The organism is Gordonia sp. CPCC 206044, from assembly GCF_048537895.1.
GTDB lineage: Bacteria > Actinomycetota > Actinomycetes > Mycobacteriales > Mycobacteriaceae > Gordonia.
The window spans coordinates 115,343-173,013 of sequence record NZ_JBCLVL010000008.1; the positions used below are offsets into that span (position 1 = coordinate 115,343).

Annotated in this window: 50 protein-coding genes and 2 pseudogenes (2 of these 52 running past the window's edge); 34 read left to right on the top strand and 18 right to left on the bottom strand. The window is 65.6% G+C overall.

Going from position 1 to position 57,671, the window contains the following annotated elements:
* The 5 genes from cobN to AAFP35_RS14620 all read left to right on the top strand — a co-directional run.
* A protein-coding gene (gene cobN, locus AAFP35_RS14600) for a cobaltochelatase subunit CobN (RefSeq protein WP_419222355.1) crosses the window boundary here: on the top strand, nt 1-2,517 show its 3' portion. 1,107 nt of this gene lie to the left of the window's left edge; the window shows 2,517 of its 3,624 coding nt (coding positions 1,108-3,624); the start codon falls outside the window, past its left edge; it ends in the stop codon at nt 2,515-2,517.
* A 136-nt stretch (nt 2,518-2,653) separates the two neighbouring features.
* Nucleotides 2,654-3,157, top strand: a complete 504-nt coding sequence (locus AAFP35_RS14605) for an FxsA family protein (RefSeq protein WP_419222503.1) — start codon at nt 2,654-2,656, stop codon at nt 3,155-3,157.
* Nucleotides 3,158-3,192: 35 nt separating this feature from the next.
* Nucleotides 3,193-4,818: an amidohydrolase gene (locus AAFP35_RS14610; RefSeq protein ID WP_419222356.1), complete on the top strand. Its 1,626-nt coding sequence runs from the start codon at nt 3,193-3,195 to the stop codon at nt 4,816-4,818.
* A gap of 68 nt (nt 4,819-4,886) precedes the next feature.
* Nucleotides 4,887-6,500, top strand: a complete 1,614-nt coding sequence (lnt, locus tag AAFP35_RS14615; protein ID WP_419222504.1) for an apolipoprotein N-acyltransferase — start codon at nt 4,887-4,889, stop codon at nt 6,498-6,500.
* A complete protein-coding gene (locus AAFP35_RS14620) occupies nt 6,487-7,293 on the top strand; it encodes a polyprenol monophosphomannose synthase (protein WP_419222357.1) in 807 nt (268 codons plus the stop codon). Before lnt ends, AAFP35_RS14620 begins: the two co-directional genes overlap by 14 nt.
* 117 nt (nt 7,294-7,410) lie before the next feature.
* Here the strand turns inward: AAFP35_RS14620 and AAFP35_RS14625 are convergent, their stop codons facing one another.
* Entirely contained in the window at nt 7,411-7,755 is a 345-nt protein-coding gene (locus AAFP35_RS14625) for an RNA polymerase-binding protein RbpA (RefSeq protein WP_419222358.1), read from the bottom strand.
* Nucleotides 7,756-7,933: 178 nt separating this feature from the next.
* Between AAFP35_RS14625 and AAFP35_RS14630 the strand changes: the two genes are divergently transcribed.
* Genes AAFP35_RS14630 through AAFP35_RS14640 form a run of 3 tightly spaced genes read left to right on the top strand, consistent with a single transcriptional unit; the run spans nt 7,934 to nt 10,258 of the window.
* Nucleotides 7,934-8,272, top strand: coding sequence for a hypothetical protein (locus AAFP35_RS14630; protein WP_419222505.1), 339 nt, complete (start codon nt 7,934-7,936; stop codon nt 8,270-8,272).
* Nucleotides 8,269-9,414 (top strand): DUF475 domain-containing protein, encoded by a 1,146-nt coding sequence (locus tag AAFP35_RS14635; RefSeq protein ID WP_419222359.1) that lies wholly within the window; start codon nt 8,269-8,271, stop codon nt 9,412-9,414. The genes AAFP35_RS14630 and AAFP35_RS14635 overlap by 4 nt, the downstream gene beginning before the upstream one ends.
* 34 nt (nt 9,415-9,448) lie before the next feature.
* Complete coding sequence (locus tag AAFP35_RS14640; protein ID WP_419222506.1) at nt 9,449-10,258, top strand: adenylate/guanylate cyclase domain-containing protein; 810 nt, start codon at nt 9,449-9,451, stop codon at nt 10,256-10,258.
* Nucleotides 10,259-10,493: 235 nt separating this feature from the next.
* On the opposite strand, the gene AAFP35_RS14645 is transcribed toward AAFP35_RS14640, so the two are convergent.
* A complete protein-coding gene (locus AAFP35_RS14645) occupies nt 10,494-11,153 on the bottom strand; it encodes a TetR/AcrR family transcriptional regulator (RefSeq protein ID WP_419222360.1) in 660 nt (219 codons plus the stop codon).
* A 173-nt stretch (nt 11,154-11,326) separates the two neighbouring features.
* Here AAFP35_RS14645 and AAFP35_RS14650 point away from each other — a divergent pair.
* A pseudogene (locus AAFP35_RS14650) lies at nt 11,327-12,130 on the top strand (cytochrome P450); the annotation flags it as partial.
* Between the two features lie 65 nt (nt 12,131-12,195).
* Nucleotides 12,196-12,678 carry a nuclear transport factor 2 family protein gene (locus tag AAFP35_RS14655; RefSeq protein WP_419222361.1) on the top strand — a complete coding sequence of 161 codons (483 nt, stop codon included), beginning with the start codon at nt 12,196-12,198 and terminating at the stop codon, nt 12,676-12,678.
* A gap of 54 nt (nt 12,679-12,732) precedes the next feature.
* Here the strand turns inward: AAFP35_RS14655 and AAFP35_RS14660 are convergent, their stop codons facing one another.
* Nucleotides 12,733-13,659, bottom strand: a complete 927-nt coding sequence (locus AAFP35_RS14660) for an LLM class F420-dependent oxidoreductase (protein WP_419222362.1) — start codon at nt 13,657-13,659, stop codon at nt 12,733-12,735.
* A 196-nt stretch (nt 13,660-13,855) separates the two neighbouring features.
* Between AAFP35_RS14660 and AAFP35_RS14665 the strand changes: the two are divergent.
* A pseudogene (locus AAFP35_RS14665) lies at nt 13,856-14,998 on the top strand (phosphotransferase family protein).
* 60 nt (nt 14,999-15,058) lie between these two features.
* Here AAFP35_RS14665 and AAFP35_RS14670 read toward each other — a convergent pair.
* Nucleotides 15,059-15,880 (bottom strand): mycofactocin-coupled SDR family oxidoreductase, encoded by an 822-nt coding sequence (locus tag AAFP35_RS14670; protein ID WP_419222363.1) that lies wholly within the window; start codon nt 15,878-15,880, stop codon nt 15,059-15,061.
* Between the two features lie 157 nt (nt 15,881-16,037).
* Here AAFP35_RS14670 and AAFP35_RS14675 point away from each other — a divergent pair, with 157 nt between their 5' ends.
* Genes AAFP35_RS14675 through AAFP35_RS14690 form a run of 4 tightly spaced genes read left to right on the top strand, consistent with a single transcriptional unit; the run spans nt 16,038 to nt 20,477 of the window.
* Nucleotides 16,038-17,234 (top strand): acyl-CoA dehydrogenase family protein, encoded by a 1,197-nt coding sequence (locus tag AAFP35_RS14675; RefSeq protein WP_419222364.1) that lies wholly within the window; start codon nt 16,038-16,040, stop codon nt 17,232-17,234.
* Between the two features lie 33 nt (nt 17,235-17,267).
* Nucleotides 17,268-18,008 carry a 3-oxoacyl-ACP reductase FabG gene (gene fabG, locus AAFP35_RS14680; RefSeq protein ID WP_419222365.1) on the top strand — a complete coding sequence of 247 codons (741 nt, stop codon included), beginning with the start codon at nt 17,268-17,270 and terminating at the stop codon, nt 18,006-18,008.
* 44 nt (nt 18,009-18,052) lie between these two features.
* Nucleotides 18,053-19,264, top strand: a complete 1,212-nt coding sequence (locus AAFP35_RS14685) for an acetyl-CoA C-acetyltransferase (RefSeq protein ID WP_419222366.1) — start codon at nt 18,053-18,055, stop codon at nt 19,262-19,264.
* A gap of 19 nt (nt 19,265-19,283) precedes the next feature.
* The gene (locus AAFP35_RS14690; protein ID WP_419222367.1) at nt 19,284-20,477 is read left to right on the top strand and encodes an acyl-CoA dehydrogenase family protein; all 1,194 of its coding nucleotides are present in this window, start codon (nt 19,284-19,286) and stop codon (nt 20,475-20,477) included.
* On the opposite strand, the gene AAFP35_RS14695 is transcribed toward AAFP35_RS14690, so the two are convergent.
* The 7 genes from AAFP35_RS14695 to AAFP35_RS14725 form a co-directional block, all read right to left on the bottom strand.
* Complete coding sequence (locus AAFP35_RS14695; RefSeq protein WP_419222368.1) at nt 20,478-20,927, bottom strand: PaaI family thioesterase; 450 nt, start codon at nt 20,925-20,927, stop codon at nt 20,478-20,480.
* A gap of 5 nt (nt 20,928-20,932) precedes the next feature.
* On the bottom strand, nt 20,933-22,060 hold the full coding sequence (locus tag AAFP35_RS14700; RefSeq protein ID WP_419222369.1) for an NDMA-dependent alcohol dehydrogenase: 1,128 nt from the start codon (nt 22,058-22,060) through the stop codon (nt 20,933-20,935).
* Nucleotides 22,060-23,682 carry a class I adenylate-forming enzyme family protein gene (locus tag AAFP35_RS14705; protein ID WP_419222370.1) on the bottom strand — a complete coding sequence of 541 codons (1,623 nt, stop codon included), beginning with the start codon at nt 23,680-23,682 and terminating at the stop codon, nt 22,060-22,062. The genes AAFP35_RS14700 and AAFP35_RS14705 overlap by 1 nt, the downstream gene beginning before the upstream one ends.
* Nucleotides 23,675-25,195: a class I adenylate-forming enzyme family protein gene (locus AAFP35_RS14710; RefSeq protein ID WP_419222371.1), complete on the bottom strand. Its 1,521-nt coding sequence runs from the start codon at nt 25,193-25,195 to the stop codon at nt 23,675-23,677. The genes AAFP35_RS14705 and AAFP35_RS14710 overlap by 8 nt, the downstream gene beginning before the upstream one ends.
* Nucleotides 25,195-26,016 carry an enoyl-CoA hydratase/isomerase family protein gene (locus AAFP35_RS14715; RefSeq protein ID WP_419222372.1) on the bottom strand — a complete coding sequence of 274 codons (822 nt, stop codon included), beginning with the start codon at nt 26,014-26,016 and terminating at the stop codon, nt 25,195-25,197. The genes AAFP35_RS14710 and AAFP35_RS14715 overlap by 1 nt, the downstream gene beginning before the upstream one ends.
* Entirely contained in the window at nt 26,013-26,816 is an 804-nt protein-coding gene (locus AAFP35_RS14720) for an enoyl-CoA hydratase/isomerase family protein (protein ID WP_419222373.1), read from the bottom strand. The genes AAFP35_RS14715 and AAFP35_RS14720 overlap by 4 nt, the downstream gene beginning before the upstream one ends.
* 71 nt (nt 26,817-26,887) lie before the next feature.
* A complete protein-coding gene (locus tag AAFP35_RS14725) occupies nt 26,888-27,709 on the bottom strand; it encodes an enoyl-CoA hydratase/isomerase family protein (RefSeq protein WP_419222374.1) in 822 nt (273 codons plus the stop codon).
* 123 nt (nt 27,710-27,832) lie between these two features.
* Here AAFP35_RS14725 and AAFP35_RS14730 point away from each other — a divergent pair, with 123 nt between their 5' ends.
* From AAFP35_RS14730 to AAFP35_RS14760, 7 genes are all read left to right on the top strand, one after another.
* Nucleotides 27,833-28,531, top strand: coding sequence for a hypothetical protein (locus AAFP35_RS14730; protein WP_419222375.1), 699 nt, complete (start codon nt 27,833-27,835; stop codon nt 28,529-28,531).
* A complete protein-coding gene (locus AAFP35_RS14735; protein ID WP_419222376.1) occupies nt 28,528-29,757 on the top strand; it encodes a CaiB/BaiF CoA transferase family protein in 1,230 nt (409 codons plus the stop codon). Before AAFP35_RS14730 ends, AAFP35_RS14735 begins: the two co-directional genes overlap by 4 nt.
* A 47-nt stretch (nt 29,758-29,804) precedes the next feature.
* Entirely contained in the window at nt 29,805-30,713 is a 909-nt protein-coding gene (locus AAFP35_RS14740; protein WP_419222377.1) for an enoyl-CoA hydratase/isomerase family protein, read from the top strand.
* A gap of 145 nt (nt 30,714-30,858) precedes the next feature.
* Nucleotides 30,859-32,046, top strand: a complete 1,188-nt coding sequence (locus AAFP35_RS14745; RefSeq protein WP_419222378.1) for a thiolase family protein — start codon at nt 30,859-30,861, stop codon at nt 32,044-32,046.
* Between the two features lie 10 nt (nt 32,047-32,056).
* Nucleotides 32,057-32,818 (top strand): crotonase/enoyl-CoA hydratase family protein, encoded by a 762-nt coding sequence (locus AAFP35_RS14750; protein WP_419222379.1) that lies wholly within the window; start codon nt 32,057-32,059, stop codon nt 32,816-32,818.
* 57 nt (nt 32,819-32,875) lie between these two features.
* On the top strand, nt 32,876-33,646 hold the full coding sequence (locus AAFP35_RS14755; protein ID WP_419222380.1) for an SDR family oxidoreductase: 771 nt from the start codon (nt 32,876-32,878) through the stop codon (nt 33,644-33,646).
* A 17-nt stretch (nt 33,647-33,663) separates the two neighbouring features.
* Complete coding sequence (locus tag AAFP35_RS14760; RefSeq protein ID WP_419222381.1) at nt 33,664-34,458, top strand: SDR family NAD(P)-dependent oxidoreductase; 795 nt, start codon at nt 33,664-33,666, stop codon at nt 34,456-34,458.
* 71 nt (nt 34,459-34,529) lie between these two features.
* Here AAFP35_RS14760 and AAFP35_RS14765 read toward each other — a convergent pair whose 3' ends face one another.
* The gene (locus AAFP35_RS14765) at nt 34,530-35,315 is read right to left on the bottom strand and encodes a coniferyl-alcohol dehydrogenase (RefSeq protein ID WP_419222382.1); all 786 of its coding nucleotides are present in this window, start codon (nt 35,313-35,315) and stop codon (nt 34,530-34,532) included.
* Nucleotides 35,316-35,567: 252 nt separating this feature from the next.
* Here AAFP35_RS14765 and AAFP35_RS14770 point away from each other — a divergent pair, with 252 nt between their 5' ends.
* A complete protein-coding gene (locus AAFP35_RS14770) occupies nt 35,568-36,773 on the top strand; it encodes a cytochrome P450 (RefSeq protein ID WP_419222383.1) in 1,206 nt (401 codons plus the stop codon).
* A gap of 139 nt (nt 36,774-36,912) precedes the next feature.
* Here the strand turns inward: AAFP35_RS14770 and AAFP35_RS14775 are convergent, their stop codons facing one another.
* The 5 genes from AAFP35_RS14775 to AAFP35_RS14795 form a co-directional block, all read right to left on the bottom strand.
* Entirely contained in the window at nt 36,913-38,055 is a 1,143-nt protein-coding gene (locus tag AAFP35_RS14775; RefSeq protein ID WP_419222384.1) for a thiolase family protein, read from the bottom strand.
* 15 nt (nt 38,056-38,070) lie between these two features.
* Entirely contained in the window at nt 38,071-38,487 is a 417-nt protein-coding gene (locus AAFP35_RS14780) for a Zn-ribbon domain-containing OB-fold protein (RefSeq protein WP_419222385.1), read from the bottom strand.
* 49 nt (nt 38,488-38,536) lie between these two features.
* A complete protein-coding gene (locus tag AAFP35_RS14785; protein WP_419222386.1) occupies nt 38,537-40,210 on the bottom strand; it encodes an acyl-CoA synthetase in 1,674 nt (557 codons plus the stop codon).
* A gap of 136 nt (nt 40,211-40,346) precedes the next feature.
* The gene (locus AAFP35_RS14790) at nt 40,347-41,111 is read right to left on the bottom strand and encodes an enoyl-CoA hydratase/isomerase family protein (protein WP_419222387.1); all 765 of its coding nucleotides are present in this window, start codon (nt 41,109-41,111) and stop codon (nt 40,347-40,349) included.
* A gap of 72 nt (nt 41,112-41,183) precedes the next feature.
* Nucleotides 41,184-41,915, bottom strand: a complete 732-nt coding sequence (locus AAFP35_RS14795; RefSeq protein ID WP_419222388.1) for a TetR/AcrR family transcriptional regulator — start codon at nt 41,913-41,915, stop codon at nt 41,184-41,186.
* 282 nt (nt 41,916-42,197) lie between these two features.
* On the opposite strand from AAFP35_RS14795, the gene AAFP35_RS14800 reads away from it, so the two are divergent.
* The 8 genes from AAFP35_RS14800 (at nt 42,198) to AAFP35_RS14835 (ending at nt 52,797) form a co-directional block, all read left to right on the top strand.
* Complete coding sequence (locus tag AAFP35_RS14800; protein ID WP_419222507.1) at nt 42,198-43,070, top strand: enoyl-CoA hydratase; 873 nt, start codon at nt 42,198-42,200, stop codon at nt 43,068-43,070.
* Between the two features lie 33 nt (nt 43,071-43,103).
* On the top strand, nt 43,104-44,309 hold the full coding sequence (locus AAFP35_RS14805; protein ID WP_419222389.1) for an amidohydrolase family protein: 1,206 nt from the start codon (nt 43,104-43,106) through the stop codon (nt 44,307-44,309).
* Between the two features lie 97 nt (nt 44,310-44,406).
* Nucleotides 44,407-45,249: an amidohydrolase family protein gene (locus AAFP35_RS14810; RefSeq protein ID WP_419222390.1), complete on the top strand. Its 843-nt coding sequence runs from the start codon at nt 44,407-44,409 to the stop codon at nt 45,247-45,249.
* A 53-nt stretch (nt 45,250-45,302) separates the two neighbouring features.
* Entirely contained in the window at nt 45,303-46,388 is a 1,086-nt protein-coding gene (locus AAFP35_RS14815; protein WP_419222391.1) for an acyl-CoA dehydrogenase family protein, read from the top strand.
* An 11-nt stretch (nt 46,389-46,399) separates the two neighbouring features.
* Nucleotides 46,400-47,593 (top strand): acyl-CoA dehydrogenase family protein, encoded by a 1,194-nt coding sequence (locus AAFP35_RS14820; protein ID WP_419222392.1) that lies wholly within the window; start codon nt 46,400-46,402, stop codon nt 47,591-47,593.
* Between the two features lie 329 nt (nt 47,594-47,922).
* Complete coding sequence (locus AAFP35_RS14825) at nt 47,923-50,739, top strand: ABC transporter permease subunit (protein ID WP_419222393.1); 2,817 nt, start codon at nt 47,923-47,925, stop codon at nt 50,737-50,739.
* Entirely contained in the window at nt 50,736-51,452 is a 717-nt protein-coding gene (locus tag AAFP35_RS14830) for an ABC transporter ATP-binding protein (protein ID WP_419222394.1), read from the top strand. Before AAFP35_RS14825 ends, AAFP35_RS14830 begins: the two co-directional genes overlap by 4 nt.
* Before the next feature lie 91 nt (nt 51,453-51,543).
* Entirely contained in the window at nt 51,544-52,797 is a 1,254-nt protein-coding gene (locus AAFP35_RS14835; protein WP_419222395.1) for an ABC transporter substrate-binding protein, read from the top strand.
* A 151-nt stretch (nt 52,798-52,948) separates the two neighbouring features.
* On the opposite strand, the gene AAFP35_RS14840 is transcribed toward AAFP35_RS14835, so the two are convergent.
* On the bottom strand, nt 52,949-54,169 hold the full coding sequence (locus AAFP35_RS14840; protein ID WP_419222396.1) for a CaiB/BaiF CoA transferase family protein: 1,221 nt from the start codon (nt 54,167-54,169) through the stop codon (nt 52,949-52,951).
* 186 nt (nt 54,170-54,355) lie between these two features.
* Between AAFP35_RS14840 and AAFP35_RS14845 the strand changes: the two genes are divergently transcribed.
* The 3 genes from AAFP35_RS14845 to AAFP35_RS14855 all read left to right on the top strand — a co-directional run.
* Nucleotides 54,356-55,900 (top strand): aldehyde dehydrogenase family protein, encoded by a 1,545-nt coding sequence (locus AAFP35_RS14845; protein ID WP_419222397.1) that lies wholly within the window; start codon nt 54,356-54,358, stop codon nt 55,898-55,900.
* A 51-nt stretch (nt 55,901-55,951) separates the two neighbouring features.
* Nucleotides 55,952-56,800 (top strand): mycofactocin-coupled SDR family oxidoreductase, encoded by an 849-nt coding sequence (locus tag AAFP35_RS14850; protein ID WP_419222398.1) that lies wholly within the window; start codon nt 55,952-55,954, stop codon nt 56,798-56,800.
* 181 nt (nt 56,801-56,981) lie between these two features.
* Nucleotides 56,982-57,671, top strand: the 5' portion of a protein-coding gene (locus AAFP35_RS14855) for an NAD(P)-dependent oxidoreductase (protein WP_419222399.1). It continues 120 nt past the right edge of the window; only the first 690 of its 810 coding nucleotides appear in the window; its start codon is at nt 56,982-56,984; the stop codon falls past the right edge of the window.

The following is a 57,671-nucleotide window of genomic DNA, read 5'->3' on the forward strand; positions in this document are numbered from 1 at the left end:
ATCGGTCCCGCATCCGGACCCGACGCGATTCCCGGCCTGGCCGAACGGGATTCGGATGCCCTCATCCATTCGATCGTGGAGACCGGCGGCCAGGATCCGGACTGGCTCACCGAGGAGGCGCTGGCGGCCAACCCGATCCGGGTGTCCGCTGCGGACTATCGCCGGTGGTTCGCCGGTCTGCCCGAGGCGCTGCGGACCGCGGTGGAGGACCACTGGGGACCGGCCCCCGGTGACCTGTTCGTGGACCGATCGTCCGATCCCGACGGTGAGATCGTCGTAGCGGCCATGCAGTTCGGCAACGTCGCGTTGATGGTGCAGCCGCCCCGCGGATTCGGTGAGAAGCCGGTCGCGATCTACCACGATCCCGACCTCCCGCCGTCGCACCACTACCTCGCCTCCTACCGGTGGATCGCAGGCCGCGGCGACAGCCCCTCGGACATCGACGGATTCGGCGCCGACGCGGTTGTGCACCTCGGCAAACACGGCAATCTGGAGTGGCTGCCCGGCAAGACACTCGGCATGTCCGCCGAGTGCGGCACCGACGCCGCGCTCGGCGATCTGCCGCTGATCTATCCGTTCCTCGTGAACGATCCGGGGGAGGGCACCCAGGCCAAACGCCGCGCTCACGCGGTGCTGGTCGATCACCTGATCCCGCCGATGGCGCGCGCCGAGTCCTACGGTGACATCGCGCGACTCGAACAACTCCTCGACGAGCACGCCAACATCTCCGCGCTCGACCCGGCCAAGCTGCCCGCCATCCGCCAGCAGATCTGGACGTTGCTGACCGCGGCCAAGATGGACCACGACCTGGGACTCACCGAGCGTCCCGACGAAGAGGTCTTCGACGACATGCTGTTGCACGTCGACGGCTGGCTCTGCGAGATCAAGGACGTTCAGATCCGCGACGGATTGCATGTGCTGGGTCACGCCCCCGACGGCGACAGCGAGGTCGACCTGGTGCTGGCGATGCTGCGCGCCCGGCAGTTGTGGGGTGGTGGCCACGCGCTGCCCGGGCTGCGCGAGGCACTCGGCCTCGCCGAGGACGGTTCGGCCGCCCGGGATGCCGTCGACGACGTCGAACTCACCGCACGCACGTTGATCGCCGCGTGCGCGAAGGGAGACTGGACCGCCCAGGCCGTCGTGGACGCCGCGGCCGGTCATCCGCAGGCGGTCGCCGATGTTCTCGACTTCGCCGCCACCGAGGTGGTTCCGCGGTTGCGCCGAACCGATCGAGAGATCACCCAGGTGCTGCATGCGCTCGACGGTGGATTCGTCGAGAGCGGCCCCAGTGGTTCGCCGTTGCGCGGGCTGATCAACGTGCTGCCCACCGGTCGGAACTTCTATTCCGTCGATCCCAAGGCGGTCCCGTCGCGGCTGGCCTGGGAAACCGGTCGGGCGCTTGCTGATTCGCTGCTTGAACGCTACCGGTCCGATCACGGGGACTATCCGGCGTCGGTCGGTCTCTCGGTCTGGGGAACCAGTGCGATGCGGACCTCCGGCGACGACATCGCCGAGGTGCTGGCGCTGCTCGGTGTGTTGCCGGTGTGGGACGAGGCCTCGCGGCGAGTGGTCGACCTGGAGCTGATCGACCTCGCGGAACTCGGCCGCCCCCGCATCGATGTCACCGTGCGCATCTCCGGGTTCTTCCGCGACGCGTTCCCGCACGTGGTCACCATGCTCGACGACGCCGTCGCCCTCGCCGCTGCCGCCGACGAACCCGACGAACAGAACTTCGTCGCCGCCCATGTGCGCGCTGCCGAAGCCGAGCACGGCGACCGACGCCGCGCCACCACACGCGTCTTCGGTTCGCGGCCGGGCACCTATGGGGCCGGGCTGCTGCAGCTGATCGACTCACGCGAATGGCGCAGCGACGCCGATCTCGCACAGGTCTACACCGAGTGGGGCGGATACGCGTACGGTCGCGACCTCGCAGGTGTGCCGGCCGTCGACGACATGCGGGCGGCCTATCGTCGGATCTCGGTGGCGGCCAAGAACACCGACACCCGGGAACACGACATCGCCGATTCGGACGACTACTTCCAGTATCACGGCGGCATGGTCGCCACCGTCCGAGCGCTCACCGGCAAGGACCCGGACGCCTACATCGGCGACTCCACCCGCCCCGATTCGGTCCGCACGCGCACACTGTCCGAGGAGACCAGCCGTGTGTTCCGTGCCCGCGTGGTCAACCCACGCTGGATCTCGGCCATGCAGCGGCACGGCTACAAGGGTGCCTTCGAGATGGCCGCCACCGTCGACTACCTGTTCGGCTACGACGCCACCACCAACGTGGTCGCCGACTGGATGTACGAGAAGTTGACCGAGGCGTACGTGCTCGACGAGGACAATCAACGCTTCATGCAGCAATCCAATCCGTGGGCTCTGCACGGGATCACCGAGCGTCTCCTCGAGGCCGTCGAACGTGACCTCTGGGAACAGCCGCCCGCAGAGATGCTCGACCAGCTGCGTCGGGTCTATCTCGACACCGAGGGCGACATCGAGGGTCGCGGCGAATGAGCCCGCGCGTGGCCTGCGGCGTGCGCTGAGGCAACTGCCCGCAGATGCCTGCGACGATTCGGGAGAAAAACGACACCGTCGTGCGTTGGATCCAGCAGAGACCGGTGTGCACCTGGTCAGAAAGGCGGAGTCCGACATGCGGATGCTCTATGTGATCGCCTACCTCGCGATCGAGATCGGCGCGTTCGTGGCGATGGCGCATTTCCTCGGGTTCGCGTGGGCGGTGCTGATCACGTTGTTCGCGGTGTTCGCTGGATTCGTCCTGCTGCAGCGTCAGGGTCGCAAGGTGTTCGGCGAACTCCAGAAGGCCTCGCGCAACGAGGTCGACCCGCGCGGGCCGCTCACCGACACCGCGTTGTTGGCTGCATCCAGCCTGCTCATGGTGATCCCCGGCGTCGTGTCCACGGTCCTCGGCCTCGTGTTGCTGGCCCCGCCGGTGCGTCGCGTGCTGCGTCCGGTGGTCGTGGCCGCAGGCGCCAAGCGGTTCGCCGCCAGCATGGACCGCGTCGGTGTCTACGCGACACGCGGCATGTACGGGCGCGGCACGGTCATCGACGGGACGGTCGTCGACACCGACGACACCGTGGTCACCACCCCGGCGAGCGACCTCGGCTATCGCGGATTGCCGCGGGGCCACTGACCCGACCGGCCCCGCACAGGGCACACTGGAGCATCGTGACAACCGAACTGCTCCTCGGCGGAGTCGTCTATTCACCGGCCGCACCCGACGCCACGGCCATGGCCGTCACCGACGGCACGGTCGTCTGGGTGGGCAGCGACGAGGTCGGACGGGCACTGCACCCGGACGCCCGGATCACCGACCTCGGCGGACGGTTCGTCGCGCCCGGCTTCGTCGACTCGCACGTTCATCTCACCTCCACCGGGCTCGCGCTGTCGGGCCTGACACTGCACGACACGGTGAGTCGTTCGGACTGCCTGCGCCGGATCTCGGCGTGTGTGTCCGAGACCGAACCCGGTGAACTGATCTGGGGTCTGGGCTGGGACGACTCGGCGTGGCACGGTACCGACCCGGACGAACGCCGTTTCCCGACGACCGCTGAGCTCGACGAGGTCGTCGGCACGCTGCCGGTGTATCTCGCCCGCATCGACGAGCACTCGGCGGTGGCCTCGACCGCGCTGCGGCGCCTCGTCCCCGACCTGGAGTCGGCAACCGGTCACCATCCCGACGAACCGTTGGTCGCCGACGCCCATCACCTCGTCCGCGGTGCGGCTCGGCAACTCGTCGGTGCCGCCCAGCGCACCCGCGCGCAACGTCGTGCCCTCGACCAGGCGGCCGCCCGCGGCGTGGTGATGGTCCACGAGAACGGCGGGCCCGACATCAGCGGACTCGACGACTTCCTCGCACTCGCGGATCTCGAGCATCCGGTCGAGGTGCGCCGTTACTGGGGGCAGGCGGTCCAGAGCGCCGAGCACGCGCGTGAGTTGCTCGACATCAGCCGGGCCGACGCGCTTGCGGGCGACCTGTTCGTCGACGGCGCCATCGGTTCGCACACGGCGTGGCTGAGCGAGCCGTATCACGACGATCCCGGACAGACCGGCATCGCCTACCTCGACCACGAGACCGTTCTGGCACACCTGCGCGCCTGTACCGAGATCGGGGTGCAGGCCGGATTCCATCTCATCGGAGACGCCGCCACCGCGTCGGTGGTCTCGGCCTTCGAGGAGTTGTCCGCCGAACTCGGGACGCCGGCACTCGCCCGAGCGGTGCATCGGATCGAACACGCCGAGATGGTCAGCGCCGCGCAAGCGACGGTTCTGGCCCGGTGCGGGGTCGTCGCGAGCATGCAACCCGCATTCGACGCGGCGTGGGGCGGTCCCGACGACCTCTACACCCAACGGCTGGGAGCACAGCGAGCCGCCACCCTCAACGATTTCGCCACGCTGGCGCGAGAGGGCGTCGTGCTTTCGTTCTCCTCGGACTCGCCGGTCACGCCGATCGATCCGTGGGCGACGATCCGTGCCGCCGTCCATCACCACCAACCGCGCAACGCCCTGTCGGCACGTGGCGCATTCTCCGCCTCGACCCGCGGCGGATGGCGCGCGGGCGGGGTCAACGACGGCCTCACCGGCACGCTCGTCCCGGGTGCACCGGCGAGCTATGCGGTGTTCGACGTCGACGAGTTGGTGGTCGCAGGGTCACACGCCGGCGTGCAGCGCTGGTCCACCGATCCGCGTTCACGCGTTCCCGCCTTGCCGGACGTGGCCCCCGGCGCCCGACTGCCGCGGTGTGTCCGGACCGTGCACCGGGGTGCAGTGCTGTTCGACAGCGGTGCCGTGTGACGTCGTTGCGTCTGCCCGGCGCCGACTGGGCGATCCGCACCGGTGCCGCCGCCGTGGGTGGTGTAGCGATGTGGGCGGCGTTCCCGCCCCGCAATCTGTGGTTCCTCGCGGTCGTCGCGCTCGGCCTGTTGGCCGCGGTCCTCGGCACCGGGCGTCCGCGCGCACGCACCGGCGCGTGGCTCGGGTTCGTGTTCGGACTCGGCTTCTTCATCCCACTGTTGCCGTGGATCGGCGTCTACGTCGGCCCGTTGCCGTGGATCGCGCTGGCGGTGGCCGCGTCGGCCTATCTGGCATTGTTCGGCGTCTTCGCGGTCCTCACCATGCGGCTTCCGGTGCCGCCGCTGTGGTTCACCGTCTGCTGGATCACCGTCGAAGGGTTGCGCTCGGCATTCCCGTTCGGTGGGTTCCCCTGGGGTAGAGCGGCTTTCAGCCAGGTCGACGGTCCGCTGCTACCGTTGGCCTCGGTGCTCGGCGCGCCCGGTCTGTCCGGGGCGGTCGCGCTGCTCGGTGCCTCGATCGCCTGGCTGGTGACGATCGTGGTGCGCGCACTGCGCACCCGCGATCACCACAACCGTGACGTGGTCCGGGGCGCCGCGCTCGCGGTGGTGCTCGCACTCGTCGGGCCGATCGCCGCCATCGCACTCACCCCCGACACGGTCGACCGCAACGTGGCGACGTCATCGATACGGGTGGCCGCCGTGCAGGGCAACGTGCCGCGCCTCGGCCTGGACTTCAACGCGCAACGACGCGCGGTCCTCGACAACCACGTCCGCGAGACCGAAGCGCTCGCCGACGCGGTCCGCGCCGGCGCGGCCGAGCAGCCGGATCTGGTGGCCTGGCCGGAGAACGCCTCGGACATCTCGCCGCTGACCAACTCCGACGCCGCCGAGGAGATCACCGCGGCCTCGGTGTCCGTGGGCGCACCGATCCTCGTCGGCACGCTGGTGTCCAACCCCGACGGCCGCCCCACCAACACCGTGCTCGTCTGGGACGGCGAGCGGGGACCGGTGGATCGCTACGACAAGCACATCATCCAACCGTTCGGCGAATACCTGCCCTGGCGCGACTTCTTCTCGATGTTCTCCTCGTATGCCGACATGGCGGGCAACTTCCGTCCGGGTAGCGGCCCGGGGGCGGTCACCGTGCCGGGTCGGTCCGGGCCCGTGCAGGTGGGTGTGTCGACGTGTTGGGAGATCGCCTTCGACCGATCCGCCCGTCAGGCGGTTCGCGACGGTGCCCAGTTCCTCTACGTACCGACCAACAACGCCACCTTCGGCCGGACCGAGATGACCTACCAGCAACTCGCGATGTCGCAGGTGCGTGCCGTCGAACACGGTCGCGCGGTCGTGGTGGCCGCGACGAGCGGGGTCAGCGCACTCATCGAACCCGACGGGATGATCGAATCGCAGAGCGGATTCTTCACCCCGGACGTGCTGTCGAGCCGGTTGCCGCTGCACGACGGGCAGACGCTGGCGACACGGCTGGGGGACTGGCCGCAGTGGATCGCGATGATCGTCGCCGTGGTGGGGCTTTTGTTCGCGCTGGCTCGGCATACTAGGTTCTCAGTCGGGCCGCGCGGTCCTCGTCCCACCGACACCGACCACGCATCCGCAGACCTGGCACAGCCCGACGGCCAGGCAGCGCCCATGGATCAAGCAAAGGAGCTCGGTGGCATTGGGTAGTCCGACTTCGGGGAACGACCGGTCGCGCGCGGACCTGCAGGCCGTCATCGGCCCTCAGGGTGAGCGTGCCCTGGTGGTGATCCCCACGTTCAACGAACGCGAGAACCTGCCCACCATCATCGGTCGCCTGCATGCAGCGCTGCCGGGTATCCATGTGCTGGTGGTCGACGATTCGAGCCCCGACGGCACCGGTGAGGTGGCCGACGGGCTCGCGGCCGACGACCCGGCGGACCGAATCCGGGTGGTGCACCGTACCGAGAAGGACGGCCTCGGCAAGGCGTACCTGCGCGGCTTTGCGTGGGGACTCGACCGTGACTACGCGGTCATCATCGAGATGGACGCCGACGGCAGCCACGCTCCCGAGCAGCTACACAGGCTCCTCGATGCGATCAACGCCGGAGCGGATCTGGCCATCGGCTCGCGCTACGTGCCGGGTGGGCAACTGGTGAACTGGCCCAAACGTCGCGAGTTCCTCTCGCGCGGCGCCAACACGTATGCACGCCTTGCGCTCGGAGCCAAGGTCCACGACATCACCGCGGGTTTCCGTGCCTACCGGCGCACCGTGCTGGACAAGATCGACCTCGCGTCCGTCGAGTCCGCGGGCTACTGCTTCCAGATCGACCTCGCCTGGCGTGCGGTGCGCGCCGGCTTCGACGTGCGCGAGGTCCCGATCACGTTCACCGAACGCGAGATCGGCGAATCCAAGATGAGTGGCGGCGTGATGGGTGAGGCGTTCCTGATGGTCGCCCGCTGGGGGCTGCAGAGTCGGCTCGAGAAACTCGGCATCCGCTGACGAGGGTCCGGCGCCCCCGACGATCCCGATACATGCCGAGGCCGGGTGAGACGATGTCTCACCCGGCCTCGGTCGTGTGGTCGTGACTACGACACGATCAGTCGGTCACAAGCGCGATCAGTTCGTCACACCCTTACGACGCTGCTTGAGCAACTCCAGGCGCTCGTTGAGCAGCACCTCGAGCTCCTCCTCGGAGCGACGCTCGAGCAGCATGTCCCAGTGGGTGCGCGGCGGTTTACCCTTCTTCTCCTCGGGCTCGGCGCCCTCGAGGATGGTGCCCTCCATGCCGTTCTTACACGGCCACTTCGACGGCACCTCGGCGTCGTCGGCGAACGGGACGTCGAAGATCTCCCCGTTGTCGGTGCGGTACTGGACGATGCGCCGTGGTGCGAGGTCGTGATCGCGATCGGTCTCGTAGCTCACCGCACCGAGGCGGCTACCCCGAAGTACTCGATCTGCCATTGATTGTTTCCTCTCGACATTTCCTCAGCTGCCATCTGACGGAGCGTGCGTGCGACGCGATTCGCCCACAGAACAACTCCCATTCTACGCGGCCGACCGGGGTGCTCGCCGGGACCGCCGTCGAAACGCCCGAGGACGCCGCGCGGCGCGGACGTCGCACGGTGGACCTAGTACGGTCATAGCCGTGGAAGACCTCCGGCGACGCCCCTATGCATGCGCCTGGTGCGGTCGTAGCATCTCGGATTCCGAACTGGGTCGCCGCCGGAAGTACTGCAAGCAATCGTGTCGGCAACGCGCCTACGAACAAAGAGCGCTCACGCAGGGCACTTCTATTCCCGCCGATGCGGTGATCTTGTCGGCAGCCGAGGCGGAGGACTTCGGCGACCGGATGTTCGCCCTGCGCTGTGCCGCAGAGGACCTGGTGACCGCGGTGACCGAGCGGGCCGATCATGACACCCTGAGTTCGCTGGGCGGCGAGCTGCTGGTCCTGGCACGGGAAGCCGAGCGACTGCGGTGATCGTCCGGGTGTTCGGGCTCTCGGCCATCGTGACGGTCCTCGCGTTGGTCGCGGCATTCGTCTACCAGGGGTGGACCGGGCTCGCGTTGTGCGCCATCCTCGGTGTCCTGGAGGTCTCGCTGTCGTTCGACAACGCGGTCATCAACGCCACGATCCTCGAGCGGATGAGCGTGTTCTGGCAGCGCATGTTCCTCACCGTCGGCGTCATCATCGCGGTGTTCGGCATGCGGCTGCTGTTCCCGCTGGCCATCGTCTGGATCACCGGTGGACTCAATCCGGTGGAGGCGTTCCGACTCGCGACGAATCCGCCTGCCGACGACGCCGCCTACTTCCCGGACGGAAGCCCGAGTTACGAGACGATCCTGATGGAGGCGCATCCGCAGATCGCTGCGTTCGGCGGCATGTTCCTGCTGATGCTGTTCCTCAATTTCATCCTCGCCAACCGTGACCTCACCTGGCTGTCCTGGATCGAGCGGCCGTTGTCGCGCCTCGGACGCCTGGATCAACTCGCAGTGGTGCTGGCCCTGATCGCGCTGCTGGTGGTGGCCGAGTACCTCGCTCCCGACGACACTCGGGCGACGGTGTTGATCGCCGGTTTGCTCGGGTTGCTCACCTACATCATCGTCGACGGGCTCAGTTCGCTCTTCCAGAGTGAGCAGCCCGGCATCGAGCCGCCGCCGGTGCCCGCGCCCGGATCACACCTGGGCCCAACCCGACCCCAACCGGCGACGGTGGCCGTCGGCAAGGCGGGCTTCTTCCTCTTCCTGTACCTCGAGGTCCTCGACGCGTCGTTCTCGTTCGACGGCGTGATCGGCGCCTTCGCCATCACCCCGGACCCGATCATCATCGCGCTCGGTCTGGGATTCATCGGCGCCATGTTCGTCCGGTCCATCACCATCTACCTCGTCCGGCAGGGCACTCTGGGGCAGTACCGGTACCTCGAGCACGGCGCCCACTGGGCGATCGGTGCGCTGGCAGTGATCCTCCTGTTGAGCGTGCACATCCACATCAACGACGTCGTCACCGGCCTGGTGGGTGTGGCATTCATCGGTGCCGCCTTGGCGAGCAGCATCCGCGCGAACCGGCGCGAGCAGGACGCGGCCGGCGCACCGACGACCTCCGTCGGTGCGGACCGACGGTGAGCGGGATCGGCGGAAGGCCGTGACCGATCCCGATATGCCACCGGCGGCCGACGGACGCACCCCTGCTGACGGGCAACGTGCGCCGGGCATGGTGCGGCGAGCGGCGGATGCCCTGGCGCGCACCGATTCCAGCGACGGCGCTGTGCGGGCGGCCCGAGCAGCGCGCCGACTGATACCCCCGGCACGCCCGGCGGTGTCGGGCCCGCGGCCGTCGGATCGGCTGGCGCGTCTCATCGCCGAGGCGCGCCAGGACCAGCCGAGCGCGGTGCGCGAACTGGGCCTGGGCGCGGTGGCGGTATGGCAGTCGTTGCGTTCCCGTCGCCCCGGGCACGGCGACCGCGCGGTCACCGCGACGATCTTGTTCACCGATCTGGTCGGTTTCTCCACGTGGGCACTCGACGTCGGCGACGAGAAGGTGCTCGACCTGCTCGCGCAGGTCAACACGGTCACCGAATCGGTGGTCTCGGCGCGCGGCGGCCGGATCGTCAAACACCTCGGCGACGGAGCCATGGCGGTGTTCGTCGACGGAACGCAGGCCATCGAGGCCGCCTACGAGGCGATCTGCGCGGTGAGCGCCGTGACCGTCGACGGGCATCGGCCACAGTTGCGTGCCGGTCTGCACACCGGGACGCCGCGTGCGGTCGGCGACGACTACCTCGGTGTGGACGTCAACATCGCGGCCCGCGTGGCCGCGGCCGCCGGTCCCGGCGAGTTGCTCGTCAGCGACGCGACCCTCGCCGTCGCCGACCCGGAGAGATATCATCGGCGCCGACGCCGGTTCCGGGCCAAGGGGGTGCCGCGCGAACTCGAGGTGTTCGCGGTGGTGCCGCGCTACGAGAACTGATCATCGCGACTGATCGGCGAGCTCGGGTCGAGACTACGCCGGGTCGTCCTTCTCGCCATGGTGCGATTCCCTCGTCCCGAACCCAAGGCGTCCGGCCGGGACTTTCGAGTCCGCTCCGCCCTCCGATTCGTGTGGCACGACCGTCCAATGCTAGCCTAAATGGATCAGGCGGGCCGGGTGAATCGATTGGGTAGAAGTCCGGTCCGAGCGACACGGAGTCGACGGGTGTACGCGATCACGCCTCGACCGAACGCTGTTGTCTGTCAAAAGTTCTCGTGGCAGGTCGGGATCTGCTCGAACCGCGCTTGGCGGTCGTCGTACCAGTCGAGGACGACGAGGCCTCGGCTCGGACTCCGGCGAGTACCCAGCCGACGGACCTGACGAAGTTTGCCTCGGTCCTGTCTGTCGACTCGGGATCGCGCTCGGAAAGGTTGGCATTCTGAATGCCGCGGACCTCCATGATGGTGTGGTTGATCGTGAGGACGACGAGTGCGCGACAACACTCCTCGGCCAATCGGGGTTCAAGGCCCTCCCGTCGGGTGGCAGCGACCAATTCGTTCACGTACCCCATCACCGCGTCGGCGTCATCGATCGTCATCAACTCGGTGAGATTGGGGTGCGCGCGCAACGCGTCGTGCAGACCGAGACACCAGTGCAGCGCGGTGGACTCCCAGTCCTCGTACTGATGGAAATCGAGTCGCAGCCGAGACAGATGTCGGGCCACCAGCGCGTGAATCAGGTTCTCGCGGTTGCCCACCTGCTGGTAGAGCGTGCGGGTGGAGATCTTGAGGTCTGCTGCAAGGCGACGCGTGCTCAGCGCGGTCGCGCCCTCCTCGTCCAACAACGCCAGGGCGTGCTCGTAGATCTTGTCCGCCGGGATCAACGGCTTTGCCATGGTCGCATCGTATAGTTGACCGCTGCGCGGCACGCATCCGCGGCGGGTCTCCGACGGCTTGTGGCGACCATCACTTCCTGGTAAGAACACTGGGGTTGGACTTACGGTAAACGCAACTGGATATGATTCGGCAGAGTCGCCTGACCTGGTGAGAAACCACTGAGGAGTCACCGATGACCGCACCCACCATCGACGAGGCGGCCCGGACTGTCGCCGACCCCACGGCCTACGCAGACGATGACCGGATTCATGCTGCACTCGTGCAGCTCCGGAGATCGTCGCCGGTGGCCCTCGTCGAAACGCCGGGCTACAACCCTTTCTGGGCGGTCACCAAGCACGCCGACATCATGCAGGTCGAGCGCGCCAACGACTTGTTCACCAACTCTCCCCGGCCGGTCCTGATGACCGCCCAGGAGGAGGAGCTGCAGGCCGCCGCTCAGATCCGGACGCTCATCCATATGGACGAACCCGAGCACAGGACCATGCGCGCCGTTGCGCTGGACTGGTTTCGTCCGAAGCGTCTCAAGGCGATGAAAGAGCGAATCGACGAACTCGCCAGGATTCATGTCGACAAGCTCAGTGAAGCCGGTGGTGAGTGCGACTTCGTCCAGGAGGTATCGGTCAATTTTCCTCTCTACGTGATCATGTCCCTCCTCGGGGTACCGGAATCGGACCTGCCGCGGATGCTGCGGCTGACACAAGAACTTGTCGGATCGCAGGATTCGGACCTCCAACGGAGCACGAGCCCGGACGAACAGATGGTCGCCCTCCTGGACATGTTCGAGTACTTCAGCGCGATGGCGGCACAACGTCGAGAACATCCGACCGAGGACATGGCATCAACGATCGCGAACGCCCGAATCGACGGCGAACCTCTCGGTGACATAGACACCGTCTCCTACTACGCGCTCATCGCCACCGCCGGCCACGACACCACCAGTTCGACGATCTCGGGGGGCATGCATGCGCTGATCGAACCGGAACTGACGTCCACGACATTCGTCGGTGGTCTCAAGCGCCTGCCGATCAAGTACACAGTGGCATGAGCGCAACGGTGACAAGAGATATCGCGGCAGAGATCGCAGCGATCAAACTGTTGAAGGCTCGCTACTGCCGCTACCTGGACACCAAGGACGAGGCGGCGTGGCGTGCCCTGTTCGCCGACGACGTCGTCGTGGAACTCGACTTGGCGCCGGCGACCGGAGGCGCCGACCCGATGACCGCACCGGCGATCGTGGGCGCCGATGTGTTCGTACCGGCAGTGATGGGCACGCTGGCCGATGCCGCGACGGTCCACCACGTCCACACACCCGAGATCGAGCTGACATCCGACAGCACCGCCACCGGCATCTGGGCGATGGAGGATCGGTTGGTATATCCGGGGGGCCGAGCCCTGCACGGCGCCGGTCACTATCACGAGACCTATGCGAAGAACGACGGTGAATGGAAGATCAAGACCCAGCACCTGACCAGGTTGTGGGTGGACACCGTCGGTGACTGGTCCGGATCACTTCCGACGAGTTGACCTGCAGTGGTGCGAAACCGGCCGGCTGGTGGCGCCCTCCGGCCGGTTTCGCCATCATCCTATGAACATCTCGCCGAATCGCTTGATGTAGTTCACCGCGGCCTGCGGGCTGGAGCCGTCGACATGGACCACCGTCCAGGTGGCACCCCTGGCACCGAGGTCGTCGAGGAACTCACGCGCGGCGCGCACCGAGGCGGAATCATCGAGATCTGTCGGAGGACAGACCACCTGGATGTCGATCGAGTCGGGGTCCCGTCCGGCGTCGGCCAGCCGCTTCCGAAGTACAACGAGTTCCTCGGAGAACTGAGCCGGGGTCTCGATGGCCGATGTGCGGATCGCCGACGCCATCGACTTGTCCACGATCAACGGCATCCAGCCATCGCCGTACTCGACCACGCGACGCATCGCTGCGCGGCTGTTGCCGCCGATCCAGATCGGCGGGTGTGGACGCTGTGTCGGTCGCTGCAGCCACAGCGGTCCGGTCGCCTCGAAACCGCGGCCGCGGATGGGTGTCTCGGCGTCTGTCCAGATCGATCGCAGCGCAGCGAGGGCCTCGTCGAAAAGGGCTGCCCGCAACTCGAAGTCGACTCCGACTGCGGAGAATTCCGATCGTAGGTAACCTGCTCCCACCCCCGCCACCAGCCGACCGCCCGAGATGATGTCCAGACTTCCGAGCGCCTTGGCCGACAGGTACGGAGTGTGGAACGGCAGTACGTACAAGTTCGTGACGAGTTTGATCTCGTTTGTCACACCCGCCATGAAGCTCAGTGCGGCAATGGGATCGAGAGTGTTGTGTCCACCGTTGGTACGCCATTTCAGCGAGGGCGCGGGGTGTTCACTCAGAGCCACGCCGGAGAACCGCGACTCTTCTGCCTGCGCGACGATGTCGCGGATGACATGGGGGTGGAGAAAATCGTCGGAAGCAGCCGGCAACTCACTCGGATACTCCAGGACGAATCTCATCGGAGGGTGCTCTACCATCGGGTCATTCTCCTTCTTCGGGCGTGTCACCGTTTATACGGTATGCCTTACGGTAAGAGTTTTGCCATTATGTTCGGCGCATCCACTGCGAGAGGTCGTGACGGCGACACCATCCGCGTGATTCGCCACCGAACTACTTGCGGTATGTATTATCGTTGCGCTGCTCAGCGTGTTCTCTCAAACCAGGCGCTGATGAATGGGAGTCCGCGATGAGGCGAGGGCCGGGGCAGTGCACCCACGATGCAGGAGTGCCGCGGTGACCGCGATCCCCCAAGGTCCCGGGGACGTGACCGAGACCTGGTTGTCCAGCATCCTCGAACTGCATGGGCACACCGCCCGCGTCAGTGCGGTGGCGGTCGAGTCGATCGGGACCGGACAGGTCGGCGCCACCTTCCGCGTCACCCCGACCTACACTCAGCGATCCGGTGGTGTCCCCGACACATTCGTGGTGAAGCTGCCCGCAGCCGACGAGAACGTCCGCAGCTCTGTGACGTTCGGCTACCGCAGCGAATGCGCGTTCTACGCATCGGTCATGGATCGTGTGGTCGTCCCGGTTCCGGACTGCTATCACGTCGACGTCAGCGCAGACGCAGCCGACTTCGTCCTCCTCCTGGCCGATCAGGTCGGTGCGCAGCAGGGGGATCAACTGGCCGGGTGCGGATTCGACGAGGCTGTCCTCGCCGTCCGGGCCATCGCCGGCTTGCACGGACCGACGTGGAACGATCCGTCATGGCGGGATTTCGAAGGACTTGCGTTCAATCTCCGGGACGAGGAGGCGATCCGCGGCCTCGGGGATTTCGCGAGGATGAGTGTCGACCTCGCGTTTGACAGGATCGGCGACGAACTCGACCAGGGTGACCACGAGACACTGTCCGCCACGATGGGAGCCGTGACCAGCTGGCTGTTGTCCGAACCTGATCGCGCCACGTTGTTGCACGGTGACTTCCGTCTCGACAACCTACTGTTCCACGAGGACGGTGAACGTGTGGCAGTGGTCGACTGGCAGACCCTCGGACTGGGTCTGCCCACTCGCGACCTGGCGTACTTCACCGGTACCAGTCTCGCGCCGGATGTACGGCGCGCCCTCGAGCGGCGATTGGTCGATCATTACCATCGAGAGCTGATCGGTCACGGTGTGTCCGGCTATTCCCGCGCCCGGTGCTGGGAGGACTACCGACTGGGAATGGTCCAGGCGCTGTAGATCCCGTGCATCGCGATTGCCACCTCCACGGAGACCGCTCGCGGTACGGCGATGTTCGTCGCCATGATTCGACGGGGCTGCGACGCCATTCGCGATCTGGGTACCCTCGCACTCATCCCTGAGGCATCGGACCCGTAGGAGTGCTTGTGGGACAGGCCATCCGGCGGGTGCGAGAGCCGGCGGTGACGGAGTGCGTCGTCAGTACTGGGTGCTGCCGAGGTCGACGGCGATCGCGGCCGCGGTGATGCGCTTCGCCGCGTCGCTTGCCAGCCACACGACGGTATCGGCGATGTCCTCGGGCTCGGCAACCCAGTCCGGCAGGAACGGGGTTCCCATGTTGGCCAGCTGCGGGTAGGTCTGCGCCGAACTCATGATCTTCTCGACCATGTCACCGGAGCCCATGGCGGTGTTCACTGCGCCCGGGTGCACACTGTTGACGCGGATCCGATGTCGGCCCAGCTCGGCGGCGAATCCCCGGGCCAGCCCGGTGACGGCATGCTTGCTGGCGGTGTAGTGGACCATGAATGGCTGCATCTTGATGCCTGCTGCCGAACTGATCAGGATGATCGACCCTCCTTCGCCGCCCTCGATGATCTTGGGTGCGCCGGCCATCACCGCGTTCCAGGTGCCGGTCACATTGATGTCGAGGAGCTCACGGAAGTCGTCGAGGGTGATCTGATCCCAGGGCTGCGGCGAGGCTATGCCGGCGTTGGCGACCACGATGTCCAGGCGGCCGAGTTCGGCGACGCCGTCGTTCACCGCTGCCGCGAGCGCGTCCAGGTCCCGGGTGTCGGCGACCGTCGTCAGGATTCGGCGTCCCTGCGCCTCGACGAGCTTGACGGTTTCGTCCAGGTCGTCCGGTGTGGCCGAGTCGTAGGGGACGAAATCGGGCAATGGGCCGGCCAGATCGACGCCGATGATGTCGGCACCCTCTGCGGCCATCTGCACAGCGTGGGCGCGGCCCTGGCCGCGTGCGACGCCCGTGATGAATGCAACTTTTCCGGTGAGCCGATCGGTCACGCGCATGCTCCTGTCCCGCGCCGGCTTGACTGCTCCCGCCGGCCACTGTAGTAAGTGTCACTGTAATCCTTACCATAGATCATTCAGCTCGGGCTCGGAGATGGACGAACGTGTTGTTGGGCTCGGCGGGGACGTCGAGACGAGAGGATCGGAAAACATGGGAGACACAGCGGTCACGAACGAGGACTTCGCCGAGATCCTCGCGCACACGAAACACTTCGTCCGTACCGCGGTGGTGCCTCGCGAACAGGAGATCGCCGCAGACGACCGGGTGCCGGAAGACCTGCGCGAGCAGGCGAAGAAGATGGGTCTCTTCGGTTACGCGATCGGCCAGGAGTGGGGCGGACTCGGCCTGGACCTCGCTCAGGACGTCGAGCTCGCGATGGAGTTCGGCTACACGTCGTTGGCGTTGCGCTCGACGTTCGGCACCAACAACGGCATCGCCGGGCAGGTGCTGGTGAACTTCGGTACCGACGAACAGAAGCAGAAGTGGCTGGCCGGAATCGCATCCGGCGACGTCGTCGCCTCGTTCGCGCTGACCGAGCCGGGCGCGGGATCGAACCCGGCGGGCCTGCGCACCAAGGCCGTGCGTCAGGGTGACGGCTGGGTGATCAACGGCCAGAAGCGATTCATCACGAACGCCCCGGTCGCCGACCTGTTCATCGTGTTCGCCAGAACCCGCCCGGCCGATGGCGATGGCGCGGGTATCGCGGTTTTCCTGGTACCGGCCGACACGCCAGGTGTCGAGATCGGGGTAAAGGACGCGAAGATGGGGCAGGAGGGTGCGTGGACGGCAGACGTCTCGTTCAGTGACGTCCGCGTCGCCGACGAAGGCCTCGTCGGCGGCTCCGAGGACGTCGGCTACCGGGCGGCGATGATCTCGCTTGCCCGCGGACGCGTGCACATCGCGGCGCTGGCGGTGGGATCGGCGCAGCGGGCACTCGACGAATCCGTGGCGTATGCGGCTGCCGCGACCCAGGGCGGCACTGTGATCGGCGACTTTCAGCTCGTGCAGGCGATGATCGCCGACCAGCAGACCGAGGTGATGGCCGGCCGGGCATTGGTCCGTGACGCGGCGCGCGCCTGGGTGTCCGGCGAGGATCGACGGCTGGCGCCGTCGGCGGCCAAGCTCTTCTGCACCGAAATGGCGGGCCGGGTGGCCGATCTCGCCGTGCAGATCCACGGCGGCACCGGCTATATGCGGGGTGTACCGGTGGAGCGGATCTATCGCGAGGTACGCCTGCTGCGCTTGTACGAGGGAACGAGCGAGATCCAACGACTGATCATCGGGTCGGGTGTGGTGAAGGCCGCCAAACGGGCGCAGCGCCCGGCCCATCAGCCTGTTCACAACTGACGACGATCCAGACGGCACGAGACAGGAGTTCCCATGGGAGTATTGGCAGGACGTACAGCAGTGGTGACCGGTGGAGCCCAAGGGCTCGGATTCGCCATCGCGGAACGATTCGTCGCAGAGGGAGCGCACGTCGTTCTCGGAGACCTCGATCTCGCCGCCACCGAGGCCGCGGTGAAAGAACTCGGCGGGGAGGCGGTCGCACTGGCAGTGCGATGTGACGTCACCGACGGCGACCAGGTGGACGCGCTGTTGAACGCGGCGCAGGAGGCCTTTGGTGGACTCGACATCGTCGTCAACAATGCCGGCATCACTCGTGATGCCACCATGCGCACGATGACCGAGGATCAGTTCGACCAAGTGATCGGCGTGCATCTGAAGGGCACCTGGAACGGACTGCGAAAAGCGGCTGCGATCATGCGGGAGAACAAGACCGGAGCCATCATCAACATCTCGTCGATCTCCGGGAAGGTGGGCATGGTCGGACAGACGAACTATTCGGCGGCCAAGGCCGGCATCGTGGGTATGACGAAGGCTGCCGCCAAGGAGATGGCGCACCACGGGGTGCGGGTCAACGCCATTCAACCGGGCCTCATCCGGTCGGCCATGACCGAGGCGATGCCGGAGCGCATCTGGCAGGAGAAGGTCGCCGGTGTCCCGATGGGACGAGCCGGCGAGCCGCGCGAGATCGCAGGTGCCGCACTGTTTCTGGCGTCGGACGACTCGTCATACATGACCGGGACCGTCTTGGAGGTCACCGGTGGGCGCTTCATGTGACAGCGCACCAGCGAACCCGGCCACGACAGTGAAAGAGGATGAATATGCGTGAAGCGGTGATCTGTGAACCCGTGCGGACGCCGATCGGTCGGTACGGTGGGGCACTTCGGTCCCTCACCGCAGTCGATCTCGGTGTCGCGGCGCTCACCGGGCTGTTGGAACGAACCGGAATCGCGCCGGAACTCGTCGAGGATGTGATCCTGGGCCACTGCTATCCGAGTAGTGAGGCACCCGCCATCGGTCGTGTGGTCGCCCTCGATGCAGGGTTACCGGTGACAGTGCCGGGGATGCAGGTCGATCGTCGGTGTGGCTCCGGTCTGCAGGCGGTCATCCAGGCGGCGATGCAGGTCGGCACCGGACAGAACGATCTGGTCGTCGCGGGCGGTGCGGAGAGCATGAGCAACGTCGTCTTCCACTCGACCGACATGCGTTGGGGCGGCGCGCGCAACGGTGTCAAGGTCCATGACGGCCTGGCGCGCGGGCGGACGACGGCAGGCGGCCGCTTCCACCCGGTGCCCGGCGGGATGCTGGAAACCGCCGAGAATCTGCGGCGCGAGTACTCGATCTCCCGGGCCGAGCAGGACGAGCTGGCCGCGCTCTCGCATCAGCGGGCGGTGAACGCGCAGAAGAACGGAATCCTCGAAGAGGAGATCATTCCCGTCGCCGTCCCGACGAGGAACGGCACAGATGCCGTCGACACCGACGAGCATCCGCGGGCGGACGCCACTGTTGAAACCCTGAGTCGACTGAAACCGATTCTGGCCAAGGATGATCCGGACGCCACGGTGACCGCGGGCAACGCCAGCGGCCAGAACGACGCCGCCTCGATGTGCGTTGTCACCACGCCGCAGCGGGCGGGCGAGCTCGGCCTCTCGCCGCTGGTCCGGCTGGTCTCCTGGGGGTGTTCGGGTGTGCTGCCGAACGTGATGGGCATCGGTCCGGTCCCAGCCACCGACATCGCCCTGCAGAAGGCCGACCTGACGCTGAGCGACATGGATCTCATCGAACTCAACGAAGCTTTTGCGGCCCAGGCGCTCGCGGTGATGAAGGCCTGGAAGTTCGGTGACTCGGATCTCGACCGGACGAACGTCCACGGTTCCGGGATCTCGCTCGGACATCCGGTCGGGGCGACCGGTGGTCGGATGTTGTCGACACTTGCGCGTGAGTTGCAGCGGCGCGAAGCCCGATACGGGCTGGAGACAATGTGTATCGGTGGCGGACAGGGCCTGGCTGCCATCTTCGAGCGTGTCGGTTGACCAGAGAATCGGGTAGGGCATGACAAAGTTGGCGCAGACCTTGGGGTTGACCGAGATCCAGTCCGAGATCGTGGCGAATGTTCGTCGGTTCGTGGACAAGCAGATCATCCCGAATGCGCAGGAACTCGAGCACGCCGACGCCTATCCGTCCGAGATCGTCGACGGGATGCGCGAGATGGGCCTGTTCGGGCTGATGATCCCCGAGGAGTACGGCGGGCTCGGTGAGTCGTTGTTGACCTATGCGCTGTGCGTGGAGGAACTCGCCCGCGGCTGGATGAGCGTGTCGGGGGTGATCAACACCCACTTCATCGTGGCCTACATGCTGCGCCAGCACGGCACCGACGAACAGAAACGGCGTCTCCTGCCGCGGATGGCCACCGGCGAGGTGCGTGGCGCTTTCTCCATGTCCGAACCCGAACTCGGGTCCGATGTGGCCGCGATCAAGACGACCGCCAAACGCACCGGCGACGGCGACTATTCGATCAGCGGCCAGAAGATGTGGCTGACCAACGGTGCCAGTTCCACACTCGTCGCCGCCTTGGTACGCACCGACGAAGGCCACGAGAAACCGCACAAGAACCTGACCGCCTTCCTCATCGAGAAACCTGCCGGATTCGGCGAGGTGCTCCCCGGACTGACCATCCCGCGCAAGCTCGACAAGATGGGCTACAAGGGCATCGACACCACCGAACTCGTCTTCGACGGCTACCGCGCGTCCGCCGACGACATCCTCGGCGGCGAGCCCGGCAAGGGCTTTGCGCACATGATGGACGGCGTCGAGGTGGGGCGGGTCAACGTGTCCGCGCGCGCCTGCGGTGTCGCCCAGCGTGCCTTCGAACTCGCGGTGCGTTACGCCCAGCAACGCTCCACCTTCGGCAAGCCGATCGCCGAACACCAGGCGATCGCGTTCTCGCTGGCGGAGATGGCGACCAAGGTCGAGGCCGCACACCTGATGATGGTCAACGCCGCCCGGCTCAAGGACTCCGGCGAACGCAACGACGTCGCGGCCGGCATGGCCAAGTACCTGTGCAGCGAGTACTGCGCCGAGGTCACCCAGGCGAGCTTCCGCATCCACGGCGGCTATGGCTATTCGAAAGAATTCGAGATCGAACGCCTCATGCGTGAAGCGCCCTTCCTGCTCATCGGCGAAGGCACCAGCGAGATCCAGAAGCAGATCATCAGCAAAGGGCTGCTCCGCGAATACCGCGAGTGATCATCCAGATCTCTTCGCGGTCTTCGCGAAGTTGGCGGTCGCCACGACCGCCAGCCGTTCGGGATCCGTGCCGTGGACATCGACCTGGACGACCACCGAGCGCCGCCCGGAGTGGATGATCCTGGAACTGGCGCGGGCACGACCCGCGGTGATGGGTGCCAGGTAGCGGATGTTCATGTCCGAGGTCACCACGCCGACATCGGCCGGACAGCTCTCCAGAGCATGGATCCCGGCCACCACGTCGATGAGCGTCGCGATCAGGCCGCCCTGGATGCCGCCACGATGATTCACCACGTGCGGAGCGGCGGGCAGCTCCACGACGAACTCGTCGCCGACGCGGACGGCATCACCGATTCCGATCTGTGCGAACAGGTCTCGGATCGTCAACAGTTCGGATTCGGCGGGCCCTTCGCCGTGCGCAGTCGTGTCCTCCGGAGTCGTGAGGCTCATGTCGGTCACCGATCCGCGTCCGTGAAACGGATGACGCCACGGATGTTCCGGCCTTCGATCATGTCGCGGTACCCGTCGTTGATCTGGTCGAGACGATACTCGCGCGTCACCATGTCGTCGATCCGCAGATCGCCGAGCTTGTACAGTGCCAATGCCTCCGGTATGTCGAGATGAGGGTTACCCCCGCCGAATATGCTGCCGCGCAGATTCTTCTGGGACCTCGCCAACAGCGAGAGGTTGAGCATCGCCTCGCTTGCGGTGACACTGCCCATCCCGGCGATCACACAGGTTCCGTTCTTTGCGGTGAGGTGCAGCCAGGACTCGGCTTCGCGTCCGTCGCATTCGCCCACGGTGACGATCACGGTCTTGCACATCCGGCCCGCAGTCGCCTCGGCGATGCCGTCAGCGGCCGACTCGAGTGTCGAGTACGTGTGTGTTGCACCGAATTTCGTGGCCTGCGTGCGCTTCCATTCGACCGGATCGACGACGAAGACGCGTCGGGCGCCGGACAGCAACGCGCCCTGGAGTGCTGCGGTCCCGACACCTCCGGCGCCGATGACCGCGACGTCGTCACCCGGTCGCACATCCGCGGTGTGCACCGCAGCACCGTACCCGGTGGTCACGCCGCAACCCACGAGGCAGGCGACCTCGAACGAGATCGACGGATCGACCTTCACCACAGAGCTCTGGTGAACCACGGCCCACGGCGCGAACGTGCCCAGCAACGACATGGGATGGACATCGCGGCCCCTCGCGTGGACGCGGTAGGAGCCGTCGGAGATCGAAGCGCCACCGAGCAGATGAACGTCCATGTCACAGAGGTTGCGATTGCCCGACTGACACGACCGGCATTTTCCGCACGAGGGATGAAGGACATGACAACGTGATTCCCCGATGGCGAGGTCCTCGACACCGGGCCCCACGTCGACGACGACCCCGGCACCTTCATGACCGCCGAGGATGGGAAACGTCGCGCCAGGGACGTTTCCGGACACGACATGATGGTCGGAGTGGCAGAGTCCGGCCGCCTCCATCCGCACGAGAACCTCACCCCGTCGCGGTTCGCCGATCTCGATGTCCTCCACCGACCACGGCTCCCCAACGCCCCAGATGACCGCACCCTTTGTCTTCATCACGCCTCCGCTTGTCGTGTGCCGGCGGCTGCCGGTGCGCTCTTGTCGGATTCGGGTCCGACGTGGACGAAGAGCTCTCGCAGACCGCGTGCGTCGACCTTTCCGGTACCCCCGCGGGGGACCGTGTCGTCGGAGTCCAGCACCAGCCAGAGCGTGGGGACCTTGAACGAGCTCATCACCTTTTTGGCCGCACGCCTGAGGTCATCCGCGCTCACCTCGCGATGACACACCACCGCGGCCGCCACCTGCGGTCCGGTCGCGCCGTCGACATGGGTGACAAACGCATTGTCCACGCCGTCGATGCTCTTCAGCGCCGCCTGTACCTCACTCGGGTACACCGTCGCTCCGCTGACCTTGACCATGTCGTCGGACCTGCCGTGATAGAACAGGAATCCGTCCTCGTCGAGATGACCGAGATCGCCGGTCCGGTAGGAACCGTCGGCGGTGAAGACCTCCTCGCGCTGCCGCCGGCAGATTCCGAGCAGAACGTGTGGCCCGCGCAGCCGGATCTCGCCGGTGCCGCCGACCGCCACGGGTGCGCCCGTCTCCGGATCGGCGATGCGGATCTCCATGCCGTCGAAGGGTTTCCCGCAGCTGCCCCACGCGGACGGTGGCATGTCCCGGTCGGCAGGATAGCCGCTGTAGGGACCGAACGACTCAGTCATCCCGAACAGATTCGCCCGGGCGCCGCGTTCGGCTCGCTGATCGACCGGGAGCAAGGCGTCGAGGCTACCCGCTCGCAACGAGGACAGATCCGCGCCCACCGTCTCGGACTGGCGCGCGAGGGCCGCCGCCTGATCCGGCCAGCCGCGGAACAGGGTGACCCGCTCGCGTTCGAGGAGCTCCAACGTCGTCTCGGGCACCGGGATCTCTTCGGTGATGAGAGTGGCACCGGCCAACAGGGCGGACAGGATGCCGGCACCGAAACCACCCACCCAGAAGAACGGCATCGGCAGATACAGCCGGGTGTCGCTGTCGATACACCGGGCGGTGAGCCCAGAGCCGACCGCGCCGAGTGCACCGCCATGGGAGTGGATGACCCCCTTCGGGATTCCGCTGCTGCCCGAGGTGAAGATGATCACCATGGGGTCACCGGGGGTGACCGATTCGGACAGCGCGTCGACCACTGGCTCGGTGTCAGGTGAATGGTTCGTGCCGAGAACCTCGTCGACCGTCCAGATCCGACGCAGCGCAGGAAGTCCCGGTTCGATGAGTTCACCCGGTTCGAGCACGCCGCGATCGAGAGCGGCGGCAAGGTCGTCGAGGTATCGATGCCCGCGGAACTCCTCGGTCGTGATGAGATGCGAGACGGACGAGACCTCGAGCTGGGCCCGGAGTTCTCGGGGGGCGAGGAGCGTGCTGAACGGTACGAGCACGGCGCCGATCCGGGTCAGCGCGAGGGCGATCTGGACCCAACGGGAGCTGTTGGGCATGATCAGCCCGACTCGGCTACCCGGACCGATGCCGGCCTCCACGAACGCGGCGCCGAGCGCTCTGGTGGACAGGTCGAGTTCGCGATAGGTCACCCGGACCGCCGGATCGATGACCATCAGCTTGTCGGGAGTCTCGCGGGCACGTTCCCGCAACAGTGACGCGATCGTGCGCGTGGCATCGTCAGCCATGGCGGTGCTCTCCCTCCACGAGGAGTTTTCGCACCGCGGTCAGATCGGCTTTTCCGGACGGTGTGCGGGGAATCGCATCGACGACCATGATCGCGGTGGGTATCTCATACCGCGCCAGCCGATCGGTCAGATGGTTCACCAGCTCGGCCTCGGATACCGTCTCACCCGTGCGGAGTTCGACCATCGCGACGGGGGTCGCGCCCAGCCGGTCGTCCGGACGTCCGACCACTGACGCACCTTCCACCGAAGGGTGGCTTTCCAGCGCGGTGCGCACATCCTCCGGGATGATCTTGAAGCCACCGCGGATGATCGCCTGATCGGCACGACCCAGAATCCACAGGAAACCGTCGTCATCGATGCGCGCGAGATCGGTGGTCCGAATCCAGTCCGCGGATCGGCCGAGTTGTCCGGGCCTGACCTCGAGCAGTCCCGCCTCGTTCGGCCCGAGGACCGATCCGTCGTCCGCGACGGTCCGTAACTGCGATCCCGGGTTCGCCCGCCCGACGCTGCCGCGCTTGCGCGACCAGAACTCGCGGTGGTCGGCAAGATTCCATCCCGCCACGCCACCACCGAATTCGGTTGCCGCATAGGAGGTGAGGACCGGGATGCCGAACTTCTCGGCGAAGGCGTCGGCGTCCTCGGCCGACAAGGGCGCCGTGCCCGAGGTGACGGCGCGAATGCTCGAGAGATCGTCCCGGGTCAGGTCGGAATGCAACACCATGCGTACTGCGGTCGGGACGAGCGACACTGCTCGGGGGCGGAAGCGCCGCACAGCGTCGGCCCACGATTCCAGGTCAAACCTCGGGAGCAACACATAGGGCCGGGCGGCGACGACGCACTGCAGGGTCCGGAACACGCCACCGATGTGGACCAAGGGGGCGTTGACGATCGCGACCCCGGAGCTCAGTTTCGTGGGCGCGTCGTCGTCGGCGGACTCGGGTCCGAGCACGCTGTGCGCGAGCATGTCGTAGGTGAGCTCCACCCGCTTGGGCGGCCCGGTCGTGCCACTGGTGAGCATGAGGATGGCCACGCCCGGCCGAGCGCCGCCACCGTCGACCGATGGCCCGCTCGCCGGCGCCACCTCGGGCTCCGCGGTGACGTCGGAGATCGTGATCGTCGTGGTCGGAGGCCGCGGATCGACCAGCTTCGCCAGGTCCTCGGCCTCGCCGACGATGATGGGCAGCTCGAGAGCGGCGATGTCGGACCGGGTGCGTGCGTCACCGCGCGACGGGTTGATCACCACCACACAGCCGCCGGCGAGTAGTACGCCGAGGAAGGCGGCGACATGGACCGGCCGGTTGCGCAGCAGGATACCGACTCTGGGCGCGGCTCCGGCGCTGTGTTGCACGCAGAGGGTGTTGACACGGTCGGCCAGATCGCTGATCTGGCCCCAGGTGGTCCACCGACCGTCGTACTCGATTGCATCCGCATCGCGGTCAAGGGTCAGGACGGATGCGATGCGCCGGGTGAGGCGATGCGCGGTGGCGGTCTCTATGAGGCCGGGCTCGTTCATCAGCGGATCCTCGGGGTTGTCGGTGGTCGCGGTGCGCCGGTACCCGGCGCCGGGACGGTGAGTTCAGTCTTCGCGATCGGATTGCCGAGCCGGGTGTAGATCAGTCCTTGATCCATCGCCGCCCGGTAAGGCTTGTCGAGCGACTCCCAGATCGCCTTCACCGTGCCCTGGGTGGCGGTCGGGGGTTTGGCGGCGATGGTTGTCGCGATCTCGTGCGCCCGGTCCCAGAGTTCGTCCGGTGCGGTGATCTCCGAGACGATCCCGATGCGCAGTGCGGTCTCCGCGCCCACCCGTTCGTCGTTGCCCATCAACGCGATTCGCAGTGTCTCGCCCAGTCCGGCGCGGCGCATCAGGCCGACCGGTTCGAGAGCGGAGACCAGGCCCGCGGTCACGTGGGAATCGAAGAACGTCGCCGCGGTCGAACAGATCACCACGTCGGACTCGTTGACGAAGTAGAGCGCACCGGCGGTACACATGCCCTGCACCGCACAGACGACCGGTTTCCACATCTTTTGCCATTTCGGGCTGAGCAGCTCACCCGGATCCTCGTGATTCCAGACGTTGTCGGGCTGCCCGTAGGAGCCCTTCACATCGAGTCCCGCGCTGAAGGCCCGTTCGCCGGCGGCCCGGAGCACGACGGCGCTCACCCGTTCGTCGAACTTGACGAGATGCCATGCGCGCTGCATCTCCTGGCACATCGTGCGGTTGAAGGTGTTGAGGCGGTCCGGACGATTCAGGGTGATGGTGGCGACGTGGGCGTCCTCGTCGACCTCGAGGAGGATGGTCTCGAAGTCGACGCCGTCGGCGTCTGTGCCGCTCATCGACACTGCCACTGCGGCGCCCGCTTCTCCACGAACGCACGCGGTCCTTCGAGGGCGTCCTCGGTGCGAGTCACCCGTTCCCGGAACGATTCGGCGAGCATCTCGGCCTCGTGCAGCGGAAGGTCGAGGCCCTTGAGAATGGCCAGCCGGGTGCCGCGGACGGCGAGTGGTGCGTTGGAGTTGACGATATCGGCGATCTCGTGCGCACGCTCGACGAGCTGGTCGTGTTCGACCACCTCGCTGATCATCCCGAGTTCCAGGGCTCGGGTGGCGTTCATCCGCTCGTGTTTACCCATGAGTGCCATCCGTAGTGCCACCGACCGGGGGAGTACCCGCGCGAGCCGCACCACTTCCCGGCCTGCCACGAGCCCGATGCTGACGTGGGGATCGAAGAAGGTGGCCTTCTCCGAGGCGATGATGATGTCACCTGTGGTGACCCAGTCCAGCCCGGCTCCGCAGCAGATCCCGTTGATCGCCACGATCACTGGCTTCGCCATGGTTCGGAAGGGCGGTGTGCCCTCCTGCGGCGCCTCCCACTGCGCGTAGGTCGACAGGTAAGGCCGCTCGTTGACCACCTTGCCGTCGCCCGGGATCTCCTTGACGTCGGCGCCCGTACAGAATGCACGACCACTCGCCGTGACGATGAGCGTCCAGACCTGGTCGTCGTTCTCCGCCGCGTCGTACGCGCTACGGAGTTCGGTGATCATGTGCGGACTCAGCGCGTTGAGCGCATCGGGTCGGTTCAGGGTGATCGTGGCGGTGTGCCCGTCGACCTCATACTTGATGGTGTCGAACGACATGTGCATTTTCCCTTCGTCGTGGTGCCGGGAGCGATCGCGCGGCGGTGATTCGGTCGATGGTCGGCGGGCGGTCATCGCCCGCGGAACTCGGGTGTCCTGCGCTCTCGGAAGGCGGCCAGGCCTTCTTTGAAATCTGCTGTGCGGCAGGAGATTTCCAACGCACGAAGCTCGGTGTTCATCGCTTCGGTGAGCGTCGATCCCTGACTGTGATTGATCGCGTCCTTGGCGAAGCCGAGCGCAACGGTCGGACCGCCGGCCAGGCGATCGATCAGTGCGTCGGCGACCGAGTCGAGGTCATCGTCCGCGACGGACTGGTGGATGAGACCCCAGTCCTCGGCTTCGGCGCCGCCGACCTTGTCGCCCAGCAGAAGCATCTTGCGCGCCCGCGCGACGCCGACCAGACGGGGCAGCAGCCAGGTGGAACCGGAGTCGGGGCTGAATCCACGAGCGACGAACGGCTCCCAGAAGACCGCGTCGTCGGCGGCCACGGTGAAGTCCGCGGCCAGAGCGAGATTGCAGCCGAGCCCGACGGCCCAACCCCGGACAGAGCAGACCACCGGCAGGTGGATGTCATGGACCAGTTCGATGATGCGATGCGCTGCGTGCGGGATTCGGCGGACGAGGTCTCCGGTGCGCGGCCGCTGACGGTCGCCACTGTTGGTCGCCACCCAGTCGGCGCCGCCACAGAAGTTCGAGCCGTTGCCGGTGATGTGGATCGCTCGGAGCGAGTCATCACTTGCGGCCGCTGTCAGCTCACCGATCATCGTTTCGACCATGGCCGGGCTCATCGCGTTGCGCGCGGTGGGACGGTCCAGGATCAGCTGCAGCGTCGTCCCGTGCCGCACCGCCCGGACCTCGCCTGTCCGGTCTGTCGAGCCGCCGTCATCGGTCACCGTTGAAACCACACCTTCCCGAGGGATACTGTTACCTATACGGTAGGCACTACCGTTAATGCTTCACACAAGTTATCAAGGAATGGCGACCGGCGGAACCGGGACCGCCGGAGGAGACGGCATATGGCGCAGGACGAACACCCGCCCGCGGCGGCGGTCATCGATGGTCGGCCCACAGCACCGCGCTTCGGCGAGGAACCGCTGAGGCAGACGCGCGAGGCGTCGGCGGCCCTGCGGCGCATCGCCGGTCTGCTCGTCTCACTGGAACACGAGCACCCGACCGTGGACGCGATGATCGCGCAGCTCGGCGCCTGGGAAGACGAACTGACCCTGGCCGTCCCTCGCGATCCGCGGCCCCGATTCGGCCCGGACCAGACCGTTGACCAGCGGGTCTACCTCGATCACGCCTTCGACCTCGGATCCTTCAATCCGAGCTTTCCGGAGTACCGGTTCGCGCGGATCGACGCAGAATCTGCGCGTGGCTCGGTGACCTTTCCGGTCGTGTACGAGGGGCCTCCCGGACTTGTGCACGGGGGCGTCCTCGCCTCCTTCTTCGATTGCGTCATCCAGCATCACAACTGCGCGGTCGGCAGCGCGGGGAAGACCCGTTCGCTCGACATCGCCTATCGACGACCGACGCCATTGCTGACCGCCCTCGATTTCGACGTCACCCGCGAAATCACCGAACGCGGTCTGCGGTCGACCAGTCGCCTGTTGCTCGACGGTCAGGTCCTGTGCACCGGTGAGCTCGACTCGGTCGCCATGTCGACCGAGCAGTTGGCCGCCCGGGATTTCGGCAGACGACAAGGTGCACGCGCATGACCGACGATGACGTCGCTCACCCCGGCGCCGTGACCTCGGGGACCCGGCCGCTCGAGGGTGTCCTGGTGGTCGCGATGGAACAGGCTGTGGCGGGTCCGTTCGCCACCCGCCACCTCGCCGATCAGGGCGCACGCGTGATCAAGATCGAGCGGGTGGACGGCGGAGACTTCGCCCGCGGGTTCGACACCCTTGCCAGTGGCCTCGGTGCGCATTTCGCGTGGCTCAACCGCACCAAGGAATCGCTTGCGCTGGATGTCAAGACGCCGCATGGCAAGACTGTCCTGGACGCCTTGCTCGCGCGCGCCGATGTGTTCCTGCACAACCTCGCGCCCGGCGCGGCAGGTGATCTGGGACTCGGCGCCGCGGAGCTGACCGAAGCTCATCCGTGCCTCATCGTCTGCGAGATCTCCGGATACGGGAACGGTGGACCTTACGATTCGCGCCGCGCCTATGACCTGTTGATCCAGAGCGAAGCGGCGGTCGTGTCGGTGACCGGTACGGTCGACGATCCGATCAAGCCGGGGATCGCGATCGCCGACATCGCCGCCGGTTGCTACGCCTATTCCTCGGTGCTCACCGCACTGTTGGCCCGAGAACGAACGGGCCGGGGGTGTGTGCTGGATGTGAGCATGCTCGACGCGGTGACCGAATGGATGGGCTATCCGCTGACGGTGTCCAGGCACGGCTCGGTGCCGCGCATGGTCGTCGGAATGAGCCACCCGGCGATCGCGCCGTACGACGCATACCCGGTGGGAGACGGCAGCCGCATAGCGTTGAGCGTGCAGAACGACCGGGAATGGGTGCGTCTGGCACGTACCGTTCTCCGCCGCGACGACCTGGTCGACGATCCGCGATTCGCGACCAATGCCGCCCGGGTGCAGAATCGCGCGGAGGTCGACAGCCTGGTCGTCGAGCGGCTCTCGGCACTGGACTTCGCCGCGGCCGAGCGGTTGCTCCTCGGCGCGGGACTGGCCTGCGCCAAGATCAATTCGGTGGCCGAACTCGTCGATCACCCGCAACTGACCGCGCGCGCCCGCTGGGCGGAGGTCGACTCACCGGTGGGCACCCTGCCCACCCTGCTACCGCCGGCACCGAGCTCAGGATGGGACGTGGCTCTGGGGCCGATCCCCGAACTCGGCGCGCACAACGAACGAATCCTGTCCGAACTCGGCCTGGCCGACACCGACCACGCGACCTCGCCATCGGCGCAGGCCGTACCGAGCTGATGCACACGCATCTCTCGACCGACAGCAGTACCAGAAAGGGAATCACCATGGCCGACGCCAGTGGCGCCGACGACCGGGTGTTGTTCGAGCTCGACAAGGACAGCCGGATCGCGACTCTCACGTTCAACAACCCCGGACAGCGCAATTCCTACGACAAGGCGATGCGTGACGAGATCGCCCGATGTCTCGATGTGGTCGTGGACGACGACGACATCACGGTCGTCCTGCTGCGCGGCGCGGAGGGCGTGTTCAGCACCGGCGCCAACATGAACAATGCGTATGGCTGGTACGGCGGTGAGCGCAACGGCTCCGCGGAGGGTGCAGGCCGTCCGGCCAAGAACCGGCCGAGTCAGCGCCGGCGCCTGATCGTGGACCGCAAGACGTTCGACTTCTACCACGAGTTCCTCGGCTTCCCGAAGGTCACCGTGGGCGAGATCAGCGGATACGCGCTCGGTGGTGGCTTCGAGATGGCGCTGATGACCGATATCTCGATCATCGCCCGGGACACCAAGATCGGCATGCCCGCCACCCGATTCTTGGGTCCGGCGCTCGGCAGCCTGCACATGTTCTTCCACCGTCTCGGACCGGTCCTGGCCCGCCGCCTCCTGCTCACCGGAGACATCGTCGAAGCGGCATCGCTGGAACATCTCGGCGTGTTCACCGAGACCTGCGACGCCGGCGATGTGACCGCCCGGGCACGCTATTGGGCGGAGAAGGCCGCCAAGATGCCGGCCGACGGAGTGGTCATCGCGAAGGAGGCATTCCGCCTCGTCGAACAGAGCCAGGCCTATCAGGGGGAAGAGGTCGCCAGCTACCTCTTCCACGCGTTCGGGACGAACTTGCAGTTCTCGCCCGGCGAGTTCAACTTCGTCAAGACCCGCGCCGAACACGGGACCAAAGAGGCATTTCGACTGCGTGACGAGCACTTTCACGTGCCGGAGCCGGATCGGTCGTGAAAAATCGAGCTCCGTAAGGGGTTCTCCTGGGCAGCTCGAAAACCTATACTGTTGTCCATACGGTAGTCGATACGTCGCTGCCGTGCCCGAAGCATGACATCAACCACGCTGTGACAGCAGCCCGTCCACCCGAGGTCGAATTCTGATGCCCACACCCGTCATCGTCGGCGCCGTACGCACGGCGATCGGGCGTTCCTTCAAGGGAACGCTCGTCAACACCCCCACCGAGCAACTCGCCACCGCGATCCTGCCGGAGGTGATCCGCCGATCGGGCGTCGATCCGTCTGAGGTGAACGACATCATCTTCGCCGAGACCAATTACGGCGGTGGCGACATGGCACGGTATGCCGCCGCGGCCAACGGCATGGACAGTGTTCCCGGACAGGCGGTGAGTCGGCATTGCGCCGGCAGCCTCACCGCCATCGGGAACGCCGCCGCCCAGGTCGGGTCGGGAATGGAGAAGGTCGTCGTCGCCGGTGGCGTCCAATCGTTGTCGACTGGGCCGCTGATGAAATGGCGTGTGCCACAGGCGGGAGAGGAGATGACCTTCATCGAGCCCTGGATTCCGCCGAGTCATCCCGAGACCCCGGACGCACCGACACTGGACATGGCGATAACGGTCGGGTGGAACACCGCGAAGAAGGTGGGTATCACCCGCGAAGAGATGGACGCGTGGGCCGTGCGCTCGCATGAGCGCGCCATCGGTGCAATCGACGCGGGCAAGTTCGTCGATGAGATCATGCCACTCAAAGTGCAGCTTCCGGACGGCTCGATGGTCGATTTCGCCGTCGACGAGTTCCCGCGTCGCGGGACCTCGATGGAGCGGCTCGCCGCCCTCCCGGTCCTGCATCCGGAGATCGAGGGGTTCTCGATCACCGCAGGCAACAGCAGCGGGATGAACGATGCCGCCGCGGCCGTCACGGTTGTCGATGACGCCTATGCCGCGGCACACGGACTCGACGTCATGGCGTCGGTCCGGGCCTGGGCATCGGTGGGTGTTGCACCGCGCGACTGCGGTCTCGGGGCGGTGAAGGTGATCGGTCCCGTGCTCGAGCGCGCCGGACTCGAGGTCTCCGACGTCACACTCTGGGAGATCAACGAGGCCTTCGCGTCGGTGCCGATCGCTGCCTGCCGTGAATACGGGATCGACGAGGACATGGTGAACTTCTCCGGAAGTGGTTGCAGCCTCGGACATCCCATCTCGGCATCAGGCGCGCGGATGGTCACGACGCTACTCTACGAACTCAAGCGTCGTGGTGGAGGAATCGGTGTCGCGGCGATGTGCGCAGGCGGCGGGCAAGGCGGCGCGGTCGTCGTCGAGGTCGAGGGCTGAGGGGAAGCGCATGTCGGACGAAGTTCACCTGGAGCGTCGGGGACGCATCCTGATCATCACCATCAATCGGCCGCAGGCCCGTAACGCCATCAACCGGGCTGCCAGCCAGGCCATCGCGGACGCGGTCGACCAACTCGACGAGGATCCGAGCCTGTCGGTGGCGATCATCACGGGCGCTGGGGGCAATTTCAGCGCCGGTATGGACCTCAAGGCGTTCGCGGCCGGCGAGGTGGTGGCCATCGAGGGCAAGGGCATGGGGTTCACGGAGCGCCCGCCGGTCAAACCCATCATCGCCGCGGTCGAGGGGTACGCGCTGGCCGGTGGGACCGAGATGGTGTTGGCGACCGACCTGATCGTCGCGTCGAAGTCGGCCAAGTTCGGTATTCCCGAGGTCAAGCGCAGCCTCGTCGCGGGCGCCGGAGGCCTGTTCCGTCTGCCCGAACGGATTCCGTATCAGAAGGCACTTGAACTGGCGCTCACCGGCGACACCTTCACCGCCGAGCAGGCCGAGAGGTACGGGCTCGTCAACATACTCGCCGAGGACGGCAAGGCCCTGGAAGAGGCCATCGCGCTCGCCGAGCGCATCACCGAGAACGGGCCCCTGGCGATCGCTGCGACCAAAGAGGTCATCGTCAAGTCGCGCAGTTGGGGCGAAGACGAGAAGTGGCAGAAGCTGATCGAGACCATCGTGCCGGTGTTCGCGTCCAAGGACGCGCAAGAGGGTGCGGCCGCTTTCGCCGAGAAGCGCAAGCCGAACTGGACCGGCGCCTGACCCCGCTGCCGACGTGCGGCAAATGTTCAACATCACAACATATCTGAGGAGACATTGATGTCATTTGAAGGTGAAGTCGTTCTGGTCACCGGCGGTGCCGGTGGTCTGGGCGCCGCAACTGTGCGGAAGTTGCACGCCGAGGGGGCGTCGGTCGTCATCGCCGATGTCAATGACGAGCCCGCACAGCAGCTGGCGGACGAACTCGGCAACAAGGTCGTCTACGTGCGCACCGACGTGCTCGACGACGATTCCGTCAATGCGGCACTTGCCAAGGCCGACGAGCTCGGCACCCTTCGATACGCCGTCATCGCGCACGGCGGTATCGGCGTACTGGAGAAGATCGTCAACCGCGACGGAAGCCCGCACAGCAGCAAGGGATTCACCGACACGATCGCGCTGTATCTCACGGGTACCTACAACGTGCTCCGACTGACCGCGGCCAAGTTGGCGACGCAGGAGAAGAAGGCAAACGGCGAACGTGGCGCGATCGTCATGACGAGTTCGATCGCCGGCTTCGAAGGGCAGATGGGCCAGTCCGCGTACTCCGCCGCCAAGGGCGGCGTGATCTCGCTGACGCTCACCGGCGCGCGGGATCTGAGTTCGGTTGCGGTGCGACTCAACAGTATTGCGCCGGGTACCATGCGCACCCCGCTGCTGGAGCTGCTCGGGGAGGAGGCACTGGACAAGTTCGCGACCAACATCCCGTTCCCGAAGCGCCTCGGTACCCCGGATGAGTACGCGAGCCTCGCCGCATACCTGTTGGAGAACACCTACATCAACGGCGAGGTCGTGCGCATCGACGGCGCGCAGCGTTTCCAGACGCGCTGACGTAAGAACCGAATCCGATGGATCTGGGATTACGCGATGCCACCGTTGTGGTGGCGGGCGGCGGTCGTGGCATGGGCCGCGCCGCCGCCCGGTGTTTCGCGGACGAAGGCGCGCGAGTCGCGATACTCGCGCGCACACGAGGCGATCTGGACGAGACAGTCGAGGATCTGGGCCGCCGCGGCAGTCCCGACGCAGTGGGCCTCACGGTCGACGTTCGTGACGATGAGCAGGTGACCCGGGTCTTTGCCGACCTCGGGACACGGTGGGGGGAGCTCAACGTCCTCGTCAACGCGGTGGGACCGAACGTGAGGGGGACGGTCGAGGATCTCACCGACGATCAGTGGCGCGTGGCGTTCGACGACGGCGTCCTCGGGATCGTGCACCCTGTGCGTGCCGCGTTGCCATTGCTGCGGAAGGCGGAGTGGGCAAGGATCGTCAACTTCTCAGCCAGTTCAACTCAGCGACAAACGGTTTCATTGGCCGCCTACACCGCGGCGAAATCGATGGTCACGAGCATCTCGAAGAATCTCTCCCTGCAACTGGCAACTGACGAGATCTTGGTGAATGTGGTCTCGCCGGGCAGCGTGGCATCGGATTCGCTGATCACCTGGGCACGTTCGGTCGGTGTCGAGACCGACGACCCCTACGTCTTGATGACGGCCATCACCGAGCATTTCGGGCACCCTGCCCACCTGCCGCGCGTCGGCCTGCCCGAGGAGATCGGGCCCGTGGTCGCGTTCCTGGCCTCGCGCCGTAATTCGTACATGACAGGCGCGAACATCAACGTGGACGGCGGCACCGACTTCACCTGAGGCCGACGGCAACCGCCGTGAGCGGAGCGAGCCGGCATGTCGAGACCACCCTGTAAGAAGCATGCACGGCCTCAGAGTCGAATCGCGGCCCCTCCGATCATCGACGCGATGAAGCCTCCATCGATCTCGATGTTCTGGCCGTTGATCCATCGCGCGTCGGGCGAGCCGAGGAAGTCGATGGCCGGCACGATGTCGTCGACGGTGCTGTGTCTGCCGACCGCCGCGCGCACCATGTCCAGTGCGTCCTTGCCCATCGACTGTTCGAAGTCCGTCAGGATCGGGGTCTCCACCGGACCCGGGCTCACCGTGTTGACCCGGACCCCGTATTTCGTCCAGGCCGGCCCGGAAAGGCGCTTGGCGTACACGATCAGGGCCTCTTTGGATGTGTTGTACGCGGGATAGCCGGGTTCCGCGTCAGCGAGCCACGCGTCCACCCCGGAAGCGTCTACGGCATCAATCAGACCTTCGATGTCGGGAAGCCTCTGCCGCCAGGCCATCCCCGCGGTCGATGCCACCGCGACGACGGACCCTCCCGGATTCAGCAGGGGGAGCATGCCCTCGGCCATCAACCGGACGCCGAGATAGTTGATCCGCAACACGTCGCTGTCAGGAGCGGTTCCGGGAACCCCGGCAACATGGGCCAGGAGATCCCATCCCTCGCCGATCGTGGCGAGGAGCTCGCCGATCGAATCGGCGTCGCGCAGGTCGACCTGTCGATGCTCGGTGGCCGGGGTGTCACCCGGCTTGATGTCGACGGCGAGGACATGGTCGCCCCGGGTGTGGAAAAGAGCCGCAGTCGCGGCCCCGATTCCCGATCCGGCACCTACGACGACGACCCTGCGCGGATCGGAACCCATCGGTGTCTCCGTTCTCCGGATGGACCCGTCGCGGGCGACCCGGTTCGTGTTCATTACCGTAAGTACGACTGTAGGAGAGTCGGGTGTTTTTGGAAACCGTGCGAACACACGGTTTTGCTCAGGGCGACGCAATGACCGATCATTCGTGCAGCCCCCTTTGGCATGAGCTTCGAATGGCCTATAGTATGGCTTACGGTAACTCGGGCAAACGCCGAGTCGGCACCCGCTGAGCTCGCCGTACAGGAGGATGAAGTGACCCACACGAAGCTCGTCTTCGACCCGTTCTCACGGGAATTCTTCGATGGTCCGTACGATATCTATCGGCGGATGCGTGAAGAGGCTCCCGTCTATTACAGCGAGGAGTACGACTTCTACGCGCTGAGCAGGCATGAAGACGTCGCCCCCGCGTATCGCGACTTCGAGACATACTCCTCGGCTCGAGGGATCGATCTGGCGACGGTGCGCGAGGGCAAGATCCCGCCGCACAAGTCGATCATCGTCCTCGACCCGCCGGAGCACCGGCACATGCGACGGTTGGTCAGCAAGGTCTTCACGCCGCGGGCGATCACCGAGCTGAGAGGCATGGCGACCGAGCAGATCGATCGCTTTCTCGGGCAGGTCGACCCGGCAGGGTTCGACATGATCCACGACTTCTCGGCATTGTTCCCGATCGAGATCATCTCGCGGATGCTCGGTGTGCCAGAGGATTCGCGGACGCAGGTGCGTCTGTGGACCGACGACCTGCTCCATCGTGAGGTCGGTCAGATGGAGATGTCCGAGGTCGGCTACAACGCAGTCGTCGAGCTCGCCCGCTTCTACTACGGCCTCGCCGCGGATCGACGCAAGAATCCGCAGGACGACATGATCACAAAGCTGACCGAGGCCCAGATCGAACGAGACGACGACGAGCCGCCGACGTTGAGCAACATGGAGATCGCGATGTTCGCGTCGCTGCTCGGTGGTGCGGGGGCCGAAACGGTCGCGAAGCTCATCGGCGGTGCGCCGGTCACCTTCGCGCGATTCCCCGACCAATGGAAGAAGCTGCAGGAGGACCGCAGCAAGATCCCGGACGCCGTGGAGGAGTTGCTCCGATACGAATCCCCGAACCAGTACAACGTGCGGTACTCGATGAAAGAGATCACCTTGCACGGTGTGACGATCCCGGCAGGCAAACCGGTCTTCTTGATGCTGGGCTCGGCGAACCGTGACCCGGACGCGTTCACCGACGCCGATACGTTCGATATCGATCGAGATCGGTCGGAGGCACCGAGCCTGGCATTCGGCCTGGGTATTCACACCTGTCTCGGCGCGGCTCTCGCGCGCATGGAGAGTGCCATCGCCCTCGAGCGGATACTCGATTTCATGCCGGAGTTCGAAGTGGACTTCGACAACTGCACTCGTGTCAGTATGCAGAATGTTGCGGGTTACGACCATGTGCCGGTGAAGATCCTGAAATGATGCGGTCGTCCGTCGGCGGACTGTGATCCGCCGACGGACATTGCGCATGGCACGTCGCGACACCACGCGGACAGACAACGACAGAGGGCAGCCGGTGAGCCGGCTGCCCTCTGTCGTATCCCTTGTGAGAGGGCCTCTGTCAGGTGGTGACCACTGTTGCCCCGGCCGTCCCGGGAGCGCCGTACAGGAGTGCGAACCCGGCCTTCGGTTCACCTGGGACCTGGCGGTCGCCGGCGGTGCCCCGCAGCTGGAGGACGAGTTCGTGTAGCTGCCGAAGGCCGGATGCGCCGATGGGCTCACCGTTTGCGATCAGTCCACCGTCGGTGTTGACCGGCATGGACCCGCCGATCTCGGTTGCGCCGTCGGCGATGAGCTTCTCCTGGTCTCCGTCGGCACAGAAGCCGGCCTCTGCCATGTGGATGACCTCGGCGCCGGCATCGGTGTCCTGGAGCTGGATGACATCCACGTCCTCCGGCGATATCCCGGCGGTCTCGAATGCCGCGCGCGACGCGAACACCGACGGAGAGGCCACCTCGTCGACCGGCGCGAAGGTTGTGTTGACCTCGTAGGCGCCATATGTGCGTGTGCGTACCTCCACGGCACGCACGTACACCGGCTTGGTGGTGAAGCGATGCGCGATGTCCGCCCGGCACATGATCACGGCCGCCGCACCTTCGTCGGGCGCGCAGAACATGTAGTGGGTCAACGGGTAATTGAGCATCGGCGCGGCGAGGATCTCTTCTTCGGACACCGGCTTGCGCCGAAACGCATTGGGATTCAGCGCACCGTTGCGGTAGTTCTTGTTCGCGACCTTGGCCAGTGTCTGCGCGGAGATGTCATGATCGTGCAGATAGCGATTCGCCTTCATGCCGAAGAACTGAGTGGTGAGATACTGTCCGTTCTCGCCGTACCACTTCGGCATGCCCACGAGGGTCGGGTCGACGGTGAAGGCTCCACGCGGGTGCTTGTCGAGTCCGATGGCGATGCCGATGTCGTACTTGCCCAGCCGGATTGCGTCGGCGCAGGCTTCGGTCGCGCTGGCACCCGTGGCGCAGGCGTTGAAGACGTTGGTGAAGGGGATGCCGGTGAGTCCCATCAGGCTGACGATCGCGTCCGGGTTGGCGACCTCCCAGCTTCCGCCGACCGCGAACTGGATGTCCTTCCATTCGAGGCCCGCGTCGGTGAGTGCGGCACGGATCGCGTCGGTGCCCAGCTGCATCGCCGTCTTGTCGAATCTGCCGAATGGATGGATACCCACCCCGATGATGGCTACGTCATTCATGAAAGCTCCTGTCTGTCAGACCGGTTGGAAGGCGAAGGTGAGGACGTCGTCACCTTCGGGGTCGGTGCCGAGCGGGATGATCGTCAGTTCGACGTCCATGCCGAATTTCAGCTTGGCGGGGTCGTTCTCGGTGAGCCGCGCCTCCACGCGGATGACGTCGCCGAGTTGCACCAGGCCCACGCCGAAGGGGACGAAGGTCTCGGGGGTCTCGTCACCGAGGTAGGGCGCGCCCGGCAGGAATCCCTGGGTCGTCCAGGCGACCAAGATCCCGCGGCGGGGCAGTTCGATCTCCGATATCGCCGGCCGGCTGCATCGTGGGCAGAGGGCTTGGACGGGGAAAACCGTTGCGCCGCAATCCTCGCATGAGCTGCCGAGGAGGTGTGGATCGGCCTGCGGCCACGTCGATATCTCGGGTGCGATCATTCGCTGCATCTGTCGTTCCTCACTTGGATGTTGGGTGTTCGGTGCTGGAGGGTGGCCGTCAGTCGGTACCCAGGGCGGCCGCTTGTTCTCGCGCCCAGCGATAATCGGCTTTGCCCACCGGACTCCGTTGCAGGGCGGGCCTGAAGATGACGGACTTGGGCAATTTGTAGCGGGCGATCGTCTGGGCGGCGTGGTCGATGAGTTCGTCGGCGGTGGCGTCAGTGCCCTCGACCAGTTCCACGATCGCCACGACGGCCTCGCCCCACGTGTCACTCGGACGGCCCGCGACGAGGACATCACCCACCGCGGGGTGGGAGGCCAGCGCCATCTCGACCTCCTCGACGAAGATCTTCTCGCCACCCGAGTTGATCGTCACCGAATCGCGCCCCAACAAGTGGATGGTTCCGTCGGCGAGATGGCGGGCGCGGTCGCCGGGCAACGAGAACCGCCTGCCGTCGACAACCGGGAACGTCTTGGCGGTCTTGGCGGCGTCGCCCTTGTAACCGAGCGGCACAAAGCCCTGCTGCGCGAGCCATCCGATACCGTCATGGCCGGGTTCGACAACCTTGTCGATCTCCTCGGAGATCACACACGTGTTGGGTCCGGCGGTGAAGGTCCCGGTGGACACCGCGCCCGCACTCGACACATGCGTCATCTGTGCGCCCGTCTCCGACGACCCGACGCCGTCGAGAACTATTGCGTTGGGTAGGACTGCGAGCAGGCGTTCCTTGACCGTCGGGGACAGAATGGCACCGCCGCTCGCGATCACCGCGATGGATGAGATGTCTCGATCGCCGCGTTCGAACGTGGTGAGCAGGGGACGGGCGATCGCGTCGCCGACCACCATCAGCACCAACGGTTTCTCGCGTTCGATGGACGCGGCCACCGCCTCGGCGTCAAGGCGATCGGCGACCGGGGACAGGACGATCGTGTTCCCTGACGTCAACGCGGACATCACGGCCCATTGCGCGGCGCCGTGGATGAGCGGTGGCAACACGAAGACCTTCAACCCGGTGCCCGAGCGCGCATGTTCGGCGACCTGCTCGAGTGACGTGACCAGCTCACCGCTGTAGACATCGCGGCCTCCGGCGGCCGCCATGTAGATGTCGTGCTGGCGCCACAGCACACCCTTCGGCATCCCGGTGGTGCCGCCGGTATAGAGCACGTACAGATCGTCGGGGGACGGTGTGACCGGAAGCGGGTCGGCTGAGTTCGTCGCGACCACCTGCTCGTAGTCGACTGCGCCCGGGAGCAGTTCGTTGCCCGAGTCGTCGGCGATCTGGATCAGCACTCGTAGGTTCGGTAGGTCAGGGAGCAGTTCTGCGAGTTGGGGCGCGAAGGCTGCGTGGTAGACGAGTGCGGTCGCACCCGAATCGGCCAGCAGGTACAGCAGTTCGTTCTTGACATAGCGATAATTGACATTGAATGGCGCCACCCGAGCGCGAAACGCGGCCAGCATGGTCTCGAGGTACTCATTGCCGTTGTGGGCATAGATGCCGAGCAGATCTTGGCCGACCTCGTGGCCGGCCAGCTCGGCGCGCTCGGTGCGTGTGCCGAGACCGCACCCGTGCAGATACGTGGCGAGTCGTTTCGACCGGTCCGCGATCTGGCTGGTGGTCAGATGTCGATCGCCGAACACGATGAGCTCACGATCGGGGACCGCCGCTGCCACCGCGTCGGCGACCTCGGGTAGGGAGAACTCGCGGGTCGGGGTGGTCGTGGACTCAAGCACGTCTGCTCCTCTGGGCGTCGACAATCGGTGGCTCAGGGCGCCACGGTCACAGTAACTGTAAGCACTACGGAAAGCCTTGCGATAGGGTTCGGCCGCATTTGTTCCTCGAATTCCCGCGGACGTGTGCGAAGCGGCGTCAGCGCCCCGTCCAGGCCGGTGGCCGTCGCTCGGCGAAGGCAATCGAACCCTCGCGCGCATCGTCGCTCGACAGCACCTGCGCGAGTTCGTGGCGGAGGAGCTCCCGGTGATCGGGACCGGCCGTCGACGCGTTGCGCATGTGCCGCTTGGTGAACCGCACGGCGAGCGGGGCGTTTGCAGCGATGGCGGTGGCGAATCGATCCGCCTCGGCGATCACGTCGCGGGCGGGGACGACGCGGTTGACCAGGCCCAGCGCGTGTGCGCGTGCAGCGTCCATCGTCGCCCCGGTCAGTCCGAGTTCCAGTGCCACGCCCAATGGGACACGACTGGGCAGCTCGGAGATACCGCCACCTGCGGCCACCAGGCCGCGTCGGACCTCGGGCAGGGCGAAGGTGGCATGATCTGCCGCCACCACCAGGTCACAGGCCAGGATCAGCTCGAAGCCCACGCCGAGCGCGCGTCCGTTGACCGCGGCGACCACGGGTTTGGGGAAGCCTCGGGTCAGGAGCACCTCGAGTCCCGGGCCCTCGGTCGGCCGGGGAGGTGCCCCGAGCGCGGCGAAGGCGCGCAGATCGAGGCCGGCGCAGAACGATGTGTCGCCACTCGCGGTGAGCACGAGCGCTCTGACGCCGTCGTCGATCTCCGCAGCGGAGAAGGCACGACCGATCGCGCCCATGGTCTCACCGTCGAGTACGTTGTGGCGTTCCGGCCGGTCGATCGTGACTGTGAGTACTGCGCCGTGCTGGCCGACGAGGACGGACAAGAAATTCTCCAGGGTGTGTGGGACACGGTGCGAGTTCGGTCGGAGCCGACCGTCAAGCGCGTGGTCCGCTGCTCACGCCGCCCCGCGAGGGGTCGCCGAGGCCACCCGGGCCTCGATGAGACGCTCCGCGTGGTCGAGGATGCACAGCAGGCCGAATTCGAAGTTGCGATCGTCGGGGGCGCCGCCGGTGTGTCCGTGTGCCGCGGCCTGCGCGAGGATGGGGGTCGACTCGGGGGAGATGGCCAGGTCCTCGTAGTACGTGCGCGCCGCCGGGTCCGCTGCCTTGCTCTTCTGGTGCAGTCGGGTCAGCACGATGGATCCGTGCAGGTGCAACTGGAGCGCGGAGAAGGTGTCGAATGCATCGTCGAAATTCAATCCGGCATCCACCAATCGGGCGACCAGGCTTTCGATGTGTTTGGCGCCGAGTTCGGAGTACCGAGGGCTCAAGGTGGTTCGGATGAGGATCAGATCCACCAGAATCGGGTTTCCGAGGAAGGCCTGGCGCATGGTGTGGGCGTACTGCTCGAGTGATTCGCGCCAGTCGTCGGAGGCCGGTAGCGGCACGGCGAGCAGGTACTCACGCAGCGCGCGATCGGTCATCGCGTTGAGGAGTTCGTCCTTCTTGCGGAAGTACCAGTAGATACTCGTGACACCGACGCCGAGGTGTTTGCCGAGCGTGGGCATGCTCAGGTTGTCGATGGAGACAACCTCCGCGAGCTCGAAGGCGCCGGCGATGATGTCGTCGGGATCGATCGAGCCACGTTCGCGACGTTGCCGGTTACGTCCGGTGCTCTGCTTCGCCATGCTGCTGCCTCTCACTGTCCTGCCGCATCGTCGCGGCGGATTACGTCGCCGATGCTGCGGTTCACCGACCGCCCGTCGGGGCATACCTGTGGTACGAGCTTACGGTAAACAGTACAGTAATTGCATCGGACCGGGTGTGAAATCCTGGCGGTGACCGCACGCGAAGCTCCTTGCGGAACGTTCTACCGATAGGTATACAGTAGGCATGCTCACAAACGGCATCGCAGCAAGAAGGAGGTGGGGTTCGATGCACTCGGCCGCACCGTCTGGACGGGGGAATCGGTGAGTCTTGCCAAGGAGGGGCCCGGAGACGTCGTCGATGTCGACCAGGGTGCCGTGCTCTACGAGGTGTCCTCGGGCGGCGTCGCGGTGCTCACGTTCAACCGGCCGGACCGCCTCAATGCGTGGGCGGCTGACATCGCCCACGAGTTCTATGCACGCATCGACGCTGCAGAAGCCGATCCCGAGGTCAGGGTCATCGTGATCACGGGTCGAGGGCGTGCCTTCTGTGCCGGCGCGCATATGGGAACCGTCGACCAGGTCGGCTCACTGGCCGACGGAGGTCCGGTGGACGTGGATGCCGCAGTGGGCGAACGCCCCGCGCACTTTCTCCTGTCTCTGCGCAAGCCGGTCATCGCGGCGATCAATGGGGCATGCGTGGGTATAGGCCTGACCCACGCACTCATGTGCGATGTCCGGTTCGCCGCGTCGGGCGCGAAGTTCGCGGTTCCGTTCGCCCGGCGTGGACTCATCGCCGAGCACGGGATCTCCTGGATCCTGCCCAGGATCGCCGGCCCGGCGGTGGCCAGAGAGCTCCTGCTCAGCGGGCGGACGTTCCTTGCCGAAGAGGCTGCGGATCTCGGACTGGTCACAGCGTTGGTACCGCCCGAGGAACTCCTCACGCATGCTGTGACATACGCGGAGGAGATCGCATCGAAATGCTCCCCGAACTCACTCGAGGTGATCAAGCGTCAGATCCTGACCGATGCCGACGGTTCGGCGGACCAGGCCACTGCGCGTGCCGAGGTCGCCATGGCGCAATCGCTCACCCGGCCCGACGTCATCGAGGGAATCACGGCCTTCCTCGAGAAGCGAACCCCACAGTTTCCCCCGCTGTCGCGACGCGAGCGCGGCAACGGGGTCGAACACCACTGACCGCAGCGAACGATTCGCAAACCGGAGGACAACATGAACGAACTCGGATACCTGTCGATCGACGTCGACAACCACTACTACGAGCCGCTGGACGCCTTCACACGGCACCTGCCGAAGGAATTCCGCCGACGGGGTGTGCGGATGCTGCAGGACGGCAAGCACACCGTGGCGGTCATGGGGGAGAGGGTCAATCGGTTCATCCCGAACCCGACGTTCGATCCCATCATCGAGCCCGGTTGCCTCGACCTGATGTTCCGTGGGCAGATTCCCGAGGGCGTCGACCCGGCATCGCTGATGAAGGTGGAGGAACTCGGGTTGCGTCCGGAGTATCAGAACCGGGATGCGCGCATCAAGGTGCTGGAGAACCAGGAACTGGAGTCGATCTTCATGTTCCCCACCTTCGGGTGTGGTGTCGAGGAGGCCCTGAAGAAGGACATCCCGGCGACCATGGCGTCACTTCACGCCTTCAACCTGTGGCTCGACGAGGACTGGGGATTCGACCGTCCCGACCACAAGATCTACACCGCCCCGATGATCTCGCTGGCTGATCCGGAGGCGGCTGCCGCCGAGGTCGACTTCGTCATCGCCCGGGGCGCCAAGCTCGTGCATATCCGACCTGCCCCGGTCCCCGGGTCGCCCAAGCCGCGCTCGCTCGGTCATCCGAGTCACGATCCGGTCTGGGCACGCCTGGCCGAGGCCAACGTTCCCGTCGCGTTCCACCTCGGCGACAGCGGCTATCTCCAGATCGCGGCCATGTGGGGCGGCAAGGAGAACTTCGAGGGCTTCGGCACCACCGACCCGTTCGACAAGGTCGTCGTCGACGACCGGGCCATCCACGACACGATTGCCTCGCTGATCGTGCACGGCGTCTTCGTGCGGCACCCGAAACTGCGCGTGGCGAGCATCGAGAACGGTTCCGAGTGGGTGCACCGCCTCATCAAGCGGCTGCACAAGCTCGCCAACCAGTATCCGAAGTCGTTCTCGGACAACCCCGTCGACGAACTCCGCGAGCATGTGTGGATCGCGCCGTACTACGAGGAGGACGTCAAACACCTCGCCAACACGATCGGCACCGAACGCGTCCTGTTCGGATCGGATTGGCCGCACGGTGAAGGCCTCGAGGACCCGACCTCATACGTTCAGGATCTCGCCGGACTCAGCAGCGATGAGGAGATCCGAAAGGTCATGCGCGAGAACGCTCTTGACTATCTGGGAGTGTCCGTTTCATCGGTCGCATGAGATTCGCCGGCCGGACCTGGGGTGCAGACAAGCTCGGGTCCGGCTGCGTTTGTCACGACCTTTCCACCTCCCGGACCCGGGAAGATTCGGAGTATTCATGTCGCGCAAGGTGATCGATTGTCTCGTCAACGTCCACTTCGGTGAGACCGAGAAGCAGCCCGGTTGGATGCTGGCTGTGCGGGACAACTATTTCAAGGGTGCCAAGTCCATGTTCGACGCGGCCGACATGTCGGAACTGCTCGACGAGATGGATGAGCAGGGCGTGGAGAAGGCGATTCTCATGGACAATCTGTCCACTCCCTCGGTCACCGCCCGCAAGTTCGTCGAAGCGCGGCCCGACCGGTTCTCTCTCGCGATGGGTGGCGCCAATCTGTTGCGACCGGTGGCCGCGCTGCGTGAACTCGGTGCCGTGGTCGCTGACCTGCCGGTGTCGTACGCCGCCGTCGGCCCGAGCTTCTGGGGTGATGGCCAGTATCCGCCGAGCGATGCGGTCTACTACCCGATGTACGCCAAGTGCGCCGAACTCGAACTGCCCCTGTGTGTCAACACCGGTATTCCCGGACCGCCCATCCCCGGTGAAGTGCAGAATCCCATCCACCTCGACCGCGTCTGTGTGCGGTTCCCCGAGCTGAAACTCTGCATGATCCATGGCGCCGATCCGTGGTGGGACGTGGCGATCCGGCTGCTCATCAAGTATCCGAATCTGCGCCTGATGACCTCTGCGTGGTCGCCAAAGCGCCTGCCCGAGAGTCTCTTGCACTACATGCGCACTCGGGGACCCAAGAAGATCATCTTCGGGTCGGACTGGCCGGTGCTGTCCCAACGCAGACTCATTCCCGAGGCCGAGGCGTTGGACCTGCCGTCGGATGTCCTCGACAACTACCTCTTCGACAACGCCCAGGATTTCTTCTTCGCGGAACGGGGCGATGCCGGTGAATGACGTCGACCACGGTCCGGTCGAACGACCGGACCACACCGAACAGGAGCATTGACATGGATCGATACGAATTGCGAAGGGAAGACTACAGTCTTTCGGCTGATCAGTCGGATCTGCAGACCGCGTACGCGAAGTTCTTCCAGACCTACTCGACCATCGACGTCGTCCGCGCAGCCGAGGAGAACGGGATCGACAGGTCGCTGTGGGAGCGCCTGTGCGCCACCGGTGCCAGCACCATGGCGTTACCAGAGGAAGTCGGCGGGGACGGCGCGACGTTGGTCGACCTGACCCTCGTCGCCGAAGAGATCGGTCGGTGGCTCGCGCCCGTGCCGTGGATCGATCACGTCGTGGCGTCGCGACTTCTCGCCCGGCTCGGCGCACTCTCCGCGGACAACCCGCACTCGGACGCGATCCTGTCGGGCGCACAGATCGTCGGCCTGGACCCACAGATCGACAACGTTGCCGGGCCTCGTCTCGTCGCGACCGGCGCTGTCGCGGATCAGATCGTGGTTCGCGAGGGCGACGATGTCGTCTTGCTGACCTACGACGCGGCGCCCGCGAAGGTCGACAACCTCGGGCGGCTGCCGATGGCGTGGGTCGATCCCGCAACTGCCTCGACTCGTACGGTTCTGGGAAGTGGATCCGCGTCTACCTCGGAATATCAACGCGCGCTTGACGAGTGGCGTCTGCTCACGGCATCGGCGCTCGTCGGACTCGTCGAGCAGACGATGCGAATCGCCGCCGAGTTCGCGACCAGCCGGTACACCTATGGGGTTCCGATCTCGTCCCTCCAGGGTATCTCGCACCCGTTGGCCAACATCGCGATCACCGTGGAAGGCGGTCGTGCACTGGCGCGCAAAGCGGCCTGGTATCTCGATGTCGAACCCGAGGTGCGACCGGAACTGGCCGGCGCTGCCTTCGTGTTCATGTCTGAAGAGGCATCCAAGGCGGCGACGATGGCCGTGCATGTGCAGGGTGGACTCGGCGTCTCCACAGAGGCCGCCGCGACGTCATATCTCGTTCGTGCCCGAGGATGGCCTCTCGCCGGCGGTGATCCGGCGGCCACGGCCCAGCGCGTCGCACACACGGTTGCGCGCAGGGCCGATGTCGCGTCACCGGTTGCCGTGCCGGCCGCGGTCTGAAGGGGGACGAGATGGATTTTTCACGAGTCGACCTCACCGGCGAGGAGCAGGAGTTCCTCGACGAGATCCGGGGCTTCCTCGACCTGCACGTCACCGACGACGTCCGTCGGCGCGATCGGGAGACCGGCGACAATTTCGACGAGACGGTTCACCTCGCGATGGGGGCGGCGGGCTACCTCGAGCGAGAGTACCGCTCTGAAGCGGAGGGTGGCTTCGACCGTGTCCGCAGGCGGTTGTGGGAGTTGGAGAAGCGCCGTGTCCATGTGCCCTGGGTGACGTGGGGAACCACGTCGATCGTTGCACGATCTGTCGAGAAGTTCGGATCGCCGGCGCTTCGGGACGAAGTGCTGCCCAAGGTCTTCAGCGGTCATGTGCGATTGTGCCTGGGATACACCGAGCCCGAGGGCGGCTCGGATGTGGCGACCTGCAAGACGCGCGCTGTGCGTGACGGCGATTACTGGGTCATCAACGGCTCCAAGATGTTCACCACCGGCGCCCACAACTCCCAGTACACCTTCTTGATCACCAACACCGATCCGCAGGCGAAGAAGCACAAGAGTCTCACCATGTTTCTCGTGCCGTTGGACACCTCGGGGATCGAGATCCAGCCGTTGTGGACGGTCGATGGTGATCGGACGAACATCGTGTACTACAGCGATGTCCGCATCGCCGACGAGTACCGGCTCGGCGAAGTCAACGAGGGGTGGACTGTTCTCCGCGGTCCCCTGGACACCGAACACGGTGTGGCCACACCGAATACCGACGGACTGGAGGACGTATCGATCCTGCAGCACCAGGGTTCCTACATGGCGACCACACTCGACAAGGTGGCCGGACTCCTGTCGGTGCCCGACGCAGCCGGCAGGCGACCGGTCGATGGCGGCTCGGTGTCTTATCGTCTCGGACGCAGCGTGGCTCGCGTGGAGGCGGCGTTGAGCACGCCCAACATGTACGGCAGGGTGGCCCTCGCGCAGGCGATGCGCGATGTCGCTCCGGAATTGATGGATGTCCTCAGCGCGTCGTCGGTGTTGCCGATCGAGACACCGGGTGCGATCGACGACGGGGCAAGTGAGTACCTGTTCCGATGGGCACCGCTGTGCGGCATCTACGGCGGCACACTCGAGGTGTTCCGTAACATGATCGCTCAGCATGCCCTCGGCCTGGGCCGAGCCAGCTACGCACAAACTCGTTCCAAGGCGAGTTGACGGGCTACCGAGACAACTGATACGGCTGTTCGACTGCCGCCGATGCGACGCGAGATCGTCCGCGCATCGGCGGCAGAGTCGTGTCTGGACCACATGCCGTGAGCTGGGCTAACGACAGTCAGTGCCTCCGTCGGAAGGAACGCGAAGATCGTTACTGAAAGGCTAACTATTACGCCTACAGTTGTGATAGCGTGATCGCCGTCACGCTAGCTCGGCCGAGGGCCCCAGGTCACAACGGAATCGGATGAATGCGACTCTGCCCGGTCGGGCGAGGCTTCGGCGGTTTGCGGGACTCTCCGAATATTTGTGCGTACGAAGGGTTGTCCGCAGTGACCGATCACATTCAGTTCCTGTTGCTGGGGCTGGGCGCCGGCGGGGTGTTCGCCGCGTTGGCGCTGGCTCTCGTCATCATCTATCGCAGTTCGGGTGTCGTGAACTTCGCGACGGGCTCGATGGCCCTGTGCGGCGCGTACATGTATGCCTACCTCCGCGAGGGCGAACTGCTGTTGCTGATCCCCGGTTTGCCCAAGACCGTCGAGATCGGTGGCGACCCAGGATTCTTCGCTGCCGCGACGATCGCCGTGGTCTTCTGCGCGGTGCTGGGTGCTCTCCTCTATCTGATCGTCTTCCGGCCCTTGCGCAACGCGCCACCGGTCGCACGTGCCGTGGCGTCCATCGGCGTGATGATCGTCTTCGCTGCGGTGACCGCGGCGCAGGCCGGCACGGTCGCGATCGGTGTGGACGCGATCTTCCCGGTGGACGTGCTCGAACTCGGATCAGTTCGGGTGCCGCTGGACCGGCTGTACTTTGCACTCACCGTCGTCGTCATCTCCCTTGTGGTGGCCGCCGGGTACCGGTTCACCCGTTTCGGGCTGGCGACCCGCGCGACGGCGGAGAGCGAGGAAGGTGCCCACGTCAGCGGTCTCTCACCGGACCGTATCGCCGCAGTGAACTGGATGATCGGTTCCGCTGTCGCCGGCCTCGCGGGCATTCTGATCTCCCCGATCGTCCCGCTCACGCCGTACGCCTACACCTTGTTCATCGTGCCGGCACTCGCCGCTGCGATCATCGGCCGGTTCTCCTCGGTCCTCGTCGCGGTCGGTGCGGGGCTGGTCATCGGCATGCTGCAGTCGGAGGCCACTTACCTTCCGCGGGTGTACGACTGGCTGCCCTCCACCGGCCTGGTCGAGTTGGTTCCGCTCATCGTCGTGTTGCTCGTGCTGGTCGTGTGGGCACGTCCGTTGCCTTCGCGCGGGGCGGTGATCGTTTCCGAACTCGGTAATGCGCCCTTTCCTCGGCACATCATCCTGAGCTGTCTGATACCGGCTGCTCTCGTCGTGGTTGCATTGGTGGCAACCAGCGGTGACTGGCGGTCGGCGATCATCACCAGTCTCATCCTCTCGGTGATCGGCCTCTCGCAGGTGGTGGTCACCGGATACGCGGGTCAGGTGTCGTTGGCGCAGCTGGCAATCGCCGGGGCGGCCGCATTCCTGGTCGGACCGATCACGCTGTCCTGGGGCATCCCGTTTCCGATCGCTCCGTTGCTTGCGGCGCTGATCGCGGCTGTCCTCGGCGTCGTCATCGGTATTCCGGCGCTACGCCTACGAGGGCTCACGGTTGCCGTGGTGACTCTCACGATGGCCTTCACCATCGAGGCCATCTGGTTCCGGAACGACCAGTTCGTGGGGGCCGACGGCGTCGAGGTCCCCACCCCGACGATCTTCGGCCTGGACCTGGGCATCGGGTCCGGCGGTGCGTACCCGCGCGTGCAGTTCGGTCTCCTGTGCTTGCTCGTCCTCGTCGCCGTCGGGGCGTGTGTCGCTCTGCTGCGCCGCAGTCAGTTGGGCACGCGACTGCTTGCGGTCCGGGCCAACGAGCGGTCGGCGGCGGCTTCCGGCGTGGACGTGGTTCGCGTCAAATTGGTGGCGTTCGCCATCGGTGCCTTCATCGCCGGACTCGGTGGTTGCCTGTTCGCCTACCAACAGACCAACGTCTCGTTCCAGCCCTTCCAGGTGATCGTGGGTGTCACGTTCTTCGCGACGGTCTACCTTGCCGGGGTCACGTCCATCTCCGGTGGGCTGCTCAGTGGTGTGCTCGGCGCGGGCGGTGTCTTCTATCTCCTGCTCGACCGGCTGATCAGCGGTGGTGAGTGGTATCAGGTGATCGTTGGTGTGGCGTTGGTCGTCACGGTGCTGTTCAATCCGGAAGGAATTGTCGGGCCGGCACATTCGCTGACCGCGCGGATGCGCACGCGACGATCCGGCTCTGCGGCCACGGGTTCGACGGCCATGGGCTCGGCGGTCGCACCGGCCCCACGGACTGTCGATGAGACCGTTGACGTGGAGCTCGGATCGGCCGTGCTGAGCCTGCGGCACGTCACTGTCCGCTACGGCGGCGTCGTGGCGGTGGATGACCTCAGCTTCGACGTCCCCGAGGGTGCCATCGTCGGCCTCATCGGTCCCAACGGCGCCGGAAAGACCACCGCGATCGATGCCATCAGCGGTTTCGCCCGATCATCCGGCGAGGTCGGCCTCGGCGACGTCGATCTGACCCGATTGCGTTCACACAAGCGGATTCGAGCGGGTCTCGGACGTACCTTCCAGGCGATCGAGCTCTATGAGGACCTCAGTGTTCGGGAGAACGTGCTCGTCGGGCTGTCCGGCCGTGGCATATCGGTGCATGTGGACGAGGACGACCTCGACGAGATCTTTTCGACGCTCGGTCTCACGGAAGTCTGCGATGTCCCGGCGGGCAAACTCTCCCAGGGACAGCGGCAGCTCGTCTCGATCGCCCGCGCACTCGCGGGTAACCCGAAGGTGCTGTTGCTCGATGAGCCGGCGGGTGGTCTCGACACCACGGAAAGTGCATGGCTCGGCGAGCGGCTCAAGGCTATTCGGGCCACCGGTGTGACGATTCTGCTCGTCGAGCACGACATGGGTCTCGTACTCAACATCTGCGATGTCATCCAGGTCCTCAACTTCGGCCAACTCCTCGCGACCGGAACTCCCGAGGAGATCCGCAGGAACGCAGATGTTGCGAAGGCCTATCTGGGAACAACTCACGACGATCAACCGGAGAATGCGCCACCGACGTTCGAGCAACATGACAATGTGCGCCCGGCCAACCACGAGGGAGCGGTCCTGTGAGTCTTCAGATACGTGATCTGGTGGCGGGCCATGGAAAGGTTCCGGTCGTTCGAGGTCTCGACGTCGATGTGTCGAACGGGTCGGTGCTGGCCGTGCTCGGACCGAACGGCGCGGGCAAGACGACCTTGATGATGACGCTCGCCGGGCTTCTACCGCGGCTCGGCGGTGAGGTACTCGTGGACGACAAGCCGTTACCGAACGGAAATCCGTCGCGGGCGAACAAGTCCGGAGTGGTGCTCGTTCCGGACAACCGCGCACTTTTCTCGGGCCTCACCGTCGCCGACAATCTCACGATTGCGCGGCGCAAGGGTGGTATGTCGCTGGACGAGATCCTCGATCTCTTTCCCGCGTTACAAGCGCGATGGAAGGTGGCGGCGGGTTCGCTCTCCGGAGGTGAACAGCAGATGCTGGCAGTGGCAAGGGCTCTCGTTCAGAAGCCCTCGGTTCTCCTCATCGACGAGATGAGCATGGGCCTCGCACCGGTGATCGTGGAGAGTCTGCTCCCCATGGTCAGACGGATCGCAGATACGACGGGCACGAGTGTTGTCCTCGTGGAACAGCACGTGCGGCTGGCCCTCGAAGTGGCCGACGACGCAATTGTCCTGGTGCATGGGGATGTCACCCTGCGCGGATCCTCCGCGGAGCTGCGGCGACATCCGGACCGCCTCGAGGCGGCCTACTTCGGAGGTGACATCGCGCACGCCACGGCCTGACTGAGACTTCCATGTCCCCATGTGCCCGGAAGCGCTTCGCGCGCTGAAGATTTCAAATCAGATGATTCGACGACGATCAGGAGACCATGTAGTGAAGACCTCGTGGAGGAAACGGTGGGCTGCTCTGCCGTGTATCGCGGTGGCAGTTGCGCTCGCAGCCACCGGCTGTTCCAGTGACGACAACGATTCGGGTTCGAGCTCGGTTGACGAGTCGGTGCTCGGTACACCCAACAAGGCGACCGGAGCGCCGGTCACCATTCTCCTGCCGACGGCCGGCCCGAAGGCGGCGACGCACACGCAGGAGATCGAAGCCGCGAACGCCGCGGTGTCCTACCTCAACGAGTACCGCGGTGGCATCAACGGCCACCCGATTCAACTCGAGGTATGTGAGGACCAGCTCCAGGTGAGCCTGGCGCGTGAATGTGCGAACAAGGCCGTGGCATCCGGCGCGGTGGCCGTGGTTGCCGGTGATCCGTCCAACCCGGACGCCATCACCAACGTGACCTCACCTGCGGGGCTGAGCTTCCTGGTCAACACAGGTGGTGGCCAGCCCACTCTCAGCCTGCCCAACACCCATGTCCTGAGCAACAGCATCGCCGGGCTCCTCGGCATCCCCGCGTACTACGCCCAGAAGAAGGACATCAAGAAAGTCGCCATTCTGGCGATCGACGCCCCGATCGCGACCGGGCCACTGAAGGCTCTCGGACCGCTGGTCTTCGGCAACGCGGGCGCCCAGATGGATCTGATCACGGTTCCGCCGGGTACGGCCGACATGACCCCGCAGGTTCAGGCAGCGTTGAAGAATGGCGACGGGGCGTTCCACATCCTCGGCGATGTGCCCTTCTGCACCAGCGCGTTGAAGGCGATGCAGACTCTGAACGCGGACAAGCCCGTCACCACCGTGAGCCAGTGTGTCGGTACGCCGGAGGATGCCAAGCAGCTCCCGGGCGGTTACGCGGGGATCACGATGTCTGTCTCCCACGATCTGGATCCGGCAGCGGAGGACACCAAGATCTTCGAGGCGGCGCTCGAGAAGTATGACGCCACGGGTGCCGAAGACGGCGTGTCCGCCTACATGTCGGTGCTCGCGTTCCAGCGTGCCCTCGACGGCATGCCCGGTGAGGTGAACCGTAAGACCGTCGCCGCTCGGCTCAACGCCATGCCGGAACCGGTCAAGACACCGCTGTACGGCGATGCCAGCTTCCAGTGCGGAACGAAGCCTATCTCGATCGCACCGAACATCTGCCAGGCGTCGGCGTTGGCCGGTGAACTGAAAGAGGACGGAACGATCTCGAACACCGAGACCCTCGATCTCGCTCCGCTGTTCAAGATGCCCAGTGCCTGACACCCCCGGCATTCTGATCTGAGCCTCGACCTCGGTCCGAGTCACATCGGACCGAGGTCGACTCATCTGTCGGTGGTCTCCGGGCGCACACGAAAGCGGGCTGGTACATCCGACATCGGATGTACCAGCCCGCCTGGCGTTGGAACATATGTCAGAGAACGGCTCCCGAGACCTTGGCGGCGATGATGGCATCCCAGTCCAAGCCCAGCTCCTGCAGGATCTCTTCGGTGTGCTCGCCGTGCTCCGGAGAACGGGCCGGAGTGGCCGGAGCCCCGTCGAACTGGATGGGCGCAGAGACCGTCCGGAAGACGTTTCCGTCGGTGTCGGGAACACTCATCAGATAGCCGTTGGCAACGGCCTGTGGGTCGTCGAGCACCTCTTCGGGAGTTTGGATCGTCTCCCATACCCCGGGTTCGTCGGCGAGTACTTTCTGCCAGTCCGCGAGGTCTCGCTCGGCGAAGATCTCGCGGAGGACCTTTGTGGCCTCGTCCTTGTTGCGCGTCAGGTTGGCCAGAGGGGTGAAGCGTTCGTCGACACCGAGTTCGGGTCGCCCGATGCGTTCGCAGAAACCTTTCCAATACCTGTCGGCCTGAAGGAACAGCAACTGCACCCATCGCCCGTCGCGGGTCTTGTACCGATTGACCGCGGGATTGGGCGCGTCGCCGAACACGTAGGGAGGGACGCGTTCGATGCCGTGGTAGTCGGCTGCCGAGATGTCCGGCGCCACCGCCCACATACCTTGCGCGAGCAGGGATCCGTCGACCACCGAGGTGCGCCCGGTGCGTTCACGTGCGAAGAGCGCGGCGGCGATCCCGCCGGCGAGGGTGCTCCCGCCCTGCAGGTCGCCGAACGCGGGACCCTGCGCGAACGGGAACTCGGCATTCGCCGGCGACAGGGCATTCGCGACGCCGGCCCGGGCAGTGTAGGACGATCCGTCGAACCCGCCCTTGTCCCGATCGGGGCCGAGGGGGCCCTGGCCGCTGCCCCGCGCGATGATTACTTTCGGGTTGTAGGAGCGGATCTTCTCGATCGACAGGCCGGCACGATCGAGCTGTCCCGGAAGCCAATTCGTGAGGAAGACATCGGCTTTGGCGATGAGCTTGCCGAGGATGTCGAGCCCCTCCGGGGTCTTGATGTCCATGGCGATACTGCGTTTGCCGTGGTTTCCGATCTCCATCATGAAGTTGGCCTTGACCCGCGAATCCGCCGGGTCGAGACCGCCGACGGTGAGATAGCGGCAGGGATCGCCGCCCTTCGTGTCCTCGATCTTTATGACGTCGGCGCCCCAATCGCGGAGTATGACCCCCGCGCTGGGCACATACGTCCATGACGCCAGTTCCACGACGACGACACCGTTGAGCAGATCGGACATCCGGATTCCCTTCAGAAAAGATTGGCATTACGGCATTGAGAGATATTACTGTAAGAATTACAGTTAGTCATCCGGTCGAGCGGTTCCGGGCGCGAGCGACGTCTGGTTCCGAGGTCGGTGCGGGCCCGTGTCATCGCTTGCGATGGCAGCAATGAACCGAGTGCTCTCGGAGATCAGGAGAACGGTGTGAGCGAAGTCGTGGAGAGTACGGAACCGTCGAGCGTTGAGTTCGGCCGACGAGCTGCCGCGCGAGCGGAGACCAGGCTGCTCATCGACGGCGCCCTGGTATCCGCCACGGGCGATGCGACCTATGAGAATCTCAGTCCGGCAACCGGGTTGATACTGGGTGTGGCCGCGGCCGCGAGCGTGCAGGACATGGATCGGGCCATCGGGGCCGCGCGGCGAGCTTTCGACGACACCGACTGGTCGACGAACCGGGCGCTCCGCAAGCGCTGCCTCGAGCAGTTCCAGGCAGCCATCGAGTCCGAGAAGGAAGAGCTGCGGGAAGAACTCGTCGCCGAGGTCGGATGCCCGGTGATGTCCACCAACGATGCCCAGCTCGACTGGCCGCTGGCCCAGTCGCTGCGTTATCCCGCCTCGCTCATCGACGACTTCGAATGGGAGCGGGTGCTCGACGGCGGCGGTTTGTTCGGTCCGCGAAACGTGCGCACCGTGTTCAAGGAGCCGGCCGGCGTCGTTGCGGCGATCACCCCGTCGAACTATCCCATCGAGGTGATCCTCAACAAACTCGGTCCGGCACTGGCCGCCGGCAACACCGTGGTACTCAAGCCGGACCCGAACACCCCATGGAACGCAGCGCGGCTGGGCCGACTGATCGCGGAGAAGACCGATTTCCCCGCCGGCGTCGTCAACGTGGTGACCACGCCGGACAACGAGGTCGCAGGGATTCTCGCGACTGATCCGCGGGTCGACCTGATCTCGTTCACCGGGTCGACCGCTGTGGGACGTCACCTCATGCGGGAGGGTGCGTCCACGATGAAGAGGACCTTCCTCGAACTCGGTGGTAAGTCGGCACTCATCGTCCTCGACGACGCAGATCCCGCCAAGGTGGCGATGAGTGCGGTCGGTTCCTGCGCTCATGCCGGTCAGGCCTGCGCGGTCAACAGCCGCGTATTGGTTCACCAGTCGCTCTTCGACGAGGTCGTGGCCAACGTGACCGCGGCGTACACCGCGATCCCCGTCGGCGATCCCGCGCTGCCGGGGACCTTCGTGGGCCCGTTGATCAGCGCGGCCCAGAAGAAGCGGGTGCTCGACGTACTCGATCGCGCGCGCGCAGAGGGAGCGGAATTCCGTACTGGCGGTGGCGAGTACGCGGATTTGCCGGACCACCTGCGCAACGGCCATTTCGTGGCACCGACGGTGGTCACGGGCGTTGACAACAGCGCGGCGATCGCACAGCAGGAGATCTTCGGTCCGGTGGTGATCTTGCTGCCGTTCACCGACGACGACGATGCGGTGCGGATCGCCAACGACAGTGCGTTCGGTCTCGCGGGCGCGGTCGCGTCGTCCTCCGCCGAACGCGGCATGTCCGTGGCCCGCCGGATCCGGACCGGATCCGTGGGGGTCAACGGCGGAATGTTCTACGGAGCCGATGCGCCGTTCGGCGGCTACAAGAACAGCGGTGTCGGTCGGCAGTGCGGTCTCGAGGGGTTCGAACAATACCTGGAGACCAAGACCATCGGCTGTCGTGTACCGAAGACCGACGGCTGAGGCAACGGTTCAGATTCACACCACAGGGTGACGACAGGAAGGCATCACAAGATGGGAAAGCTCGACAACAAGGTGGCGATCGTATCGGGCGCCGCACGTGGACAGGGACGGTCGCATGCGCTCGGTCTCGCGGCGGAGGGTGCGAGCATCATCGCACTCGACATCTGCGCGGATCTCGACGGCAACACCTATCCGCTGGCACGGCCGGAGGACCTCGAGGAGACCGTACGGTTCATCGAGAAGGAGGGCGTGCGCGTGCACTCGGTGGTGGCCGACGTCCGTGAGCGCAGCGCGGTGTGGAATGCCATCGCTGAAGGGGTCGACAAGCTGGGCCGACTCGACATCGTCGTCGCAAATGCGGGTATCTGTCCGATGGGCGAAGGTCAGACCCTGCAATCATGGTCGGACACCATCGACACCGACCTGGCCGGCGTGTTCAACGTGATCCAGGGCAGTCTGCCACATCTCGGTGACGGTGCGTCGATCATCGCCACCGGTTCGCTGGCCGCGCAACTCGGTAGTGCCACCAATCAGGGACCCGGTGGGTCCGCGTACAGTCTGGCCAAGCAGATGGTGGCCCGCTACGTCAACGATCTCGCGGTGCAGTTGGCCAAGAAGAACATTCGGATCAACGCAGTACACCCGACCAACGTGAACACCGACATGTTGCACAACGAGGGGATGTACAAGGTGTTCCGCCCCGACCTCGAACACCCGACGCGTGAGGACGCCGAGGTCGCCTTCCCGGCCATGCAGGCCATGCGGGTTCCCTACATCGAGCCCAAGGACGTGTCCGACGCGGTGGTCTTCCTGGCGAGTGACTCCGCTCGCTACATCACCGGTACCCAACTGCGCATCGATGCGGGCGGCTACGTGAAGTCGGTGCCCTGGAAGGGGTGATCCCGCGCCCTGCGATCCGGCGACGGATACGCGGAGAACTGTTACTGTAAGGCTTACGGTATAGTTCCGGGCAATGACGGGCGTTGTGTGGCCGGACAGGTCGCCGGCCCATTCGTCGGGGAATGGGCCGGCGACCCGGCCGAGCGGTCGGTTAGGACTCAAGAGAAGCGAGGTGGCGGCGGTGTCAGAAGTCATTGGATTCATCGGTGCAGGGCAGATGGGTGAGCCGATGGTCCGTCGGTTGGTCGACGCAGGCCATGAGGTCGTGCTGTATGCGCGTCGCCCCGAGGTGCGTGAGCGATTGGCGGAAGCGGGAGCGAGCCTGGCGGATTCGGTCGCCGACGCCGCTGCGCGTGCCGACATCCTGATCCTGTGCCTCTTCTCCGATGCACAGTTGGTCGATCTCGCCGGTGGCCCGGACGGGTATCTGACCAACGCGCGATCGACAAGTGTCGTGGTCTCCCACGTCACCGGCAACGTCAGTACGTTGGAGAAGCTCGTTGCCGAGTTCCCCGACGGCCCAGAGATCATCGACGCGCCCGTCAGCGGATCGGCCAAGGACATTGCGGCGGGCGAGATCACGGTGCTCGTCGGTGGAAACGAGGCGGCGGTGGACCGGGCCGAACCGGTACTGGCGGCGTATGCGAAGCCGATCATCCGAACCGGCGGGCTCGGCAGCGCGCTCAACCTCAAGCTGGTCAACAACATCCTGTTCGCGGCCAACGCCCAACTGACCGCCGCAGCAGTGGAACTCGGGAATCGACTCGGTATCGGCAGCGAGCAGCTGCTGTCGGCGATCGCATTGTCGAGTGGTCGCAGCTACGCTCTGGCATCGGTGAAATCCCTCGGTGACGTCGCGCGCTTCACCGAG

What these genes read in the sequence shown, in the direction of transcription:
- AAFP35_RS14605 (WP_419222503.1), top strand. Translation starts at nt 2,654, where the DNA reads ATGCGGATGCTCTATGTGATCGCCTACCTCGCGATCGAGATCGGCGCG.
- lnt (WP_419222504.1), top strand. Translation starts at nt 4,887, where the DNA reads ATGTGGGCGGCGTTCCCGCCCCGCAATCTGTGGTTCCTCGCGGTCGTC.
- AAFP35_RS14625 (WP_419222358.1), bottom strand. Translation starts at nt 7,755, where the DNA reads ATGGCAGATCGAGTACTTCGGGGTAGCCGCCTCGGTGCGGTGAGCTAC.
- AAFP35_RS14640 (WP_419222506.1), top strand. Translation starts at nt 9,449, where the DNA reads ATGCCACCGGCGGCCGACGGACGCACCCCTGCTGACGGGCAACGTGCG.
- AAFP35_RS14645 (WP_419222360.1), bottom strand. Translation starts at nt 11,153, where the DNA reads ATGGCAAAGCCGTTGATCCCGGCGGACAAGATCTACGAGCACGCCCTG.
- AAFP35_RS14655 (WP_419222361.1), top strand. Translation starts at nt 12,196, where the DNA reads ATGAGCGCAACGGTGACAAGAGATATCGCGGCAGAGATCGCAGCGATC.
- AAFP35_RS14660 (WP_419222362.1), bottom strand. Translation starts at nt 13,659, where the DNA reads ATGGTAGAGCACCCTCCGATGAGATTCGTCCTGGAGTATCCGAGTGAG.
- AAFP35_RS14675 (WP_419222364.1), top strand. Translation starts at nt 16,038, where the DNA reads ATGGGAGACACAGCGGTCACGAACGAGGACTTCGCCGAGATCCTCGCG.
- fabG (WP_419222365.1), top strand. Translation starts at nt 17,268, where the DNA reads ATGGGAGTATTGGCAGGACGTACAGCAGTGGTGACCGGTGGAGCCCAA.
- AAFP35_RS14685 (WP_419222366.1), top strand. Translation starts at nt 18,053, where the DNA reads ATGCGTGAAGCGGTGATCTGTGAACCCGTGCGGACGCCGATCGGTCGG.
- AAFP35_RS14690 (WP_419222367.1), top strand. Translation starts at nt 19,284, where the DNA reads ATGACAAAGTTGGCGCAGACCTTGGGGTTGACCGAGATCCAGTCCGAG.
- AAFP35_RS14695 (WP_419222368.1), bottom strand. Translation starts at nt 20,927, where the DNA reads ATGAGCCTCACGACTCCGGAGGACACGACTGCGCACGGCGAAGGGCCC.
- AAFP35_RS14700 (WP_419222369.1), bottom strand. Translation starts at nt 22,060, where the DNA reads ATGAAGACAAAGGGTGCGGTCATCTGGGGCGTTGGGGAGCCGTGGTCG.
- AAFP35_RS14705 (WP_419222370.1), bottom strand. Translation starts at nt 23,682, where the DNA reads ATGGCTGACGATGCCACGCGCACGATCGCGTCACTGTTGCGGGAACGT.
- AAFP35_RS14710 (WP_419222371.1), bottom strand. Translation starts at nt 25,195, where the DNA reads ATGAACGAGCCCGGCCTCATAGAGACCGCCACCGCGCATCGCCTCACC.
- AAFP35_RS14715 (WP_419222372.1), bottom strand. Translation starts at nt 26,016, where the DNA reads ATGAGCGGCACAGACGCCGACGGCGTCGACTTCGAGACCATCCTCCTC.
- AAFP35_RS14720 (WP_419222373.1), bottom strand. Translation starts at nt 26,816, where the DNA reads ATGTCGTTCGACACCATCAAGTATGAGGTCGACGGGCACACCGCCACG.
- AAFP35_RS14730 (WP_419222375.1), top strand. Translation starts at nt 27,833, where the DNA reads ATGGCGCAGGACGAACACCCGCCCGCGGCGGCGGTCATCGATGGTCGG.
- AAFP35_RS14735 (WP_419222376.1), top strand. Translation starts at nt 28,528, where the DNA reads ATGACCGACGATGACGTCGCTCACCCCGGCGCCGTGACCTCGGGGACC.
- AAFP35_RS14740 (WP_419222377.1), top strand. Translation starts at nt 29,805, where the DNA reads ATGGCCGACGCCAGTGGCGCCGACGACCGGGTGTTGTTCGAGCTCGAC.
- AAFP35_RS14745 (WP_419222378.1), top strand. Translation starts at nt 30,859, where the DNA reads ATGCCCACACCCGTCATCGTCGGCGCCGTACGCACGGCGATCGGGCGT.
- AAFP35_RS14750 (WP_419222379.1), top strand. Translation starts at nt 32,057, where the DNA reads ATGTCGGACGAAGTTCACCTGGAGCGTCGGGGACGCATCCTGATCATC.
- AAFP35_RS14755 (WP_419222380.1), top strand. Translation starts at nt 32,876, where the DNA reads ATGTCATTTGAAGGTGAAGTCGTTCTGGTCACCGGCGGTGCCGGTGGT.
- AAFP35_RS14760 (WP_419222381.1), top strand. Translation starts at nt 33,664, where the DNA reads ATGGATCTGGGATTACGCGATGCCACCGTTGTGGTGGCGGGCGGCGGT.
- AAFP35_RS14765 (WP_419222382.1), bottom strand. Translation starts at nt 35,315, where the DNA reads ATGGGTTCCGATCCGCGCAGGGTCGTCGTCGTAGGTGCCGGATCGGGA.
- AAFP35_RS14775 (WP_419222384.1), bottom strand. Translation starts at nt 38,055, where the DNA reads ATGAATGACGTAGCCATCATCGGGGTGGGTATCCATCCATTCGGCAGA.
- AAFP35_RS14780 (WP_419222385.1), bottom strand. Translation starts at nt 38,487, where the DNA reads ATGCAGCGAATGATCGCACCCGAGATATCGACGTGGCCGCAGGCCGAT.
- AAFP35_RS14795 (WP_419222388.1), bottom strand. Translation starts at nt 41,915, where the DNA reads ATGGCGAAGCAGAGCACCGGACGTAACCGGCAACGTCGCGAACGTGGC.
- AAFP35_RS14805 (WP_419222389.1), top strand. Translation starts at nt 43,104, where the DNA reads ATGAACGAACTCGGATACCTGTCGATCGACGTCGACAACCACTACTAC.
- AAFP35_RS14810 (WP_419222390.1), top strand. Translation starts at nt 44,407, where the DNA reads ATGTCGCGCAAGGTGATCGATTGTCTCGTCAACGTCCACTTCGGTGAG.
- AAFP35_RS14815 (WP_419222391.1), top strand. Translation starts at nt 45,303, where the DNA reads ATGGATCGATACGAATTGCGAAGGGAAGACTACAGTCTTTCGGCTGAT.
- AAFP35_RS14820 (WP_419222392.1), top strand. Translation starts at nt 46,400, where the DNA reads ATGGATTTTTCACGAGTCGACCTCACCGGCGAGGAGCAGGAGTTCCTC.
- AAFP35_RS14840 (WP_419222396.1), bottom strand. Translation starts at nt 54,169, where the DNA reads ATGTCCGATCTGCTCAACGGTGTCGTCGTCGTGGAACTGGCGTCATGG.
- AAFP35_RS14850 (WP_419222398.1), top strand. Translation starts at nt 55,952, where the DNA reads ATGGGAAAGCTCGACAACAAGGTGGCGATCGTATCGGGCGCCGCACGT.